General features: G+C 63.0%; 55 protein-coding genes and 2 pseudogenes (1 of these 57 cut by a window edge). 35 read left to right on the top strand and 22 right to left on the bottom strand.

Going from position 1 to position 54156, the window contains the following annotated elements:
• Positions 1 to 423, bottom strand: partial view of a CsgG/HfaB family protein gene (locus ACJ8HB_RS04420; RefSeq protein WP_033647014.1) — the 5' portion only. Its footprint begins 249 nt before the window's first position; 423 of the gene's 672 nt are visible here — the first part of the coding sequence; it begins with the start codon at positions 421 to 423; its stop codon lies beyond the left edge, outside the window.
• 481 nt (positions 424 to 904) lie between these two features.
• On the opposite strand from ACJ8HB_RS04420, the gene ACJ8HB_RS04415 reads away from it, so the two are divergent.
• Both ACJ8HB_RS04415 and ACJ8HB_RS04410 read left to right on the top strand, forming a co-directional pair.
• A complete protein-coding gene (locus ACJ8HB_RS04415; RefSeq protein ID WP_094859696.1) occupies positions 905 to 1810 on the top strand; it encodes a bifunctional helix-turn-helix transcriptional regulator/GNAT family N-acetyltransferase in 906 nt (301 codons plus the stop codon).
• Positions 1811 to 1894: 84 nt separating this feature from the next.
• Positions 1895 to 3193, top strand: coding sequence for an SLC13 family permease (locus ACJ8HB_RS04410; RefSeq protein WP_047568717.1), 1299 nt, complete (start codon positions 1895 to 1897; stop codon positions 3191 to 3193).
• Here the strand turns inward: ACJ8HB_RS04410 and dapF are convergent.
• The 3 genes from dapF to bhsA (ACJ8HB_RS04395) form a co-directional block, all read right to left on the bottom strand.
• Positions 3168 to 4043, bottom strand: a complete 876-nt coding sequence (dapF, locus tag ACJ8HB_RS04405; protein ID WP_047568715.1) for a diaminopimelate epimerase — start codon at positions 4041 to 4043, stop codon at positions 3168 to 3170. The two genes, ACJ8HB_RS04410 and dapF, sit on opposite strands and share 26 nt — an antisense overlap.
• A 114-nt stretch (positions 4044 to 4157) precedes the next feature.
• Positions 4158 to 4415 carry a multiple stress resistance protein BhsA gene (gene bhsA, locus ACJ8HB_RS04400; RefSeq protein WP_004939517.1) on the bottom strand — a complete coding sequence of 86 codons (258 nt, stop codon included), beginning with the start codon at positions 4413 to 4415 and terminating at the stop codon, positions 4158 to 4160.
• A gap of 193 nt (positions 4416 to 4608) precedes the next feature.
• Entirely contained in the window at positions 4609 to 4866 is a 258-nt protein-coding gene (gene bhsA / locus ACJ8HB_RS04395) for a multiple stress resistance protein BhsA (RefSeq protein ID WP_033637578.1), read from the bottom strand.
• A 176-nt stretch (positions 4867 to 5042) separates the two neighbouring features.
• Here bhsA (ACJ8HB_RS04395) and ACJ8HB_RS04390 point away from each other — a divergent pair, with 176 nt between their 5' ends.
• Positions 5043 to 5687 carry a TetR/AcrR family transcriptional regulator gene (locus ACJ8HB_RS04390; RefSeq protein WP_033637579.1) on the top strand — a complete coding sequence of 215 codons (645 nt, stop codon included), beginning with the start codon at positions 5043 to 5045 and terminating at the stop codon, positions 5685 to 5687.
• Positions 5688 to 5722: 35 nt separating this feature from the next.
• Here the strand turns inward: ACJ8HB_RS04390 and ACJ8HB_RS04385 are convergent, their stop codons facing one another.
• The 4 genes from ACJ8HB_RS04385 to ACJ8HB_RS04370 all read right to left on the bottom strand — a co-directional run bounded on the left by ACJ8HB_RS04385 (position 5723) and on the right by ACJ8HB_RS04370 (position 8954).
• Entirely contained in the window at positions 5723 to 6541 is an 819-nt protein-coding gene (locus ACJ8HB_RS04385) for a MetQ/NlpA family ABC transporter substrate-binding protein (RefSeq protein ID WP_047568713.1), read from the bottom strand.
• Positions 6542 to 6560: 19 nt separating this feature from the next.
• The gene (locus ACJ8HB_RS04380; protein ID WP_033653452.1) at positions 6561 to 7229 is read right to left on the bottom strand and encodes a methionine ABC transporter permease; all 669 of its coding nucleotides are present in this window, start codon (positions 7227 to 7229) and stop codon (positions 6561 to 6563) included.
• Positions 7222 to 8247 carry a methionine ABC transporter ATP-binding protein gene (locus ACJ8HB_RS04375; RefSeq protein ID WP_041034030.1) on the bottom strand — a complete coding sequence of 342 codons (1026 nt, stop codon included), beginning with the start codon at positions 8245 to 8247 and terminating at the stop codon, positions 7222 to 7224. Before ACJ8HB_RS04375 ends, ACJ8HB_RS04380 begins: the two co-directional genes overlap by 8 nt.
• A 263-nt stretch (positions 8248 to 8510) precedes the next feature.
• Positions 8511 to 8954: an acetyltransferase gene (locus ACJ8HB_RS04370; RefSeq protein WP_015377088.1), complete on the bottom strand. Its 444-nt coding sequence runs from the start codon at positions 8952 to 8954 to the stop codon at positions 8511 to 8513.
• Between the two features lie 242 nt (positions 8955 to 9196).
• Here ACJ8HB_RS04370 and ACJ8HB_RS04365 point away from each other — a divergent pair, with 242 nt between their 5' ends.
• The 3 genes from ACJ8HB_RS04365 to ACJ8HB_RS04355 all read left to right on the top strand — a co-directional run bounded on the left by ACJ8HB_RS04365 (position 9197) and on the right by ACJ8HB_RS04355 (position 11893).
• A complete protein-coding gene (locus tag ACJ8HB_RS04365; RefSeq protein WP_047568710.1) occupies positions 9197 to 10069 on the top strand; it encodes an oxygenase MpaB family protein in 873 nt (290 codons plus the stop codon).
• Positions 10070 to 10232: 163 nt separating this feature from the next.
• A complete protein-coding gene (locus tag ACJ8HB_RS04360; RefSeq protein WP_047568708.1) occupies positions 10233 to 11336 on the top strand; it encodes a suppressor of fused domain protein in 1104 nt (367 codons plus the stop codon).
• Positions 11337 to 11365: 29 nt separating this feature from the next.
• Positions 11366 to 11893 carry a cysteine hydrolase family protein gene (locus tag ACJ8HB_RS04355; RefSeq protein WP_047568706.1) on the top strand — a complete coding sequence of 176 codons (528 nt, stop codon included), beginning with the start codon at positions 11366 to 11368 and terminating at the stop codon, positions 11891 to 11893.
• A gap of 33 nt (positions 11894 to 11926) precedes the next feature.
• Here the strand turns inward: ACJ8HB_RS04355 and ACJ8HB_RS04350 are convergent, their stop codons facing one another.
• Positions 11927 to 12802, bottom strand: a complete 876-nt coding sequence (locus tag ACJ8HB_RS04350; RefSeq protein ID WP_060421330.1) for an NAD(P)-dependent oxidoreductase — start codon at positions 12800 to 12802, stop codon at positions 11927 to 11929.
• Positions 12803 to 13081: 279 nt separating this feature from the next.
• On the opposite strand from ACJ8HB_RS04350, the gene trpS reads away from it, so the two are divergent.
• From trpS to urtE, 15 genes are all read left to right on the top strand, one after another.
• Positions 13082 to 14089, top strand: a complete 1008-nt coding sequence (gene trpS, locus ACJ8HB_RS04345; RefSeq protein WP_047568702.1) for a tryptophan--tRNA ligase — start codon at positions 13082 to 13084, stop codon at positions 14087 to 14089.
• 117 nt (positions 14090 to 14206) lie between these two features.
• Entirely contained in the window at positions 14207 to 15040 is an 834-nt protein-coding gene (phnC, locus tag ACJ8HB_RS04340) for a phosphonate ABC transporter ATP-binding protein (protein WP_033642325.1), read from the top strand.
• A gap of 41 nt (positions 15041 to 15081) precedes the next feature.
• Positions 15082 to 16014, top strand: coding sequence for a phosphonate ABC transporter substrate-binding protein (gene phnD, locus ACJ8HB_RS04335; RefSeq protein ID WP_025302014.1), 933 nt, complete (start codon positions 15082 to 15084; stop codon positions 16012 to 16014).
• Positions 16015 to 16092: 78 nt separating this feature from the next.
• A complete protein-coding gene (gene phnE / locus ACJ8HB_RS04330; protein WP_033637590.1) occupies positions 16093 to 16956 on the top strand; it encodes a phosphonate ABC transporter, permease protein PhnE in 864 nt (287 codons plus the stop codon).
• Positions 16953 to 17852, top strand: coding sequence for a phosphonate ABC transporter, permease protein PhnE (gene phnE, locus ACJ8HB_RS04325; RefSeq protein WP_033637591.1), 900 nt, complete (start codon positions 16953 to 16955; stop codon positions 17850 to 17852). The genes phnE (ACJ8HB_RS04330) and phnE (ACJ8HB_RS04325) overlap by 4 nt, the downstream gene beginning before the upstream one ends.
• Before the next feature lie 108 nt (positions 17853 to 17960).
• Complete coding sequence (locus ACJ8HB_RS04320; RefSeq protein WP_004939471.1) at positions 17961 to 18425, top strand: DUF1456 family protein; 465 nt, start codon at positions 17961 to 17963, stop codon at positions 18423 to 18425.
• 177 nt (positions 18426 to 18602) lie between these two features.
• On the top strand, positions 18603 to 21170 hold the full coding sequence (locus ACJ8HB_RS04315) for a putative mucin/carbohydrate-binding domain-containing protein (protein WP_060421352.1): 2568 nt from the start codon (positions 18603 to 18605) through the stop codon (positions 21168 to 21170).
• 223 nt (positions 21171 to 21393) lie between these two features.
• Positions 21394 to 23223, top strand: coding sequence for an allophanate hydrolase (gene atzF / locus ACJ8HB_RS04310; protein WP_060421354.1), 1830 nt, complete (start codon positions 21394 to 21396; stop codon positions 23221 to 23223).
• 2 nt (positions 23224 to 23225) lie between these two features.
• Positions 23226 to 26846 carry an urea carboxylase gene (gene uca, locus ACJ8HB_RS04305; protein WP_094859806.1) on the top strand — a complete coding sequence of 1207 codons (3621 nt, stop codon included), beginning with the start codon at positions 23226 to 23228 and terminating at the stop codon, positions 26844 to 26846.
• A 14-nt stretch (positions 26847 to 26860) separates the two neighbouring features.
• Positions 26861 to 27571 carry a GntR family transcriptional regulator gene (locus ACJ8HB_RS04300; protein ID WP_060421356.1) on the top strand — a complete coding sequence of 237 codons (711 nt, stop codon included), beginning with the start codon at positions 26861 to 26863 and terminating at the stop codon, positions 27569 to 27571.
• Positions 27572 to 27606: 35 nt separating this feature from the next.
• On the top strand, positions 27607 to 28875 hold the full coding sequence (urtA, locus tag ACJ8HB_RS04295) for an urea ABC transporter substrate-binding protein (protein WP_060421357.1): 1269 nt from the start codon (positions 27607 to 27609) through the stop codon (positions 28873 to 28875).
• 56 nt (positions 28876 to 28931) lie between these two features.
• Positions 28932 to 30512: an urea ABC transporter permease subunit UrtB gene (gene urtB / locus ACJ8HB_RS04290; RefSeq protein WP_060421358.1), complete on the top strand. Its 1581-nt coding sequence runs from the start codon at positions 28932 to 28934 to the stop codon at positions 30510 to 30512.
• Positions 30512 to 31588 carry an urea ABC transporter permease subunit UrtC gene (urtC, locus tag ACJ8HB_RS04285; protein WP_033637598.1) on the top strand — a complete coding sequence of 359 codons (1077 nt, stop codon included), beginning with the start codon at positions 30512 to 30514 and terminating at the stop codon, positions 31586 to 31588. The genes urtB and urtC overlap by 1 nt, the downstream gene beginning before the upstream one ends.
• Positions 31585 to 32391 carry an urea ABC transporter ATP-binding protein UrtD gene (gene urtD / locus ACJ8HB_RS04280; protein WP_049195077.1) on the top strand — a complete coding sequence of 269 codons (807 nt, stop codon included), beginning with the start codon at positions 31585 to 31587 and terminating at the stop codon, positions 32389 to 32391. The genes urtC and urtD overlap by 4 nt, the downstream gene beginning before the upstream one ends.
• A 12-nt stretch (positions 32392 to 32403) precedes the next feature.
• Positions 32404 to 33102 carry an urea ABC transporter ATP-binding subunit UrtE gene (gene urtE, locus ACJ8HB_RS04275; RefSeq protein ID WP_060421361.1) on the top strand — a complete coding sequence of 233 codons (699 nt, stop codon included), beginning with the start codon at positions 32404 to 32406 and terminating at the stop codon, positions 33100 to 33102.
• Positions 33103 to 33109: 7 nt separating this feature from the next.
• On the opposite strand, the pseudogene ACJ8HB_RS04270 reads toward urtE, so the two are convergent.
• Positions 33110 to 33259: pseudogene (locus ACJ8HB_RS04270) on the bottom strand (type II toxin-antitoxin system RelE/ParE family toxin); the annotation flags it as partial.
• Between the two features lie 128 nt (positions 33260 to 33387).
• Positions 33388 to 33651: a type II toxin-antitoxin system ParD family antitoxin gene (locus ACJ8HB_RS04265; RefSeq protein WP_049272536.1), complete on the bottom strand. Its 264-nt coding sequence runs from the start codon at positions 33649 to 33651 to the stop codon at positions 33388 to 33390.
• Positions 33652 to 33785: 134 nt separating this feature from the next.
• Between ACJ8HB_RS04265 and ACJ8HB_RS04260 the strand changes: the two genes are divergently transcribed.
• Complete coding sequence (locus tag ACJ8HB_RS04260) at positions 33786 to 34298, top strand: DUF2165 family protein (RefSeq protein ID WP_033653439.1); 513 nt, start codon at positions 33786 to 33788, stop codon at positions 34296 to 34298.
• 22 nt (positions 34299 to 34320) lie between these two features.
• On the opposite strand, the gene ACJ8HB_RS04255 is transcribed toward ACJ8HB_RS04260, so the two are convergent.
• From ACJ8HB_RS04255 to ACJ8HB_RS04235, 5 genes and pseudogenes are all read right to left on the bottom strand, one after another.
• Positions 34321 to 34833, bottom strand: coding sequence for a GNAT family N-acetyltransferase (locus tag ACJ8HB_RS04255; RefSeq protein WP_060428989.1), 513 nt, complete (start codon positions 34831 to 34833; stop codon positions 34321 to 34323).
• A gap of 24 nt (positions 34834 to 34857) precedes the next feature.
• Positions 34858 to 35163 carry a type II toxin-antitoxin system RelE/ParE family toxin gene (locus tag ACJ8HB_RS04250; protein ID WP_033637605.1) on the bottom strand — a complete coding sequence of 102 codons (306 nt, stop codon included), beginning with the start codon at positions 35161 to 35163 and terminating at the stop codon, positions 34858 to 34860.
• A gap of 1 nt (position 35164) precedes the next feature.
• Complete coding sequence (locus ACJ8HB_RS04245) at positions 35165 to 35425, bottom strand: type II toxin-antitoxin system Phd/YefM family antitoxin (protein WP_060428990.1); 261 nt, start codon at positions 35423 to 35425, stop codon at positions 35165 to 35167.
• A 68-nt stretch (positions 35426 to 35493) separates the two neighbouring features.
• Positions 35494 to 36729, bottom strand: a complete 1236-nt coding sequence (locus tag ACJ8HB_RS04240) for an FAD-dependent oxidoreductase (protein WP_041034061.1) — start codon at positions 36727 to 36729, stop codon at positions 35494 to 35496.
• A 76-nt stretch (positions 36730 to 36805) separates the two neighbouring features.
• Positions 36806 to 36946, bottom strand: a pseudogene (locus tag ACJ8HB_RS04235) (DUF4865 family protein); the annotation flags it as partial.
• Between the two features lie 124 nt (positions 36947 to 37070).
• Here ACJ8HB_RS04235 and ACJ8HB_RS04230 point away from each other — a divergent pair.
• Complete coding sequence (locus tag ACJ8HB_RS04230; protein ID WP_049233835.1) at positions 37071 to 37940, top strand: LysR substrate-binding domain-containing protein; 870 nt, start codon at positions 37071 to 37073, stop codon at positions 37938 to 37940.
• Here the strand turns inward: ACJ8HB_RS04230 and sseA are convergent.
• On the bottom strand, positions 37937 to 38782 hold the full coding sequence (sseA, locus tag ACJ8HB_RS04225; protein WP_033653435.1) for a 3-mercaptopyruvate sulfurtransferase: 846 nt from the start codon (positions 38780 to 38782) through the stop codon (positions 37937 to 37939). The genes ACJ8HB_RS04230 and sseA overlap by 4 nt on opposite strands.
• 102 nt (positions 38783 to 38884) lie before the next feature.
• On the opposite strand from sseA, the gene ACJ8HB_RS04220 reads away from it, so the two are divergent.
• The gene (locus ACJ8HB_RS04220; protein ID WP_094859697.1) at positions 38885 to 39307 is read left to right on the top strand and encodes an NUDIX hydrolase; all 423 of its coding nucleotides are present in this window, start codon (positions 38885 to 38887) and stop codon (positions 39305 to 39307) included.
• On the opposite strand, the gene ACJ8HB_RS04215 is transcribed toward ACJ8HB_RS04220, so the two are convergent.
• The gene (locus tag ACJ8HB_RS04215; protein ID WP_094859698.1) at positions 39295 to 40734 is read right to left on the bottom strand and encodes an aminotransferase-like domain-containing protein; all 1440 of its coding nucleotides are present in this window, start codon (positions 40732 to 40734) and stop codon (positions 39295 to 39297) included. The two genes, ACJ8HB_RS04220 and ACJ8HB_RS04215, sit on opposite strands and share 13 nt — an antisense overlap.
• Positions 40735 to 40914: 180 nt before the next feature.
• On the opposite strand from ACJ8HB_RS04215, the gene ACJ8HB_RS04210 reads away from it, so the two are divergent.
• The 3 genes from ACJ8HB_RS04210 (at position 40915) to ACJ8HB_RS04200 (ending at position 43089) form a co-directional block, all read left to right on the top strand.
• Entirely contained in the window at positions 40915 to 41097 is a 183-nt protein-coding gene (locus ACJ8HB_RS04210) for a DUF1127 domain-containing protein (RefSeq protein ID WP_047568672.1), read from the top strand.
• A 9-nt stretch (positions 41098 to 41106) separates the two neighbouring features.
• Entirely contained in the window at positions 41107 to 41730 is a 624-nt protein-coding gene (locus ACJ8HB_RS04205; RefSeq protein WP_047568670.1) for a glutathione S-transferase family protein, read from the top strand.
• A gap of 228 nt (positions 41731 to 41958) precedes the next feature.
• On the top strand, positions 41959 to 43089 hold the full coding sequence (locus ACJ8HB_RS04200) for a Gfo/Idh/MocA family protein (protein WP_094859699.1): 1131 nt from the start codon (positions 41959 to 41961) through the stop codon (positions 43087 to 43089).
• A gap of 102 nt (positions 43090 to 43191) precedes the next feature.
• Here the strand turns inward: ACJ8HB_RS04200 and ACJ8HB_RS04195 are convergent, their stop codons facing one another.
• From ACJ8HB_RS04195 to ACJ8HB_RS04185, 3 genes are read right to left on the bottom strand one after another with little or no spacing between them, the layout of a single operon-like run.
• Positions 43192 to 45063: an amidohydrolase gene (locus ACJ8HB_RS04195; protein ID WP_033637616.1), complete on the bottom strand. Its 1872-nt coding sequence runs from the start codon at positions 45061 to 45063 to the stop codon at positions 43192 to 43194.
• Positions 45064 to 45084: 21 nt separating this feature from the next.
• Positions 45085 to 45630: an antibiotic biosynthesis monooxygenase gene (locus ACJ8HB_RS04190; protein ID WP_094859700.1), complete on the bottom strand. Its 546-nt coding sequence runs from the start codon at positions 45628 to 45630 to the stop codon at positions 45085 to 45087.
• 47 nt (positions 45631 to 45677) lie between these two features.
• The gene (locus ACJ8HB_RS04185; protein WP_004939390.1) at positions 45678 to 46322 is read right to left on the bottom strand and encodes a hydrolase; all 645 of its coding nucleotides are present in this window, start codon (positions 46320 to 46322) and stop codon (positions 45678 to 45680) included.
• A 140-nt stretch (positions 46323 to 46462) separates the two neighbouring features.
• Here ACJ8HB_RS04185 and ACJ8HB_RS04180 point away from each other — a divergent pair, with 140 nt between their 5' ends.
• From ACJ8HB_RS04180 to ACJ8HB_RS04145, 8 genes are all read left to right on the top strand, one after another.
• Positions 46463 to 47374: a LysR substrate-binding domain-containing protein gene (locus ACJ8HB_RS04180; protein WP_033646934.1), complete on the top strand. Its 912-nt coding sequence runs from the start codon at positions 46463 to 46465 to the stop codon at positions 47372 to 47374.
• A 43-nt stretch (positions 47375 to 47417) separates the two neighbouring features.
• Entirely contained in the window at positions 47418 to 47786 is a 369-nt protein-coding gene (locus tag ACJ8HB_RS04175) for a cell envelope integrity protein TolA (protein ID WP_060421387.1), read from the top strand.
• A gap of 154 nt (positions 47787 to 47940) precedes the next feature.
• Positions 47941 to 48972 carry a fatty acid desaturase gene (locus ACJ8HB_RS04170; protein WP_094859701.1) on the top strand — a complete coding sequence of 344 codons (1032 nt, stop codon included), beginning with the start codon at positions 47941 to 47943 and terminating at the stop codon, positions 48970 to 48972.
• A gap of 40 nt (positions 48973 to 49012) precedes the next feature.
• The gene (gene osmF / locus ACJ8HB_RS04165; protein ID WP_047568661.1) at positions 49013 to 49942 is read left to right on the top strand and encodes a glycine betaine ABC transporter substrate-binding protein OsmF; all 930 of its coding nucleotides are present in this window, start codon (positions 49013 to 49015) and stop codon (positions 49940 to 49942) included.
• Positions 49943 to 50003: 61 nt separating this feature from the next.
• Entirely contained in the window at positions 50004 to 51164 is a 1161-nt protein-coding gene (locus ACJ8HB_RS04160; RefSeq protein WP_033637622.1) for an ABC transporter permease, read from the top strand.
• Positions 51161 to 52096, top strand: a complete 936-nt coding sequence (locus ACJ8HB_RS04155; protein WP_033637623.1) for an ABC transporter ATP-binding protein — start codon at positions 51161 to 51163, stop codon at positions 52094 to 52096. Before ACJ8HB_RS04160 ends, ACJ8HB_RS04155 begins: the two co-directional genes overlap by 4 nt.
• Positions 52093 to 52866: an ABC transporter permease gene (locus ACJ8HB_RS04150; RefSeq protein ID WP_047568655.1), complete on the top strand. Its 774-nt coding sequence runs from the start codon at positions 52093 to 52095 to the stop codon at positions 52864 to 52866. The genes ACJ8HB_RS04155 and ACJ8HB_RS04150 overlap by 4 nt, the downstream gene beginning before the upstream one ends.
• Before the next feature lie 28 nt (positions 52867 to 52894).
• Positions 52895 to 53656, top strand: coding sequence for a phosphate/phosphite/phosphonate ABC transporter substrate-binding protein (locus ACJ8HB_RS04145; protein ID WP_080289897.1), 762 nt, complete (start codon positions 52895 to 52897; stop codon positions 53654 to 53656).
• 262 nt (positions 53657 to 53918) lie between these two features.
• On the opposite strand, the gene ACJ8HB_RS04140 is transcribed toward ACJ8HB_RS04145, so the two are convergent.
• Positions 53919 to 54095 (bottom strand): hypothetical protein, encoded by a 177-nt coding sequence (locus ACJ8HB_RS04140; protein ID WP_016928550.1) that lies wholly within the window; start codon positions 54093 to 54095, stop codon positions 53919 to 53921.
• Between the last annotated feature and the right edge of the window lie 61 nt (positions 54096 to 54156).

Raw genomic sequence — 54156 nt, 5'->3', positions numbered from 1 at the left:
GCCCAAAATCCCCCACAGCTGATGATCGCCGACTTCTTTACGGCCGAATTCGGTGACATCGCCGGTAATCACATAGTTGGCGCCTTTCAGCGTTTGCGCCTTCCCTTTAATGCCGGCTTCAGTTTTCAACTCTTCCATGTTGGCGCGATCCAGCACGTTGAAACGGCCAGTCTGCTGCAAATGTGTGATCAGGATAGTCTTGGACTGATTGCCCAGCCGATCGACGCCATCGGAGAAGATGCCGTTCATGTAGCTGGATCGGTTGTCGAATTTGCCGACGGCGATAGGGCTGCGTGGGCCCTGATAAGTGGTGTTGTAGGAAGCCACTTTCGGCACTTCCAAAGAGCGGGAGGATTCGGTCGCGCAGCCCGCCAGCAAAGTGACGGAAAGGGCAACGGAACAGACGGCGAGTGATTTTTTCATTGGCATGCGATCTCTCCATGAGCATAAAACAGCGCGGGAGCAACCCGCGCCCGACGTTGACATAACGAACGTTGTCGCCGTTATGGAAACGCCGCGATCCTGCCATGAATATGTAACAAATTACAACAAGATATCGGCATTAATGTCGTTATTAACATTATTGTAACCTATTGGAATACAATGAATTAGTATCGATTTTCTCTTGTCATCACAGCGTTTTCCACGATTGTGCATTTTTTGTCTGGGTGATTGTCTTTTTAATCGCAAACATATGGCCATTAATCCTGAAATATTTTAACTAATCAGTTTGTTGTATTGCGTAATGTTACGTTTTGCATCAACTCCTGTGTTATGCCGGGGTTCATGGCGGCTTGATGATCCGTTAAGGTAGTGAAAATTAGGTAACACTATCAACTAAGTGTCATTTTTCATCGGCAGCTAATCGGGGATATCAATTGTGAACATCAGGGATTTCAGAGCATTGGCGCGTAGTTTGGTCAGAGAATTCGGCATGTTGAACAAGCAGAGCAACGGCTCGCGCTTTTCGCCGCTGCAGATCCATCTGATGATCGAAGCCAGCGAGCAGCCGCTGGGCGTCACCGAGCTGGCGGCCCGGCTTTGCATCGACAAGGCCAGCGCCAGCCGGGCGCTGCGCAGCCTGGTGGCCGCCGGCGTGATAGAAACGGTGGATCATCCGGATGACAAGCGGCACAACCTGCATCGGCTGAGTAAAAAGGGCGGCAAGGCGCTGGCCGGCATCGAGAGCGACGCCGACGGTTTTATGCAGGCGGCGCTGGCGCAATTGGACGACGATGAGCTGGCGAGTACCACGGCGGTGATGAAAAAGATGACTGCGGCGCTGCGCAGCGCGCGCAAACAGCGCGACGCCAACCTGCGGGTGCGGCCGATTGCCGCGCGCGACGATGCGGCGATGGCGGCGATCATTCGCGACGTGTTTCGCGAGTACGGCATGGACAAGATGGAAGGCGTCAGCCTGCACGATCCGGATCTCGATCGGCTGACCGGTCTGTATCGCGACAACGGCGGCCACTACTGGGTGCTGGAGCGGGACGGGCAGGTGGTGGGGGGCGTCGGCATGGCGCCGCTGGCGGGCGAAGAGCCCGGCTATTGCGAGCTGCAGAAACTGTTCTTCAAGCCCGGCGCGCGCGGGCTGGGCATGGCGCGCTATATGGTGGTGCAGGCGCTGAAGGCGGCGCGGGCGGCGGGGTATCGCTACTGCTACCTGGAAACCACCGAACAGTTGAAAGAGGCGATCGGGCTGTACTACGCGCTGGGGTTCACCCTGTTGACGGAACGGCGCGGCAACACCGGCCATCACGGCTGCAACGTGTGCATGCTGAAAAATCTGAAGAACGACGATATGTGAGCGGTTTCAAGGTTAGCGCCCGCGCCTTGTGCCACCCTGTTAACCGTTTGATAACAATCACAACGTTTTATCAGGGAGGAAACTATGTTGGGGGATCCGATGGCGCTGTCCGCGCTGGTCACGCTGGTGGTCATCGCGCTATGGGCCAGCGCCCGCTTACCGGAGTATCTGGTCGCGCTGCTGTTCTTCGCGGCGGTGATGGTGTTGCAGCTGGCGCCCGCCGCAGTGACCTTTTCCGGTTTCGCGTCTTCCGCATTCTGGCTGGTGCTCAGCGGTTTCGTGCTGGGCACCGCCATACGCAGCACCGGCTTGGCGGATCGCCTGGCCAACCGACTCTTGCCGCACCTGGCCGGCTCCTGGCCGCGCCTGGTGGGCGGCGTGGTGGCGATAAGCTATGCGCTGGCGTTTGTCATGCCTTCCAACATGGGGCGCATTACGCTGCTGATGCCGATCGTCATGGCGTTGGCCGATCGCGCCGGTCTGGCGGAGGGCTCGCGCGGCCGCATCGGTTTGGCGCTGGCGGTGGGGTTCGGCACCTTCCAGCTCTCCGCCAGCATCCTGCCGGCCAATGTGCCCAACCTGGTGATGAGCGGCGCGGCGGAAAGCGCCTACGGCAGCCACTTCGCTTATCTCTCTTACCTGCTGTTGCACGCCCCGGTGCTCGGGATCGCCAAAGGCGCACTGCTGACGCTGTGCATCTGCGGCCTGTTCCGTGCGCGGCCGCAGCCGGTGGCGGCCGAGGCGGCGCAAACCCCGCTCAGCGCCGCCGAATGGCGGCTGATCGCGCTGTTGGGCGCCACGGTGTTGCTGTGGATGACCGACAGCTGGCACGGCATCGCTCCCGCCTGGATCGGGTTGGCGGCGGCCTGCTTGTGCCTGTTGCCGCGTATCGGGTTTCTCAACGGCGAGCAGTTCGCCGCCGGGGTTAACGTGCGCACCTGCATCTACGTGGCGGGGATCCTGGGGCTGACGGCGCTGGTCAGCCACTCGGGGCTTGGCGATCGGTTGGGCGGTGCGCTGCTGGCGATGATGCCGGATCTGCACGGCAAACCGTTCACCGCATTCGGTTCGCTGGTGGGGATCACCGCGTTGCTGAATTTCGTGGTGACCGCCAACGGCGTGCCGGCGCTGTTTACCCCGCTGGCGCAGGCGCTGTCCGCGGGCAGCGGCCTGCCGCTGCTGACGGTGCTGATGACCCAGGTGATCGGTTACGCCACGCCGCTGCTGCCGTATCAGGCTTCGCCGATCGTGGTGGCGATGGGGATGGGCAAAGTGCCGGCGCGCGAAGGGCTGAAGCTGTGCCTGCTGTTGGCCGCGCTCAGCTTTGCGCTGCTGGTGCCGTTGGACTATCTGTGGTTCAGACTGCTGGGGTGGATCCCGTAAACAGCCCCGCGCCGCCGGCAAAACAATCTTCGTCCAGCGTCAGGGTGGCGATTTTATGCACCGGTCCGCGCATGCTGACCTGAAAATCGCCGCTGAAGGCAATCTGCAGTTCGCCGCCAGGCATCCGCACGCTAACCCGATCGCCGACTCGTCCCAACTTGCGCATCACGCTGGCGGCGGCGCAGCTGCTGCTGCCGGAGGCGAGGGTAAAACCGGCGCCGCGCTCCCAGATGCCGATGCGCAGCGTCTGGCGATCGACCACTTCCACCAGTTGTACATTGGTGCGTTTCGGGAACAGCGGATGGCGTTCAATCTGCGGTCCGAGCCGATGCACCTGCGCCAGATCAAGTTTCTCCACCGGCACCACGCAGTGCGGGTTGCCCATCGACACCAGCGAAACGCTTAATGTCTCCTCCCTCAGGGGCAGGGGATAGTTCAGCGCCTCCGGCAGATCGATCAAGGCCGGCAGCGCCGCCGGGCTGAAATTGGCGCGCCCCATCTCCACGGTTATCTGATGCGCGTCTTCCGCCACTTGGCAACGCACGTCGCCGCCGGCGGTGTGCACCAGAAACGGCTGATGCCCCACGCGCTCGCTGTCGAACAGATACCGCGCGTAGATACGCAGGCCGTTGCCGCTTTTCTCCGCTTCGGAGCCGTCCGGGTTGATGATGCGCAGGGTGGGATTGACGGCGTCGCCGCTGTCGATCAGCAGGCCGTCGGAACCGATGCCGTAATGCGGGTGGCACAGCAGGCGGATCTGTTCCTGGCTCAGACGATCGGCGACCGAACGGTGGCATACCAGGTAGTCGTTGCCCAGGCCGTGATATTTATGAAACAGCAGGGGAGTCATGTCGTTGCTCGGCTCAGCAAAAAAAAGGTTGCTACAGCTTACAACAGAACGTTGGCGTCAAAACAAACAAAAGGCGACCTGAGCCGCCCTTTTGCGCGATTGCCGGTGTGGCAATTAATTGTAGATGATCGCGGTACCGTGCAGTTTGTTGTCGCCGGTGGTGGCGATGATCTGGAAGGATTTGGCGCCGGCCGCGTCGGCTTTGGCCGCCAGTTTGTTTTCTAGGCTGCTCAGGTCGGAAGCACCGCTGACGGTAACGACGCCGGCTTTTTGCAGATCGGCCGGTTGAGCGTTGACCAGTTCGGCGGCGAAGCTGCCGAAGGAGACGGAGGCCAGTGCGATGGCGGCGATGGTCATTTTCAGGTTTTTCATGGTCTTATTTCCTATCTATGTTCTTTACGATGTTTGTTTTGTAAGGTCGTTAAATTAATTAACGATCGATAATTTAATGTTAGATGCCGGTTTGACGGATTGCAAGTATTTTTTTAATGCTCGTTAATTAATTTTTTTTGATGCCCTGGCGTCGGGAGCAGAATTTCTCGCGATCCGCTGGTTTAATGTCTTGTTATTGATAGATTTCTGCGGTTCCATGCAGCTGGTTGTTACCACCGGCGCCGATGATGCGGAAGGATTTGGCACCCGCCTGATCGGCTTTGGCGGCCAGGCTGCTTTCCAGCGAGGTCAGATCGGACGCGCCGCTGACGGTGATGACGCCCACTTTCTGCTGGTCTGCCGGTTGGTTCTGGACTAAATCGGCGGCGAAGCTGCCGAAGGAAACGCTGGCCAGAGTGAGAGCTGCTAAGGTTAATTTTAAGTTTTTCATAATGTTAATTCCTTTCCGATAACGGTGAATAGAGGGTTTTAATCCGCTTCGCTAAATTATCTTAACGATCGATAACTAAATGCTAATCGGTTCTCGACGAAGGCGCAATATTTTTTTATAATGATCGTTAATTTATTTGTGCTAACCCTGCCGTGGAGCGGGATAGGAGAGGAACGATGAGCATCAATGAAGAGGTTTGCGGCAAGAAAAGCCGCGGCAGACCGAAACAATTTGATCGCGACCGGGCGCTGGAAAGCGCGCTCGATCTGTTCTGGCGGCACGGTTATGAAGCCACCTCGCTGGCCGATCTGGTGGAAGTGACCGGCGCCAAGGCGCCGACGCTGTATGCGGAATTCGGCAACAAGGAAGGAATGTTCCGCGCGGCGGTGGAACGCTATCTGCAAAAATACACCACCTGCACCAACCAACTGTTGGAGCAGGATCTGCCGGTGGCCGAGATCGTCGAGGCCTACGTGCGCTCTTCCGTCGAAGTGTTTACCGACCCCGATACGCCGTCAGGCTGCTTTATGGTGTGCGCCTCGGCCGCGCTGTCGTCCGCGTCCGACGACGTCGCCCAGATGCTGCGCAGGAAACATCATGCGCAGGAAGCGGCGCTGAAGGCCTGCTTCGATCGCAAGGTGCAGCAGGGCGAACTGCTGGCGAAAACCGACACCACGCTGCTGGCGAAATACGTGATTTGCACCATTGAAGGCATGTCGGTGCAGGCGCGCGAAGGGGCAAGCCGGAGCGATCTGCTGCGGTTGCTGGAGGCGTTGATGCTGGTGTGGCCGCGGCTCAGCCAGATCGGCAATAAGGTGTAACAACCGGCCCGGCTTTTACCGGGCCGTGTAACCGATTATTGATTGACCGGGATCACCGCGCCCTGATATTTCTCGCGGATAAAGTCCTGAATCGGTTTGGAGTGCAGCACCTTCACCAGCGCCACGATCTCCGGCTTGTTCACGTCGGCCTGGTGCACGGTGATGATGTTGGCGTACGGGTTGTTTTCGCCGCTTTCGACCGCGATCGGATCTTTGGTCGGGTTCAGCCCGGCGTCGATGGCGTAGTTGGCGTTGATCACCACCGCATCACCTTCGTCGTTGTTGTACATCTGCGGCAGCAGCGCGCCCTCAACGTTGGCCTGGAATTTCAGGTGTTTCGGGTTTTCCACCACGTCGGTGATGCGCGCGTCCACTTTGCTCACCCCCGGCTTCAGCTTGATCACGCCTTCCCGTTCAAAAATAGACAGGATGCGGCCTTCTTCCGCCACCGCGTCGCGCATGATGATTTTGCCGTTTTCCGGCAGATCTTTCAGGCTCTTGTACTTCTTCGAGTAGATGCCGATAGGCTCAATATGGATCGCGCCGGCGCTGACGAAGTCGTAGCTCTTGTCGTCGGCGTGGTCTTTCAGCACCGAGTTCAGGTAAGGCACGTGCTGGAAGTAGTTGGCGTCGATGTCGCGGCTGGCCAAGGCGGTGTTCGGCAGGATGTAGTCCTGGAAGCGCTTGATCTGCAGATCGATGCCTTCCTTCGCCAGTATCGGCTTGGCCTGTTCGAGGATCTCGGCGTGCGGCACGTTGGAGGCGCCGACCACCAGCTTGGTCGCCGCGGCGGCGCCAAAAGAGGCGAGGGTGGCGACGGAGGCGAAAGCCAACATCAGTAGGTGCTTTTTCATCATCGTTTTCCTTGGTTAATTAACGTTTATCGAGCGTTCTTGTCAGGGTGTCGCCGATGAACTGAATGACGAAAACGATCAGCAGAATCGTCAGCGTCGCCACCAGCGTCACATCACTGTGGTTGCGTTGAAACCCTTCCAGATAGGCCAGGTTGCCCAGGCCACCGGCGCCGATCACCCCGGCCATCGCGGTGTAGCTCACCAGCGCGATCAGGGTGACGGTGATGCCGGAAACCAGCGCCGGCGAGCTTTCCGGCAGCAATACGCGGAAAATCAGGGTGCGGTTTTTGGCGCCCATCGAGCGCGCCGCTTCGATCACCCCTTTGTCGACCTCGCGCAGCGCGATCTCCACCAGCCGGGCGTAGAACGGCGCCGCGCCGACGATCAGCGCCGGCAGGGCCGCATCCGCGCCGAGAATGGTGCCGATCAGCGATTTGGTGAACGGGATCAGCAGCACGATCAGAATGATGAACGGAATGGAGCGGAAGACGTTGACCAACACGGAGATCAGCGAGTAGACCGCACGGTTCTGCCACAGCTGGCCTTTCGAGGTTAAAAACAGCAGCACGCCGAGCACGATGCCCAGCACCAGCGTGGCCAAACCGGCGATGCCGGTCATGTACAGCGTTTCCCAGGTGGCGTCCCACAGTGAGTCAAGGCGCAGGTGGGGGAACAGGGATTCAATCATGTTGGATAACCTCGACGGCGATATCTCTTTCGTGCAGCAGGCTGAGCATGTCGGCGACTTGTTGTTCGTTGCCTTCGGCGTGAATATACAGTTCGCCGAACGAACCGTTGAGGGTGTGGCTGATCTTGCCGTGCAGAATGTTGATGGTCAGGGCGTAGCGCCGGATCACTTCGGCGATCACCGCCTGGTGAGTCTGCACGCCGACGAAGGTCAGCTTGAAAATCGCCCCCGGCAGATGGGCGGTGAGCAGCGGGTTGAAGCTCTCTTCGGTATCCGCATACTGCGACACCTGTTTGACGAACTGCCGGGTGATCGGCTGCTGTGGCCGGGTGAACACGTCGAGCACCGGGCCTTCTTCGACGATGCGGCCGTTTTCCATCACCGCCACGCGGTGGCAGATTTTTCGCACCACGTGCATCTCGTGGGTGATCAGCACGATGGTCAATTTCAGCTGGCGGTTGATGTCCAGCAGCAGGTCGAGAATGGCGTCGGTGGTCTGCGGGTCGAGCGCCGAGGTGGCCTCGTCGCACAGCAGCACGCTCGGGTTATTGGCCAGCGCGCGGGCGATACCGACGCGCTGTTTCTGGCCGCCGCTGAGCTGCGAAGGGTAGGCGTCTTCACGCCCCTGCAGGCCGACCAGCGCGATCAGTTCCGCCACGCGCGGCGCAATCTGCGCCTTGGGCACGCCGGCGATCTGCATGGAAAATGCGATGTTTTGGCTGACGGTGCGCGACCACAGCAGGTTGAAGTGCTGAAACACCATGCTGATTTTCAGGCGCGCCTGGCGCAGGTGGCTGCCTTTGGCGCGGGCGATATCGAAGCCGCCTACGTCAATGCGGCCGCTGGTGGGCGTCTCCAGGCCGTTAAGCAGGCGGATGAGCGTGCTTTTGCCGGCGCCGCTGTAGCCGATGATGCCGTAAATTTGCCCGGCCTCTACCGCCAGACTGACGTTGTCTACCGCCACGACGCGGCCCTGTGTGCTGTCAAAAGTTTTGCAAACGTTCGAAAGAACGATCATAACGAAGCGGATCCTTATCGATACATCACAGCATTCCGTCCAGAGCGCGGTGCGCCGGACAGGGATCGTTCGGCTTTTCGGCGGGCACAACCCGGCGGGGAGTGGCGGACGGAACCTCTGTTGCGGGTGAATACCGGGCAATCCTACCGAGGGTTTATAGTGACAGGAAGAATGTAAATTCTATTACTTATTCTGATTTGATATATAAAACGGCGGGTGAAACAGGGGGGAGAAAACCGGCCGCAGGGCGGCCGGCGGGAGGGCTAGCGTTTGTCCAGCTTCATGTGCAGCAGCGGGAACGGGTTGCCCTGGCCGTCGAGCGGCGAACGGCCGGTGATGACAAACCCGTAGTGGCGGTAGAAGCCGCTGGCCTGCGGATTTTGCTCGTTCACGTCCAGCTGCAGCTCATCGTGCAGCGTTTCCGCGTGGGTGAGCAGCGCTTTGCCCACCCCTTTGCCGCGCTGATCGGCGTCGATAAACAGCATCTCCACCTTGTTGCCGTTCAGGCCGATAAAGCCGCAGGGATGCCCCGGCCGCTCTTCGGCCACCCAGACGTTAACCGCCGGCAGGTAGTCGTTCAGCACCAGCGGGAACAGCTGCGCGATGTTGTCTTCGGTTAAAAAATGGTGAGTGGCGCGCACCGAACGCAGCCAGATATCTGCCAATTGCGCGTTGTCTTCCGCCGCGCGTGCTCTGATGGTAATCATCGAACTCTCTGCTATCTAAGTTGGAGGAAAAAAACTAGATAGAGGTTTTGTGGGGTTAGTGCCGAATTAACGTGGGTTAACGCCCTGCAAAGCGCCTCTGCAGTGGATCGAATAGGCCCGCCTTTCTGCCGGCGGTATAATAAATGTAATTCAGTAAGTTAATGCTTTCAACCGCCGCAGGGCGCAATGAGGCGCCCGACGCGTGGTACACTGGCCGCCGGGTGAACAACGGAGGCAGCAGGATGGAAGCGGTACGCGCAGCGATAGAAAAACAGGTGCTCAGCCTGACCGGGCTGGCGCTCGGCGGCGTCGATTTTGAGAACCCGCCCGGCGATCCGGGCTTGTTCGGCCCGCAGTCGGTCATCTGGCAGGTTCACCGCGATTTCACCCCGATGCTGTGCGGCGGCGTCAGCGCCTTGCTGCTGCAGATGTTGCACCCGCTGGCGCTGGCCGGGGTGTGGGATCACTCCAACTTCCGCGAAGATATGATTGGCCGCCTGCGCCGCACCAGCCAGTTCGTGTCGGTTACCACCTTCGGCCCGACCGCCGAGGCGCAGCGGCTGATTGCCAAAGTCAAAGCCATCCATCTGCGGGTGACCGGCGTCGGCAGCGACGGCACGCCTTATGCCGCCAGCGATCCGGCGCTGCTCACCTGGGTGCACGTCGCGGAGAGCAGCCGTTTTCTGGCCAGCCACCTGCGCTACCGTAACCCCCATCTTTCCCGCGATTTGCAGGATCAATACTACCGCGAAGCGTCGCGCGTGGCCGCCGCGCTGGGGGCGACCGCCATCCCTCAGTCCTGCGCGGAGGTCGAAGAGTACCTGCAGGCGATGCGGCCGCAGCTGATCTGCGATGAACGCACGCAAGAGGTGGCGCGCATTCTGCTGAAGGCGCCGGCGCCGAGCGCATTGGCGCGCCCGCTCGGCGGGGTGGTGATGCAGGCGGGCATCGATCTGTTGCCCGATTGGGCGCAGCGGCAGTTCGGTTTTCATCCGGGCGCGCTGCGGCGGCGGCTGGTGCGAACGGGCGCCGCAGGCCTCGGCAAGGTGCTGGGCGCGTCGATGCGCAACGGCTCCTATCAGCGCGCGGTGCGGCGCATCACTCAGCCGTCATGAGCCACAGCCGCTATAATTAGTCTTTGTTTATCTTCGTTTACGGCCGCTTTTGAGACTTTTACGGGTGATCCGGCCAGTAATGCGTTTTACACTTGGGGGCAAAGCCACATTCCATTTTTGGCGCGCAGCCGATTCTGCCGCGCCCTGACCCTATTGAGGTGATATGAACGAGTCATACGTACTTGCTGAAGTCAGCAATGAGAACCAGACGCTGGTCGCGGTGGTTCAGCAAGGGAGCAGGGCAGCTTATTTTTATATCTATCCCGCCGAAGCCTACAGCGATCGCTATCAGGTGCGCGCCTGCTGGCTGCGCAACCTGGCCGCCGCGCCGCTGCAGGAAGATCGCGCCGCGCTGGAACAAGGGCAGCCGCCGATGCTGGCGGCGGAGTATTGCCGCAACCTGGAAGGCGAAGCGCCGCTGAACCCGGAAGGGCTGATGGTGGTGTGGAGCGAAAGCGACGACGGCGCGGCCCTGTGGTATTACGGCCAACTGCTGGCGGTGATCCCCGGTTGGAGCCTGTATATCGACCATTCGGTGTGCTATTCCGCCAGCTGTATCAAGGAGAGCCCGCTGGCCTATCCGCTCGGCTCGGCCTCGACCAACACCCAGTATGCGCAGGCGGAGAGCACCCGCCAGTTCTGGCGCAGCTGGCAGCGTGAAGAGGGCAACCCGTGGCCGAAGATGCAGCGCGATTTTCAGGCGCGCTATGAGTCGCATTTCGGCCCTTCGGTGAAGTACTACGCCATCGATCAGGGCAAGTGGCCGCCGATGGCCATTACCCAGCACGAGCGCGACGGCATCTATTACTTCCTCACCATGGGGGTCAGCATCCGGCCGATGCCGTGGGTGGAGATCCTGTTCAACGACGAGGCTTCGCGCTATCGCCGTATGGAGATGGCGATCGCCATCGACAGCCAATACATGACCGAAGACAACGCGGTGCAGATGGCCAGCGCGCTGGCCGGTTTCGCGCATGCGCCGTGGGCGCGGCTGACCTGGATCGGCGAAGGGCATACGCTGGAGTCGGACGTGGCGCCGCTGGGCTACGAAGGCTATATTTTATCGTCGTCCTTCTATCCGCATAACGCGCACCTGACTCTGCCGCAGCAGTACGGCGATCCGGTGAACCTGTTTTGGGCCAGCCCGGTGTTTACCGCTGAGCGCCAGCTGGCGCACGCCACGCCGAACGGCGGGCACGATCTGGTGAACCGGCTGTGCGAGCAGGGCGTCGACCATATTTTCCGCCCGCGCCAGCCGGTGTGCTGACGCCACTTATCTTCTCTTCGGGAGCCGCCATGACCACCGCGCTGTTGATTATCGATGTGCAGGAAGGATTGTTTACGCCGCCGCCGGCGGATGCCGCGGGCACCGTTGCGCGTATCAACCAACTGAGCGAGCGCGCCCGCCGGGCGGGCGTGCCGGTTGTCGTGATTCAGCACCATACGCCGGACGACGAACTGCCGCACGGCAGCGCCGCCTGGCAAGTGCTCGCGGCGCTGAAGGTGGCGCCGGGCGATCATCGGGTGGATAAAACCACGCCGGACTCGTTCCTGCGCACCTTACTGGGTGCGTTGCTGATCGCCAACGGCGTATCGCAGCTGGTGGTTTGCGGCTACTCCACGCCGTTTTGCATCGACACCACGGTGCGCAGCGCGGCGGCGCACGGCTATCCGGTGACGCTGGCGGCTGATGCCCACACCTGCCACGACAAACCCTATGCCGACGGTCTGCTGATCCGCACCCACCATAACGAGACGCTGTCGAATATCGACAGCTTCGGCGTGCCGATCCGTGCCGTGCCCACGGCGGACATCGTGTTCTGAGAACGGAAAAACGGGGGCTAACGCCCCCGTTCGTTATTTCAGGCCCGCCCGCCGCGCCGCCACCTTGGCCAGCGCCGCCCAGTCCAGATCCGCATCCCCCTGCGCCATCGCGTCGAGGAAGTTGTCTTTCAGCACCCCGGCGAACGGCATCGGCGTATGGCTGTCGGTGCCGGCGGCCAGCGCCAGCCCGACGTCCTTCAGCCCCAGCGCCAGCCGGAACCCGGCGGGGGAATACTTCTCGGCGGCGATCAGCGCGCCATAGCCCTGATAGGCCGGGGCGGCGAAGACGGTGCCGCCCAGCATCTGCAGGTAGTCGGCGCCGGACACGCCGTAGTTGCGCACCAGCGCGCTGCCTTCCGCCATCGCTTCAATGGCGCTGGCCAGCGTAAAGTTGGTGGCGATTTTGACCACGTTGGCCTGCGCCGGATCGGCGCCGAAGTGCCAGGTTTTCTGGCCGAGGGCATCGAACAGCGGCTGCGCTTGCTTCAGCCGCTCGCTATCGCCGGCCGCCAGAATATTCAGCTTGCCGGCGGCGGCCACGTCGACCCGCCCCAGCACCGGCGCGGCGAGATAGCCGATGCCGTGTTCCGCATGCAGCGCCGTCAAACGCTTGGCGAGTTCGACCGAGATGGTCGCCATATTGATATGCAGCGCGCCCGGTTTCATCCGTTGCAGCAACCCGCTGTCGACCACCACCTGTTGCGTGGCGGCATCGTCGGCCAGCATGGTGATCAGCACGTCGGCATCGGCCAGCTGTTCCGGCCGTTCTGCCTGCCGCGCGCCGGCGCTCACCAGCGGCTGCGCCGCCTGCGGCGAGCGGTTCCATACCGTTAAGGCGAAGCCCGCTTGCAACAGGTTGGCCGCCATGGCGCTGCCCATCCCACCCAGTCCGGCAAATCCGATCTTCATCATGCGCTCCTTTTTCAGGTTGAAGGTTTTACCCTAGCGCGCCAGGCCAGGAACGCAAATGCCGGAGTGTAACGCCGTCTTACGCGCTATTGACGCGTTGCCGCTGCGGGTATACCTTGATGCCATGAATATATCGATGCACTCCACCCACAATCAGTCATGGTGGCGCCTCTTCTGAGGCGGCACGAGTATTCACATCTCTTATTAATGCCGCCGGTTTGGCGGCATTATTTTTTGTGGCGTTGATCCGGCGGTCTACAGACCTTCAGGAGCACTGCCATGAGCTACACCATTCTTACCGGCGATCGCGCCACCGGCCCACTGCATTTAGGCCACTTCGTCGGCTCGCTGCGCCAGCGCGTGGAACTGCAGCACCAGCATAACCAAACGGTGATGGTGGCGGATCTGCAGGGGCTGACCGACAACGGCAACAACCCGCAAAAAATCAGCGCCAACGTGCTCAACGTGGTGGCCGACTATCTGGCGGTGGGCATCGATCCGCACAAGACCACGATCTGCCTGCAGTCGGCGCTGCCGGCGTTGGCCGAGCTGACGATGTACTACCTCAATCTGGTCAGCGTGGCGCGGCTGGAGCGCAACCCGACGGTGAAAAACGAAATCGCCGAGAAGGATTTCGCCCGCAGCCTGCCGGCCGGTTTTTTGATTTATCCGGTCAGCCAGGCGGCGGACATCACCGCCTTTGGCGCCACCCACGTGCCGGTCGGTGAGGATCAACTGCCGATGCTGGAGCAAACCAATGAGATCGTGCGGCGTTTCAACCACATCGTCGGCCAACCGATATTAACGGAGTGCCGGCCGTTGTTGAGCAACGTCGGGCGTCTGCCGGGGCTGGACGGGCAGGGCAAGATGTCGAAATCGCGCGGTAACGCCATCCAGCTTGGCGCCGGCGCCGACGAGGTGCACAAGGCGGTGATGAGCATGTTCACCGACCCCGGCCATCTCAACGTCAGCGATCCCGGTCGGGTGGAAGGCAACATGGTGTTCACCTACCTGGACGCCTTCTGCGAAGACGCCGCGCTGGTGGCGGATCTGAAGGCGCATTACCGCCGCGGCGGGTTGGGGGACGTGAAGATCAAACGGCTGCTGGAGGATTGCCTGCAGAGCCTGCTTGAGCCGATTCGCACCCGCCGCGCCGAATTCATCGCCGATAAAGGCGAGCTGACGCGCATCCTGCAGCACGGCACCCGCCGCGCGCATCAGGTCAGCCAACAGACGCTGCAACAGGTCAAGACGGCGCTGGGGCTGGACTTCTTCACCCTGGCGTGAGGCGAACGCCGGGGCGGCACGCGTCACGCCCCGGCCATAAAACCATCATCCCACTGTCATAAACTTATCCGTTAATAGGTGCCCATAATGATTAGCCACTGAAACCAGAGAAATCATATGGCTCAGGCACTGTTAAAATTGGCACAGCACGACTTTCCAGGGCAGCACGCCGCCGCATCCCGCAAAGTATTGTCGGTAAAGGGACTCGGCAAGGCCTACAAAGCGCAGCAGCGTGTGCTGGATGACATCAATTTCGATCTGCACGCCGGCGAATTCGTGGCGGTGATCGGCCGCTCCGGCGCGGGCAAGTCCACGCTGCTGCACACCCTGAACGGCACCATTCCTTCCAGCTGCGGCGAGATGCTGCACTTCGAAGACGATGGCGCGGCGCAGGATATCGCCCAGCTGGCCGGCCGCCAGATGCGCCAGTGGCGCGCGCGCTGCGGCATGATCTTCCAGGACTTTTGCCTGGTGCCGCGGCTGGACGTGATGACCAACGTGTTGCTGGGCCGCCTGAGCCACACTTCCACTCTGAAATCCTTCTTCAAACTGTTCGATGACGCCGACCGCGCTCGCGCCATCGAGCTGTTGCAGTGGCTCAACATGCTGCCGCACGCGCTGCAGCGCGCCGAGCACCTCTCCGGCGGCCAGATGCAGCGCGTCGCCATCTGCCGCGCGCTGATGCAAAACCCGCAAATCCTGCTGGCCGATGAGCCGGTGGCGTCGCTCGATCCGAAAAACACCCGCCGCATCATGGACGCGCTGCAGAAAATCAGCGAAGACGGCATCGCGGTGATGGTGAACCTGCACTCGGTCGAACTGGTGAAAGAGTATTGCTCGCGGGTGATCGGCATCGCCCACGGGAAGATCGTGTTTGACGGGCATCCTTCGCAACTGAACGAACGGATCCTGCACCAGCTGTATGGCGAAGAAGCCAATCAGATCCATTGAAGCACTTTTGACCTTTACCCTTTACACACAAGGCACACCTAATGAAAAAAGTATTGAGTCTGACCACCCTGATGGCCGGCGCGATGATGGTATTTAATGCTGCCGCAGCGGATGCGCCGAAAGAGCTGAACCTGGGGATTCTCGGCGGCCAGAACGCCACCCAGCAGATCGGCGATAACCAGTGCGTGAAGCAGTTCCTGGACAAAGAGCTGAACGTCGATACCAAGCTGCGTAACTCGTCCGACTATTCCGGCGTGATCCAGGGCCTGCTGGGCGGCAAGATTGACCTGGTGCTGAGCATGTCGCCGTCGTCGTTCGCCTCGGTCTACATCAAGGATCCGAAAGCGGTGGACATCGTCGGCATCGCGGTCGACGACGTCGACCAGTCGCGCGGCTACCACTCGGTGGTGGTGGTGAAGGCCGGCAGCCCCTACCAGAAACTGGAAGATCTGAAGGGCAAGGCCATCGGCTTCGCCGATCCGGATTCCACCTCCGGCTTCCTGATCCCGAACCAGGCGTTTAAAAAGCTGTTCGGCGGCACGGTCGACAACAAATACAACAACACCTTCTCCAGCGTCACCTTCTCCGGCGGCCACGAGCAGGACATCCTCGGCGTGCTGAACGGCCAGTTCGAAGGTGCGGTGACCTGGGCGTCGATGATCGGCGACTACAACACCGGCTACACCAGCGGCGCGTTCACCCGCATGATCCGCATGGATCACCCGGACCTGATGAAGCAGATCCGCATCATCTGGCAGTCGCCGCTGATCCCGAACGGCCCGATCCTGGTGAGCAACTCGCTGCCGGCCGACTTCAAGGCCAAAGTGGTCACCGCCATCAAGAAGTTGGATAAAGACGATCACCAGTGCTTTATCAAAGCGATGGGCGGCAAGCAGCACATCGGCGACACCACCCTGGCGGAATACCAGACCATCATCGATATGAAGCGCGAGCTGACCAAAGGCGACCGTTAATTCCCGGCTGCCCTGGCCGTCAGAATGAAGGGGTTCAGCGTGCTGAGCCCCTTGTTCCATAAAGATGGAAGACCTCTTTTGAATACCGATTTCGCACACTATTACCAACGGATCCGCAGCAAGCAAAAGCGCGAAGCGCTGCTGTGGTCGCTCGGGCTGGTGGCGCTGTACCTGGGCGCCGGCAACCTCGCCGAGTTCAACCTGCACACCGTCTGGGTGTCTATTCCGCACTTCTTCGACTACCTGGCCGAAACCATTCCGACGCTGCACTGGCCTCTGCTGTTCGCCGACGGGCGCACCGAGGGCTCGCTGGCCTACTGGGGTTACCGCCTGAATATCCAGCTGCCGCTGATCTGGGAGACCCTGCAGCTGGCGCTGGCAGCGACCATTTTCTCGGTGCTGGTGGCGACCGTGCTGGCGTTTCTGGCGGCCGGCAACACCTATACCCCGGCTTCGGTGCGGCTGGCGATCCGCACGCTGGTGGCGTTTTTGCGCACCATGCCGGAGCTGGCGTGGGCGGTGATGTTCGTGATGGCGTTCGGCATCGGCGCTATTCCCGGCTTCCTGGCGCTGGCGCTGCACACCATCGGCAGCCTGACCAAGCTGTTCTACGAATCGATCGAAACCGCCTCCAACAAACCGGTGCGTGGGCTGGCGGCCTGCGGCGCCACGCCGCTGCAGCGCATGCGCTTCGGCCTGTGGCCGCAGGTGAAACCGGTGTTTCTTTCCTACAGCTTCATGCGGCTGGAGATCAACTTCCGTCAGTCGACCATTTTGGGGCTGGTGGGGGCGGGCGGCATCGGCCAGGAGCTGATGACCAACATTAAACTCGACCGCTACGATCAGGTCAGCATGACGCTGCTGTTGATTATCGTGGTGGTTTCCGTGCTCGACTACGTGTCGGGCGAGCTGCGCAAGCGCGTGGTGGAGGGGGCAAAATGATAGCGGGCACTCCGGCGTCGGCGGAAACGCTGCGCCAGTTGAAACAGCAGCATCCGGCGATCTTCGCGCAGCAGGGGCGCTACCTGCGCACCGTCGGCCTGATAGCATTGGCGATCGTGCTGTACTACGTGTTCTTCTTCCTGGTGTTCGGCATTACCTGGCCGCAGTTTATCAACGGCTGCCAGCAGCTGGGGCGCTATTTCCTGCGCATGTTCGTCTGGCACGACTTCGTCAACTGGCCGTTCATGTACTACTTCCAGCAGATCGGCATCACCATCGCCATCGTGTTCGCCGGCACCATTACCGCGTCGCTGATCGCGCTGCCGCTGTCGTTCTTCGCCGCACGCAACGTGATGTCGACGCCGCTGCTGCGGCCGATCTCCGTGCTGGTGCGCCGCTTGCTGGACGTGCTGCGCGGTATCGACATGGCGATCTGGGGGCTTATCTTCGTGCGCGCCGTCGGCATGGGGCCGCTGGCCGGGGTGTTGGCGATCGTGATGCAGGACGTCGGGCTGCTGGGCAAACTGTACGCCGAAGGGCACGAGGCGGTGGACAAGTCCCCCAGCCGTGGCCTGACGGCGGTAGGCGCCAACGGGTTGCAGAAGCACCGCTACGGCATCTTCACTCAATCGTTCCCCACCTTCCTGGCGCTCAGCCTGTACCAGATCGAGTCCAACACCCGCTCTGCGGCGGTGCTGGGCTTCGTCGGCGCCGGCGGCATCGGCCTGGTGTACGCGGAGAACATGCGGCTGTGGAACTGGGACGTGGTGATGTTCATCACCCTGATCCTGGTGGTGGTGGTGATGATCATGGATAAGGTCTCGTCGATGCTGCGCAACAAGTACATCATCGGCGAAGACATCCCGCTGTATCAGCAAAAAAGCCAAATCGATTGAGAAACCCCTTGCCGATCCCTATACTGCCGCACATTCAAGGTGTGTGGCAGTCATTTCGTTTCGCAATGTGCGCACGTCCCCGTTAGACAAATAAGGCAATGCAATCCCATGATGAACAACGACGTGCTGCGCAGCGTGCGCTATATGCTGAGCATTAACAACGCCAAAATGGTCGAGATTATCAAACTGGACGATTTCGAGGTGGCGGTGTCGGCGATGGACGCTTACGTGATCAAAGAAGGCGAGCCGGGCTACGAGAAGTGCCCGGACGAAGTGATGGCGCACTTCCTCAACGGCCTGGTGTTCTTCAAGCGCGGCAAGGACGACAAGTTCCCGGCGCCGGCGGTTGAGCTGCCGATCACCAATAACCTGGTGCTGAAAAAGCTGCGCGTGGCGTTTGAGCTGAAAGACACCGACATGCACCAGATCTTCACCGCGGTGGACTTCCGTATCTCCAAGCCGGAGCTGAGCGCGCTGTTCCGCAAAGAAGGCACCAAGAACTACCGTCCGTGCGGCGATCAGATGCTGCGCTACTTCCTCAAAGGGCTGGCGCAGCGCGTTCGCGGCGAGTAGCGCGCAGCGTTCATCGAACATCGGGCGCAATCGCAAGGTTGCGCCTTTTTTTTTGCCGCTCTCCCGCCCGCCGTTGTTGTACTGGCTCTCAGCCATCCGCCATCGATGGAGGGCGGGCCGCCCCTCCGGTTACTTTCTCATGGTCAATTCAATCCCCCCAACCATGAGGAAAGCAGGATGCCAACCATCACGAAAACCCAATCACTTTACACGTTGACCCGGCCGGTCTGGCTGGATGCGGCAGGCATGAGCAAGGGCATCGACCACGATCGTCAGCACCTGGGCATCATTCTCGCCGCCGGGCAGGTGCTGCGAGTGCGACAGACCAACGCGGCGTTTACCGGCAAGCTCACGCTGCGCTTGCTGAATGACGACAGCAAAACGGAGGCTGAATTCAGCGTCGGCGCGAGCTGGGTCGAGGCCCAGGTCAATGCCGTCTCGGTGCCGTTCATCGATACGCCGTACGGGCAGGGCGAACCGGCGCTGGAGTTCGAATATCCGGACACGGCGAAAGCGCTGCCGGTTTATCGCCGTGGCGAAAACGAAGCCGCATTTTTCGCCCGCTGGGACGATCGGGACGCCGAGTTTGCGCTGGTCGATGCGGAATACGCGGTATTGCTGGTGCCGAAAATCAGTAAACCGGCGCTGAAGTCGCTGGGCGAAGCGAAAAACATCGACGGGCTGATCGCCTACTATGACCGCATTTTCACCTTCTACAATGCGCTGACCGGCGTCTCGTTCGAGGCCGAACACGAATCCGATCGCAATATTCGCAACCGCTACTTTATGAAGGCCGATAAACACGGCGCCGGCGCCGCGTATTACGGCGGGCGCTGGACGGCGGAAACCAGCAACTCGGTCAGCAGCTTCTGGCTGACGCCGAAAGACAGCAACTGGGGCAGCCTGCATGAGATTGCGCACGGCTATCAGGGGCACTTTATGGGCGACAAATATTTCTCCACCGGTGAGATGTGGAACAATATTTACGCCGCTTGCTATCAGGACGTGATGCTGGGAGAGCGCAAATACCAGGAAGGGTGGCTGTATAACTACGGCAACGCGGCCGGCGTCGAGAAGAAAATCGTCGATCTGATCGCTCAGGGCACGCCGCTCAACCAGTGGGATCTGCGCTCCAAGCTGTTCTTCGCGATGCTGATGGTCGACAAGGCAGGCAAGAACGCCTTCACGCACTTTAACCAGCAGTATCGCCAAAGCTGCAATACGCCGGGCTTCGTGCCGTCCGAACATGCCTTGCTGGATCTGCTGTCGGCAAGCTTCGCCGCGGCCGGCGAGCAAATCGACGTGACGCCGTTCGTCGAGTTGACCGGCGGCGTGATCACCCAAGCGCAGCGCGATCTCAACGCGTTCAGCCACGCCAAGGCGGTGTACCCACTCTATCAACTGGTGGATGCGCAGAGTTTGCCGGCGGTGCAGGCACAGCTGAAGCTGGATTCCTCCCTGCGGCTGGTCGATTCCTGTCAGCTCAAGGCGAGCGGCCTGAAAGGCGATGTCGCCCTGAGTCTGGATATCGATGACTTTGCGCAGATCTACGGTGAGGATCTGGTGCTGATGGAAGGGGCGCGCTATGCCTACAAGGTTCGTATCGACGCGCCGACCCTGGCCCTGAATGCGTTGCCGATCGGCGTGTACACCCTGCGTTTACCGACCGGCAAGGATCGCAAATATCGGCCGACGGCGGGTTATCTGACGGTGAAACAGGGGAAAAACGCGGTAACGCTTCGCTTCGAACGCAAAGCCGCTTCGCCGATCGTTTCACAGGAGATCGCTCTGTTGGGCCTGAGCGATGCGGTCTTCGCCACCGTGGTCGTCGATCGCGCCAAGGGCGCAGTGGTGGTTGACGTGACCAGTACCACGCCGCATTCCTACTTCCCCGGTGAAACCTATGCCCGGGTGACGCTGCGCGATCGGCAGGGCGCGGTGCGCTTCACTAAGGAGATTCAGGGCACTCAGGCTACGTTGAGTCACGACGAACTGCCGTTTGCCGAGGGCGATGACATCGAGATTTACCATGTGGAGCCGAGCCGGGTGCGCTTGAATCCGGCGGCGGCCGGCGTCATCGACAACAAAAACAAAATCAACGTGCTGCGTATCGAAAAAAGCGGGCTGAAAAATCCGGCGTTGCCCGGCGATCCCGAACAAGCGCTGCTGGCGCGCCTGGAACAGGCGGCGCAGCGTTTGCGCCGCCTGCTGCCGGCTTACTACGCGCCGTCGTCGTCGTTCAAGGACGATATTTATCTGGCGATCGGAACCTTCGCCGAGCCGCAGCGCGAGTCGCTGTTGGCGACCTATCGGGATTGCCTGCCCGCCGACAATACGCCGCCGGACGCTAACGTCGGCAATGCGTTTACCGTGGTTTGCAAAGGGATCGGCGATCGCCAGTTTCTGACCGGCGCCGTCGATCTGGTGAAGAAAACCGTGACCGTGACGCTGGCGGCGGGGATTGCCCACCACTACTTTGCCGACAGCTACGCCTTCCTCAGCGTGACGGATGCGGACGGTAACACCTTGCTCAGCTACGACGTCATCGGCAGCCAAAATCAGCCGGCTAAAACCTGGGTGCTGCCGCTGTCAGGCTATGGCGGTGAGGTGATCCATCTGCGGCATGAAGAGCCGGACAACCGTCTGGCGATCGTCAACGAGATGCAGCACGTGCGGTTGGCGGAGAAGGGCAAGCAACAGACCTACTGCATTACCTCGATCGGTTTGAAACGTATCAACGACTGATCCACATCCCCCTCCCGGGGCGGCGAGCGTCGTCGCCCCGGTTTTCCTCTGCATCATCCCCTTATTGCACTCTTTTTGTTCTCCCGCTGCGCGCCGTTGGTGCAGCCCATTCGCCGCCGTCGTCATAAGTTTTAATTATAATTTATTGAAATCATGAGATTAAAAATTGGCACGCCGGTTGCTCTGTTGAATCCCATCTTGTGTACCAGATGGAATTCAGCCGATGAGCGACCCTGTTGAAACGTGCGGTTTTACCCTCAGTGAATGGCAGCACCATTATCAAACCCGTCCGGCGGGCGAGCGCCTCGCCTGCGTCAGCGCCACGATCGAAGCGCTGGTCGCCGATTTGGATTCAGACGACAACGCCTGGCTGTATCTCGCCACCCCGGCGCAGCGCGAGCGGCAGTATCGGCAACTGGCACAGAGGCTCGAAGCAGTCGCCGGCGATCTCAGCCGCCTGCCGCTGTTCGGCGTGCCCTTCGCCATCAAAGACAATATCGACGTCGGCGGCTGGCCGACCAGCGCCGCCTGCCCGGCGTTCACCTATCAGGCCGCGGCGGACGCCACCGTGGTCGCCAACCTGCGCGCCGCCGGGGCGATCGCCCTCGGTAAAACCAATCTCGACCAGTTCGCTACCGGGTTGGTGGGCACCCGCTCACCCTATGGCGCAGTGGTCAACAGCTTCGACAGCCGCTACGTCAGCGGCGGCTCCAGTTCCGGCTCCGCTTCGGTGGTGGCGCGCGGCCTGGTGCCGTTCGCGCTGGGCACCGACACCGCCGGTTCGGGGCGCGTGCCCGCCGGGTTCAACAACATCGTCGGGCTGAAGCCGACCAAAGGGCGGTTGTCCAACCGCGGCGTGGTGCCGGCCTGCCGGTTGAACGATACGGTGTCGGTCTTCGCGCTGACGGTGGCCGATGCCGCGCAGGTGGCGGAACTGGCGAGCGGCTTTGACCCGGCAGACCCGTATTCCCGCCCCGATCCGCATACCGCGCCGGCGGATATCCCCGCCGCGCCGCGTTTTGCCGTTCCCGCCCAGCTGGAGTTTTTCGGTGACGTGCAGGCCGAGCGGGCGTTTCACCGCGCATTGGCGCAGCTGCAGGCGGGCGGCGCCACGTTGGAGCCCCTCGATTTCGCGCCGTTTCGCACCCTGGCGGAGCAGCTGTATTACGGCCCCTGGGTGGCGGAGCGCACCGTGGCGATTGAGCAGGTGCTGGAAGCGAACCCGCAGGCTATCGACCCGGTGGTGCGCGGCATCGTCGGCAACGGCCTGGGCTACAGCGCCTGCGACGCCTACAAGGCGGAATACCTGCGTGCCGAATTGGCGCGGCAGATCGCCCAGCGGCTGGCGCCGTTCGACGCGCTGGTGGTGCCGACCGCGCCCACTATTCGCACCCTGGCGGAGATGGCGCAGGAGCCGGTGCTGTTCAATTCGCAGTTCGGCACTTACACCAATTTCACCAACCTGGCCGATCTGAGCGCGCTGGCGCTGCCGGGGCCGCTGCGCGAAGACGGGCTGCCGGCGGGCATCACCCTGATTGCGCCCGCTTGGCATGACCGGGCGCTGGCGGCGTTTGGCCTGCGCTGGCAACGGCAAAGCGCCTTGCCGCTCGGGGCAACCGGCCGGGCATTGCCGCCGCAGCCGGCGCCGGCGCCGTCGGCGGGGCATGTGCGTCTGGCGGTAGTGGGCGCTCACCTCAGCGGTATGCCGCTCAACGTCCAGCTGACGCAGCGCGACGCGGTGCGGGTGGAACAAACCGTCACCGCCCCCTGTTACCGCCTGTACGCGCTGGCCGATACCGAGCCGCCGAAGCCGGGGCTGGCGCGTGTGGCGCAGGGAGCGGCGATCCGTCTTGAGCTGTGGGACATCCCGCTGGCCCGTTTCGGCGAGTTTGTGGCGGAAATTCCGGCGCCCTTGGGTATCGGCACGCTGCTGCTGGCGGACGGCCGGCGGGTGAAGGGGTTTATCTGCGAAGCCTGGGCGCTGGAAGGCGCCACGGATATTACCGAGTTTGGCGGCTGGCGCGACTATCTCGCCGGCGTTAAGGGGGCATGAACATGTTTACTACCGTACTGATCGCTAACCGCGGCGAAATCGCCTGCCGCGCCATTCGCACCCTGAAACGCCTGGGCGTCACCAGCGTGGCGGTTTATTCCGACGCCGACCGCAATGCGCCGCACGTCACCGAAGCCGACAGGGCGGTGGCGCTCGGCGGCGACAAGGCCGCCGACAGCTACCTGAGCATCGACAAGATCCTTGCGGCGGCGGCAGCCACCGGCGCGCAGGCGATCTACCCCGGCTACGGCTTTTTGTCCGAGAGCGCCGAGTTTGCCGACGCCTGCGAGGCGGCGGGCATCGCCTTTATCGGCCCGACGGCGGCGCAGATGCGCGAGTTCGGTCTCAAGCACCGGGCGCGCGAGCTGGCGGCGTTGGCCGGGGTGCCGATGACGCCGGGCACCGGCTTGCTGGAGAGCGTGGAGCAGGCGGTTGCCGCCGCCGCGCGCATCGGCTACCCGGTGATGCTGAAAAGCACCGCCGGCGGCGGCGGCATCGGCCTGACGCGCTGTGACGACGAGGCGGCGCTGCGCGAGGCGTACGACAGCGTCAAACGGTTGGGAGAGCAGTTCTTCCGCGACGCCGGCGCGTTTATCGAACGCTTCGTCGATCGGGCGCGTCACGTCGAGGTACAGATTTTCGGCGACGGCCAGGGGCGGGTGGCGGCGCTCGGCGAGCGCGACTGCTCGCTGCAGCGCCGCAACCAAAAAGTGGTGGAGGAAACCCCGGCGCCACACCTGCCGGCGGCGACCCGCCAGGCGCTGCAGCGGGCGGCGGTGGCGCTGGGCGAGTCGGTGAACTATCGCAGCGCCGGCACCGTGGAATTTATTTACGACGCCGCGCGCGACGAGTTTTACTTCCTCGAAGTGAACACCCGCTTACAGGTCGAGCACCCGGTCACCGAGATGGTCACCGGCCTGGATCTGATCGAATGCATGCTGCAGGTGGCGGCGGGCGATGCGCTGGATTGGGCGGCGCTGCAACGCGCGCCGCAGGGCGCGGCGATCGAAGTGCGCCTCTATGCCGAAGATCCGCTGAAGAACTTCCAGCCCAGCCCCGGCGTGCTGACCGAGGTGCATTTCCCCGCCGACGTGCGCCTCGACGGTTGGGTGGCGACCGGCAGCGAAGTCTCGGCGTTTTACGACCCGATGATCGCCAAGCTGATCGTACACGGCGCTGACCGCGCGCAGGCGCTGGAAAAACTGCGCGTGGCGCTGGCGGCGACCCGTTTGCACGGCATCGCCACCAACCTCGATTATCTGCGGCAGGTGATCGCCACGCCGCAATTTCAGCGCGGCGACGTTTGGACGCGCCTGCTGGACGATTTGCATTACCAGCCGCACTGCCTCGAAGTGCTGCAACCCGGCACCTACAGCAGCGTGCAGGATTATCCCGGCCGCCTCGGCTATTGGGACATCGGCGTGCCGCCGTCCGGCCCGATGGACGACTTCGCGTTCCGGCTGGCCAATCGCATCGTCGGCAACCACCCGGCGGCCGCCGGGCTCGAGTTCACCCTGCAGGGGCCGACGCTGCGCTTTCACTGCGACGCCACCATCGCGCTGACGGGTGCCAGCTGCCCGGCCGATCTGGACGGTGAAGCGGTCGCCTACTGGCGGCCGATCGCGGTGCGGGCCGGGCAGGTGCTGACGCTGGGGCGCGCCACGCACGGCTGCCGCACCTATCTGGCGATACGCAATGGCTTCGACGTGCCGGTGTATCTCGGCAGCCGTTCCACCTTCGCGCTCGGCCAGTTCGGCGGCCACGCCGGGCGCACCTTGCGCGTGGCGGACATGCTGGCGATCGCTCAACCGACGCTGGCCGCCAGCACCACGCCGGCGCCGATCGCCGCGCCGCAGGCGATGGACGACAGCCTGATCCCGCATTACGGCGACCAGTGGCACATCGGTGTGCTGTACGGGCCGCACGGCGCGCCGGACTTTTTCACCGCCGAATCGATAGACGCCTTCTTCGCCACCGACTGGCAGGTGCATTACAACTCCAATCGCCTCGGCGTGCGCCTGTCGGGGCCGAAGCCCGAGTGGGCGAGAGAGGACGGCGGCGAAGCCGGTTTGCATCCTTCCAACGTGCACGACTGCGAGTACGCCATCGGTGCGATCAATTTCACCGGCGACTTCCCGGTGATCCTGACCCGCGACGGGCCGAGCCTCGGCGGCTTCGTCTGCCCGGTGACCATCGCCAAGGCCGAGCTGTGGAAAGTGGGGCAGGTGAAGCCGGGCGACCGCATCCGGTTCCATCCGATCGGTTTTCGCCAGGCGCAGTCGCTGGAACAGGCGCAGCTCGGCAGCATCGAAGCGCTGGCGGCGGTGAAGGCCATCGCCCTGCCGCCGCCGGCTCTGGCCCCGGCGGATACCGTTTCCGCCGCGGTGCTGGCGGCGCTGCCGGCGGCGGAAGGGCGCCCGGCGGTGGCGTATCGCCAGGCGGGAGACGGCTACATCCTGATGGAGTATGGCGACAACGTGCTCGATCTGGCGCTGCGGCTGCGCATTCATCTGCTGATGCAGTCGCTGCGGCAGGAGGCGATACCGGGCGTGGCGGAGCTGGCGCCGGGCGTGCGTTCGCTGCAGATCCGCTACGACAGCCGGCTGATAAGCCAGGCCGATCTGCTGCAGCGCCTGCTGGCGCGCGAACGGGCGCTGGGGGACGTCAGCCGCCTGAAGGTGCCGACGCGCACCGTCTGGCTGCCGATGGCGTTCGAGGATTCGGCCACGCTGGGGGCGGTCGATCGCTATCAGCAGACGGTACGCGCCTCGGCGCCCTGGCTGCCGAACAACGTCGATTTTATTCAGCGCATCAACGGCCTGAGCCGACGCGAACAGGTGCGCGACATCCTGTTCGACGCCAGCTACCTGATCCTCGGATTGGGAGACGTTTACCTCGGCGCGCCCTGCGCGGTGCCGCTCGATCCGCGCCATCGCCTGCTGAGCTCCAAATACAACCCGGCGCGCACCCACACCGCCGAAGGGACGGTCGGCATCGGCGGCATGTACATGTGCATTTACGGCATGGATTCGCCGGGCGGTTACCAACTGGTGGGGCGCACGCTGCCGATCTGGAACAAATTCCTCAAAAACCCGCAGTTCACCGCCGGTGAACCCTGGCTGCTGCGCTTCTTCGATCAGGTGCGCTTCTACCCGGTCAGCGAGCAAGAACTGGACGAGCAGCGCGAAGCGTTCCGCGAAGGGCGCATGCAGGTGCGTATCGAAGAGAGCGAATTCGACTTCGCCGCCTACACCGATTTCCTGGCCGACAACGCTGGGGCGATCGCCGACTTCCAGCATCGCCAGCAGCAGGCGTTCAACGCCGAAGTGGCGCGCTGGCGCAGCGATGACGACGAGGCCGAGGCGCAGCTGTTGCCGCCGGTTGAAGAAGACGCGATCGACGGCGATCTGGTCAGCGCCGATCTGAACGGCAGCGTGTGGAAGATCCTGGTGGAGCCGGGGCAGGCGGTGGCGGCCGGGCAGCCGCTGATCGTGGTCGAGGCGATGAAGATGGAATTGGCGGTCACCGCGCCGCGCGCCGGGATCGTCAAACGCATCAGCTGCCGGCAGGGGCGGCCGGTCGGGCCGGGCGACGCCCTGCTGTGGCTGGAAAAAGCGATCTGAACGGAGGGGCGAAGATGCAAATCACCAACGGAGAGCACAAGGCGCGGCCGGAGGGGCTGGCGGAGCGCATTTATCTGCAGCTCAAGGCCGACATCTTCGAGTTTCGCCTGCTGCCGGGCGATCGCTTCAGCGAAAGCGACGTGGCGCAGCGCATGGCGGCCAGCCGCACGCCGGTGCGTCAGGCGCTGTTTCGACTCGAGCGCGAAGGCTATGTCGAGGTGCTGTTTCGCAGCGGCTGGCAGGTGCGGCCGTTCGATTTTGCCTACTTCGAAGAGCTGTACGACCTGCGCATCGTGCTGGAACAAGAGGCGGTGAAACGGCTGTGCGAATGGCCGGCCGGGGAAACGCCGGCCGCGCTGGCGGCGCTGAACCGTTTTTGGACCGAAGCGCCGCGTCTGGCGGACGGCCAGGTGGTGTCGCAGCACGACGAGCAGTTTCATCAGGCGTTGGTGGCCGCGGCGGGCAACGGCGAAATGGCGCGCATCCACCGCGAGCTGACCGAAAAGATCCGCATCATTCGCCGGCTGGATTTCACCCAGCAGGCGCGGGTGGACGCCACCTACCGCGAACACGCCGCCATTTTGCAGGCGATCCTGCAGCGGCAAAGCGAGGCGGCGCAAGCGCTGCTCGGCGAGCATATCGCCGTCAGCAAGGCAGAGGTACGAAAAATAACGCTGCACATGTTGCACCAGGCGCGGGCCCAGCAGCCGGCGCGCTCGGCGTAACGATTTTGATTTCACACACATCAGGAGTTTGAACTATGCAACGTCGTCGTTTTATCAAAGCTTTTGCGCTGTCCGCCGCCGCGCTCGGCCTGGGTCTGGCCTGGAGCGCGCAGGCCGCCGACACCATCAAGGTCGGCATTCTGAGTTCGCTTTCCGGCACCATGGCGATTTCCGAGACGCCGCTGAAGGATGTGGCGCTGATGACCATCGACGAGATCAACGCCAAAGGCGGGGTGCTCGGCAAAAAGCTGGAGCCGGTGGTGGTGGATCCGGCCTCCAACTGGCCGCTGTTCGCCGAAAAGGCGCGCCAGCTGCTGAGCCAGGACAAGGTGGCGGCGGTGTTCGGCTGCTGGACTTCGGTGTCGCGCAAGTCGGTGCTGCCGGTGTTTGAGGAGCTGAACGGGCTGCTGTTCTACCCGGTGCAATACGAGGGCGAAGAGATGTCGCCGAACGTGTTCTATACCGGCGCGGCGCCGAACCAGCAGGCGATCCCGGCGGTGGAATACCTGCTGAGCGAGGACGGCGGCGGCGCCAAGCGCTTCTTCCTGCTGGGCACCGATTACGTCTATCCGCGCACCACCAACAAGATCCTGCGCGCCTTCCTGCACAGCAAAGGCGTACAGGACAAGGATATCGAAGAGGTCTACACGCCGTTCGGCTACAGCGATTACCAGACCATCGTCGCCAACATCAAAAAATTCGCCGCCGGCGGCAACACGGCGGTGATCTCCACCATCAACGGCGACTCCAACGTGCCGTTCTACAAAGAGCTGGCCAACCAGGGCGTCAAGGCCACCGACGTGCCGGTGATCGCCTTCTCGGTCGGCGAGGAAGAGCTGCGCGGCATCGACACCAAGCCGCTGGTGGGCAACCTGGCGGCCTGGAACTACTTCGAATCGCTGGATAACCCGACCAACAAGCGGTTTGTCAGTCAGTGGAAAGCCTACGCCAAGGCGCACAACCTGCCGAATTACGCCACCGCAGTGACCAACGATCCGATGGAGGCCACCTACGTCGGCCTCCACATGTGGGCGCAGGCGGTGGAAAAGGCCGGCACCACCGACGTCGATAAGGTGCGCGCGGCGATGGCCGGGCAAACCTTCGCCGCGCCGTCGGGCTTCACGCTGACCATGGACCAGACTAACCACCACCTGCACAAGCCGGTGATGATCGGCGAGATCGAGGGCAACGGCCAGTTCAACGTGGTGTGGCAGACCGAGGCACCGGTGCGCGCGCAGCCGTGGAGCCCGTATATCGCCGGCAACGACAAAAAACCGGATTACCCGGTGAAAGGCGGCAAGTAACGTCACTCAGCGCCGGCGCGGCCCAGCGCCCGCCGGCCCAACAGAAGAGGCAGCTGATGCAATCTCCGTTTTTATCCTCTCTGCGCGTCGGGCTGTGGCTGCTGTGCGCCTGGCCCCTGCTGGCGCAGGCCGGGCCGGCCGATGAGTTTGCGGCGGCCAACCGTGCGCAGCAGGCCAAGTTGCTGCAGGCCTGGGCGGCCGAGCCGGACGCCGCGCGCCTGCCGCTGCTGCAGGGGCTGCAGCAGGAAACCGTGGCGATCGACGGGGCGAAGCGCGCCTTTATCCGCCAGGGCGATCGCTATCTGCCGCTCGAGGGCGAGGCGGCCCCGGTTGGCGAACCGAAGAAGGTGTGGCTGAACAACCGGCTGCGCATTCTGATCGCCAACGCGTTGTCGGCGCAGCGGTTGGTCAGCGCGGACGCGGCGGTGCGGCTGCAGGCGGCGACCGCGCTGCAGCGCGAAGCGCAGGGCGAGCAGTTGCCGCTGTTGACCCGGCGGCTGGCGCAGGAGAAAGACCCGCAGGTACGCGACGCGCTGAGCATTGCGCTGGCGAACCTGCAATTGACCGACGCCAGCCCGCAGGTGCGCTTCAATGCGGTGCGGCTGCTGGGGGAATCGGGCGAGCCGGAAACCCGCGCGCGGCTGCAGGCGTTGACCGACGCCGCTCACGAGCCGGACGCCGCGGTGCGCGCCGAGGCGCAACGCAGCCTGCAGCGGGTGCAGCATCGCCTGATGATCGGCGATCTGCTCGGCCAGGCGTTCAGCGGCCTGTCGCTCGGTTCGATCCTGCTGCTGGCGGCGCTCGGGCTGGCGATCACCTACGGCCTGCTCGGCGTCATCAATATGGCGCACGGCGAAATGCTGATGCTCGGCGCCTATTCCGCTTACCTGGTGCAGGGGCTGTTTCAGCAGTTTGCGCCGCACTGGCTGGCGCTCTACCCGCTGGCGGCGCTGCCGGTGGCGTTCGCCATCACCGCCGGGATCGGCATGCTGCTGGAGCGCACGGTGATCCGCCACCTGTATGGCCGGCCGCTGGAAACCCTGCTGGCCACCTGGGGCATCAGCCTGGTGCTGATCCAACTGGTGCGGGTGCTGTTCGGCGCGCAGAACGTCGAGGTCGCCAACCCGGTGTGGCTGTCGGGCGGCGTGCAGCTGCTGCCGAACCTGGTGCTGCCGTGGAACCGCATCGCGGTGATCGCGTTCGTGCTGTTGGTGCTGGCGCTGACCTGGCTGCTGCTGAACAAGACCCGGCTCGGCATGAACGTGCGCGCGGTGACGCAAAACCGCGCGATGGCGGCCTGCTGCGGCGTGCCCACCGGGCGGGTGGACATGCTGGCCTTCGGGTTGGGATCCGGCATCGCCGGGCTCGGCGGGGTGGCGCTGTCGCAGTTGGGCAACGTCGGGCCGGAGCTGGGGCAAGGTTACATCATCGATTCGTTCCTGGTGGTGGTGCTCGGCGGCGTCGGCCAACTGGCGGGGACGGTGGCGGCGGCCTTCGGCCTCGGCATCGTCAACAAGATCCTCGAGCCGCAGATCGGCGCCGTGCTGGGCAAGATCCTGATCCTGGTGCTGATCGTTCTGTTTATTCAAAAGCGCCCGCAGGGGCTGTTCGCCCTCAAGGGCAGGGTGATTGACTGATGAGCCAACCATTGACCGTAACCGGCGTGCAGAAAGCGCCTCGGCTGGCGTTGAGCATCGGCGCGCTGGCGTTGCTGGTGCTGCTGGTGATGCCGTTCTTGACGCTGTTACCGGCGGATCATCCGCTGGCGGTGTCCACCTATACCCTGACGCTGGCGGGCAAGATCCTGTGCTACGCGGTAGTGGCGGTGGCGCTCGATCTGGTGTGGGGCTATGCCGGGCTGCTGTCGCTCGGCCACGGGCTGTTCTTCGCGCTCGGCGGCTACGCCATGGGCATGTACCTGATGCGGCAGGCGGCGGGCGACGGGCTGCCGGCGTTTATGGCGTTCCTCTCCTGGAATGAGCTGCCGTGGTTCTGGAGCGGCACCCAGCATTTCGCCTGGGCGCTGTGCCTGATCGTGCTGGTACCGGGCCTGCTGGCCTTCCTGTTCGGCTACTTCGCCTTCCGCTCGAAAATCAAAGGGGTGTATTTCTCGATCATGACCCAGGCGCTGACCTATGCCGGCATGCTGCTGTTCTTTCGCAACGAGACCGGCTTCGGCGGCAATAACGGCTTTACCGGTTTCACCACGCTGCTCGGCTTTCCCATCACCGCCGCCGGCACGCGGGTGGCGCTGTTCCTGGCGACGGTGCTGCTGCTGGCCGCCAGCCTGGCCATCGGCTTTGCGCTGGCGCGCAGCAAGTTCGGCCGGGTGCTGACCGCGGTGCGCGATGCGGAAAACCGGCTGACCTTCTGCGGCTACGATCCGAAGGGCTTCAAGCTGTTCGTCTGGACGCTGTCGGCGGTGCTGTGCGGGCTGGCCGGCGCGCTCTATGTGCCGCAGGTCGGCATCATCAACCCCGGCGAAATGTCGCCGACCAACTCGATCGAGGCCGCCATCTGGGTGGCGCTCGGCGGGCGCGGCACGCTGGTGGGGCCGCTGCTCGGCGCCGGCATCGTCAACGGCGCCAAGAGCTGGTTCACCATGGCCATTCCCGAATACTGGCAGTTCTTCCTCGGCCTGATGTTTATCGTCGTCACGCTGTTTCTGCCCAAAGGGGTGATCGGCCTGCTGCGCCGGAGGAAAACCTCATGAAAGCGATGCAAGTGACCGACGAGCTGTTTACCCACCCGCTGCCGGCGGATAAATACCGGCAGCAAACCGATCCGGTGCTGCAGCTCGACAGCGTCAACGTCAGCTTCGACGGTTTTCGTGCGCTGACCGATCTGTCGCTGCGCATTGGCGTCGGCGAACTGCGCTGCGTGATCGGCCCCAACGGCGCCGGCAAGACCACGCTGATGGATGTGATCACCGGCAAGACCCGGCCGGACAGCGGCAGGGTGTTTTACGATCAGACCGTCGATCTGACCCGGCTGGCGCCGATGCAGATCGCCCACGCCGGCATCGGCCGCAAGTTTCAAAAACCGACGGTGTTCGAGGCGCTGACGGTGTTCGAAAATCTGGAGATCGCGCAGAAAACCCGCAAGTCGGTGTGGGCCTGCCTGCGCGCCCGCCTGAGCAGCGAACAGCGCGACCGCATCGACGAGATGTTGAAGACCCTGCGGCTGGGGCATGAACGCCACCGGCCCGCCGGGCTGCTGTCCCACGGGCAAAAACAGTTTCTCGAGATCGGCATGCTGCTGGTGCAGGAGCCGCACCTGCTGCTGCTCGACGAACCGGCGGCCGGCATGACTGACGCCGAAACCGACTACACCGCCGAACTGTTCCGCGAGCTGGCGGGCAAGCATTCGCTGATGGTGGTGGAGCACGATATGGGGTTTGTGGAAACCATCGCCGATCGCGTGACGGTGCTGCACCAGGGGCAGGTGCTGGCGGAAGGATCGCTGGCGCAGGTGCAGGCCGACGAACGGGTGATTGAGGTATATCTGGGGCGCTGAGGAGGCGTAATCATGCTGCAGGTAGAGGAATTGAATCAGTATTACGGCGGCAGCCACATTCTGCGCGGCCTGTCGTTCGAGGCGCGCATTGGCGAGGTGACCTGCTTGCTGGGGCGCAACGGCGTGGGCAAGACCACGCTGCTGAAATGCCTGATGGGATTGGTCCCGGCGCGCAACGGCAGCGTCCGTTGGCAGGGCGAAACCATCACCGTTAAAAAACCGCATCAGCGGGTGCGGGCGGGCATCGCCTATGTGCCGCAGGGGCGGGAGATTTTCCCGCGCCTGACGGTCGAGGAAAATCTGCTGATGGGGCTGGCGCGCTTTTCCGGCGCCGCCGCGCGCACGGTGCCGGATCCGATCTATGAACTGTTTCCGGTGCTGCGGCAAATGAAGGATCGGCGCGGCGGCGATCTCTCCGGCGGGCAGCAGCAGCAGCTGGCGATCGGCCGGGCGCTGGCCTGCCGGCCGCAGCTACTGATCCTCGACGAGCCGACGGAAGGGATCCAGCCTTCGGTGATCAAGGAGATCGGTGCGGTGATCAAGCAGCTGGCGGCGAAGGGCGATATGGCGATCCTGCTGGTGGAGCAGTTCTATGACTTTGCCGCCGACCTGGCGGACAGCTATCTGGTGATGTCGCGCGGCAGCATCGTGCAGCGCGGCGCCGGCAGCAATATGGAACAGGACGGCGTACGCGGGCTGGTGGCGATTTGACGTTGGATCAGCTGAAAAAGGATCGGCTGAGCGGATCGCGGGAATGATGCAGCACTCTGATGATATTCACCTCCCGCCTGTGCTGACGAAAATAAATCAGGTGGTTGGCGACGGGCAATACCCATAGGCCGGGGCCGATTGCATCGATGTTTCTGCCGAGTTGGGGTGGCTAAGGTTATTGAAAGCCTGATGCAGGTGGATAATCTTCGGCCACCTGTAAGCCAAAGTGCGCCAATCCGTAAAAATAGATCTCTTCCATATCATCCAAGGCTTTTGGGCGGACGGTTACTTTCCTGCGCATCCTTTTGCTTTGCTCCGTATTCTTTCCATGAACACATCACGTTCCCATTCGACGGCTTCGCCGCTGTTCTCTCCTTCGGCAATCAGGCGCCTAAGCTCTTCCAGTTTTGAGGCGGCGGTACGTTCGCGCAAAGTGCGCACGGATTCGCGGATGACTTCGCTGGGCGTGCGGTAATCGCCGCTGGCCACCAGGTCTTCGACGAAGCTACGCAGTTCGTCACCCAGATCTACCGTTAATGTTCTGCCCATTGTTCCCCCTCACTTTCGGCTATGCTGCGTCATTGTAAGATTAGTTCTTACATTGTGCACGTCAAACTCTCAGGATCTCAATAGCGGTCCCGTCATGAGGACGGGAGCCACGCGTTAACTCATTAAGGATAACCATGAACGAAATCACTGTGTCACGCCTCGGCTGCATCGTCCTGTCCCTGTTTCCGGCCCTGTGGGGGCTGTTCAGCCTGTTGAACAATACGGCGGATTTCGCCGGCACCGCGCGCAATGCGGTGGGGCCATTGCTTGCCATGCAGGATACCTATCAAACGCCGGGGCTGATGTGGCGCGCGATCGGCGCCGACTGGGCCTGCATGTTGGGGTTGGCTGTCATCACCACGCTGGAAACGCTGGCCGGCCTATTCGCGGCCGCAGGCGTGGTGCTGATGATCGGGCGATTTAAAGGCCCTTACGCCGCTTTCGCCAAGGGCAAAATCTGGGCGATGCTGGGGGCGATTTGCGCAATTGCGGTGTGGGGCGTCGGCTTTATGGTGGTCGCCGGCGACTGGTTTATGGCCTGGCAGGCCAAGCAGGATCCGCTGGCGGTGCAGCTGGGGGCGCTGATCTACCTGGCGCCCAATGCGTTTGCTTTGCTGTTCCTGATGCTGCAGCGGGAGCCGCGCTAAACGAAGGCGGAGCGGGGCGCGGTTACAGCGCCTTGCTCATATACCAGATGCCTATCGAGCCTTGGGCGCTGGTGTAGCAGGTCTCGCCACAAATGCTCAATCCCTGGCGCCGATAAAAGCGTTGGGCGCCGGTGTTGCGTTGCAGTACCTCCAGCCACAGCGTCTTCTGCCGGCGCTCGATGGCCCGCTGCTGCACCTGTTCGAACAGGCGCTGGCCATAGCCGTTGCCGGCATGGCCCGGCAGGAAATAGATTTTCTGCAGCTCTGCGCCGCGGGTTTGCGTTGGCGCCAGCAAGCTGTCGACGTTGAGCCGCGCATAGCCGACCAGGGCGTCATCCTCATAGGCCAACAGCCAGCACACGTCGGGATCGCGCAGCGTCCGTTCCAGCGCGGAGACGGCAAAATCCTCGGCCAGAAAGGCCTCCAGCTCGTGCGGGTAGCGCCACAGCTCACCGAAGTGCGCGCGATAGGTGCGGATGCCGATATCGCGCACCTGGGTTAAATCTTCCAGCAATGCCTGACGGACGGTGAACATCAGTGCCCCTTTGAGTAAGAAAAGTTACAGCCGTTGTTCCAGATGCCGGTGGGGTACCATCGCCTGATGCAAAATGGCAAGAACGGTGATGCCGGCAGGGCGGCTGCGGTAGTAGATCCTATGGCTGGCGTAAGGAAAACTGCGTATCTCTTCGCCCAGATCGTGAAAGTGGGCTTTACCCGCTTCCGGCATGTCCGCCAGATGATGCATGATCTCTCTCAACTGCTCAAGATAGCGGCGAGATTGCGTTTGGCCCCAGTGCTCGACGGTGAAATGGCGAATAGCCAGCAGATCTTGTTGGGCTTGCGGGGTGAGGCGAAACGCGGGCATATCAGTCGGTTTCATCGGTGAGCAGACGGTTGAAGAAGGCATCACCGTCTACCGCCTTACCGGCGTCTTCCTCGGCGGTAGCCTGCGCGATTTTTTGCTGCAGCGCGCGTAGTTTGAGATCTTCCAGCGCCTGGTAGTTTTCTACCGACATGACGACGGCGACCGGTTTGCCGTTGCGATTGATTTGCACCGGTTCGCGCTGCGCCTTGAGCAGCAAATCGCCGAATTGGGTTTTGGCCTCGTTCGCGCTGAGTGCGTACATTTAATCGCTCCAGTTAATTAAATCGTTCGATTTAACCATTATACGGTGCGATGAAAAAAGCACCAATGTTATTCCGGCGGGCAGGTTTCGTTGGACAGATGCCGCGGCGTTTCGCGGCGAAAACCCAGGCCGATGATGCGGCCGAACAGGCGCGGCAGCCAGCGGCTGTTGCCGACGCGGGCGATCAGGCGCGATCCGCCCGCCGCGCGGCGTTCGCCCGGCTTGCGCTGGCTCATTTTGATCTGCAAAAACTGGATGGCCCGGGTGGGGAATTCGCGCCGGCGCTGCACGCTCAGCAGATGCTTCAGCTGCAGCCGATGCTGGCGCAGCGGCGGGATCAGGGCGTTGGCGGCGGCCACCGCGTCCTGAATCGCCAGGTTGACGCCCACGCCGCCGATCGGCGACATGGCGTGCGCGGCGTCGCCGATGCACAGCACTCCCGGTTTGGCCCAGCGATCCAGACGATCGATGCGGATGCTCAGCAGCTTCACCTGATCCCACTCGACGATCTCCTGCAGGCGATCGTCCTGGAATGGCGCCACCTCGGCGAGGTGCAGCAAAAATTTCTCCAGGCCGCTGCGGCGGATCGCGTCGAAGCTGCCTTTATCGATCGAGTAGCCGCACTGCCAGTAGTCGCCGCGATCGATCATGATGAAGTTCTGCTTCGGCCCGGTATGGCCCATCGACCAGGCCGGATCGCCCGGCTGCTTGCTGAGCTTCATCCACAATACGTCGCGCGGGGCGCCGAAGGAGCGGCTGCTGAGCGCCGCCTGCTCGCGTACCACCGAGTTGCGGCCGTCGGTGCCGATCACCAGCTGGCTGCGTACGCGGATCGGGCCTTCCGGCGTGTCGGCCAGCACGCCGCATACCTGGCCGCGGTCGTAGAGCAGCTTATGAACCTGCGTCGAGGTGAGCAGCCTGAAATGGGGGAACGCGGCGGCCTGCTGTGCCAAAAAGTTGAGGAACTCCCACTGAGGCATAAAGGCGATAAATTTGCAGCGCGTCGGCAGGCGGGTGAAATCCGCCAGCTTAATGTCGCGCCCGGCGACTTCGGCGTGCAGGGATTCGGCGCGCTGGTGCGGCAGCGCCAGCAGTTCGTCGAGCAGGCCCAGCTGGTGCATGACTTCTAGCGTCGACGGGTGAATGGTGTCACCGCGAAAATCGCGCAGGAAGTCGGCGTGCTTCTCCAGCACCGTCACGTCGATCCCCGCCCGCGCCAGCAGATAACCGAGCATCAGCCCGGCGGGGCCGCCTCCCACGATGCAGCAGGTGGTGGCGTAAGGTGTGATCGGTGATGACGGCATGGCGGTTGACCCCGGAGAGCGGCCCGCATCCCGCGAGCCGCAAGTGAATGTTTAATGTTGATAATGATTATCAATATCAAGTTTGGCTGTCAACCCGCGGCGCAGTGTGGTCAAAGGGGGCGGACAGATGGCCGACGCGGAACAGCTGGCCGTTGTGCGGCTGCGCCTGCGGCGGTTCACGCCATAAATCCAGCCGCACTAACCGCCACTTGGCGGGCTGCGTGCATCGCGAGCATAAGGATTCTCCGCAAAGACGTTGACCGGGAGAGCGTGACACGCCATCTTTATCAGTAAAATCGGTATTATTTTTATCGATGGTTCAGAAAATCAGGATGGTCAGCATGAGGCGAATAACGTTCGATCTCGAGGATTTGCGCAGCTTCGTCACCGGCGTCGAGCTGGGCAGCTTCGCCAAGGCGGCTGAACGGCTGGGGCGTTCGACGTCGGCGGTCAGCGCTCACCTGAAAAAGCTGGAACAGCAGGTCGGCGCGCCGATCCTGCGCAAGGCCGGGCGCGGCATGGTGATGACCGAGGCGGGGGAAACGCTGCTCGGTTACGCGCGCCGCCTGCTGGAGCTCAATGACGAAGCCGCCGCCGCGGTGCGCGGGTTGGATTTGCAGGGCACGGTGCGGCTGGGGCTGCAGGAGGATTTCGGCGAGACGTTTCTGCCGCAGGTGTTGGGCAGCTTCGCGCGCGCCAATCCGAAGGTGCGCATCGAGGCGCGCATCGCGCGCAATGCCGAGCTGATCGACTGGGTGCTGAAAGGCCAACTGGATCTGTCGCTGGCGTGGGATGGCGGTTTGAGCACGCCGTTTCATCAGGCGCTGGGGCAGCGGCAGCTGCACTGGATCGCCTCGCCCGGCTTCGCGCTGGCGCCCTGGCGAGAAGGGGATGAGCCGTTGCCGTTGGTGATGTTTGACGCGCCTTGCCTGATGCGCAGCGCGGCGACGCAGGCGCTGGATCGCGCCGGCATACCCTGGCGCATCGCCTTTACCAGCCGCAGCCTGAACGGCGTGTGGGCGGCGGTGAGTGCTGGATTGGGCGTCACGGTGCGCACGGCGGCGGGTTTGCCGCCCGGCCTGGCGCCGCTGGCCCCCGATCTGCTGCCCGCTCTCGGCCAGCTCGGCGTGGTGCTGCACCGCGCCGAGGATCAGCCTTCGGCCGCCGTGCAGCGGCTGGCGCAGATCGTGGTCGAGCGGATCGAAACTTAATCTTGGGCGATCGGCTGCTTGCCGCTCAGCTGGCCCCATTCGCTCCAGGCGCCGTCATACAGCTTGACCTGCGGCGCGCCGAGCGACAGCAGGCCGAACGCCAACACCGCCGCCGTCACGCCGGAGCCGCAGCTGGTGATGATCGGGCCGTTGATATCCACCCCCTTGTCGTTGAAGGTTTGGCGCAGCGCCTCCAGCGATTTGAAGCGGCCGTTTTCCAGCAGCTCGCCGTACGGAATGTTGATGCTGCCGGGAATATGGCCGCGGTGCAGGCCGGGGCGCGGCTCCGGCGCTTCGGCATAAAAGCGCGGCGCGGCGCGCGCGTCGAGAATTTGCACCGGCGTGCCTAACGCCTGCTCCACTTGCCGCATATCCACCACCGCGTCGGCGTTGAACCGGGCGTTGAACGTCTGCGGGGCAGGCTGCGCCGGGCCGGTTGCCAGCGCCTGGCCCTGCGCGGTCCAGCCGTTCAGCCCTTCGTCCAGCACGTAAACGCGCTCGGCGCCGAAATTGCGGAAAGTCCACCAGCCGCGCGGCGCGGAGAACTGGTTGCCCTCGTCGTAAATCACCAGGGTATCGCGTTCGCTGATGCCCAATTGGCCCGCCGCCGCGGCGAATTCCGCCGCCGTCGGCAGCATATGCGGCAGCGCGGTGCTTTTGTCCGCCACCTCGTCGATATCGAAATAGACCGCGCCGGGGATATGGCCGCGTTCGAACTCGGCAAGCATATCTTTCTTCGGCGTCAGCCCCACCGGCGACATCCGGACGTCGATCACCACCAGATTTTCATCGTTGATATGTTGCGCAAGCCATTGAGGGGTCACCAGAAACGGAGAATTCATCGTATTGTTCGCCTGTTGTGAAAACGGATTTTCACTATACACCAGGCCGTGCCGGGATGGAGTATGATGTTCAGGCAACGGTATGGGCGGGAGACGGAAAACATGACGGATCGGGCGTTTGGCGGGGCCAAGATCGCGCTGCTGTGCGACGGCCGCCTGCTGGTCTACCAACGGGACGACAAGCCGGGCATTCCGTGGCCCGGGATGTGGGATCTGCCCGGCGGCGGGCGGGAAAACGGCGAGACGCCGCTGCAGTGCGTGCTGCGGGAAACGCAGGAAGAGTTTGGGGTGTTGCTCGCCGAACGCCAGGTTGTCTGGCAGCGGCGTTACGACGGTATTCAGCCCGGCTACCCGCCGACCTGGTTTATGGCCGGGGTGATCACCCCGGCGCAGATCGCCGCCATTTGCTTTGGCGATGAAGGGCAGCGCTGGCGAATGATGTCGGTAGAGCAGTTTATTCACCACCCGCAGGGCATCGGGCATCTGCGCCGTCGGGTGGCGGAGTATTGGCTTCAGTCCGCCTGAGGTTGCAGCACGCCGCTCGGCATCAGTGCCTGGATGGTGGTGCCGACCCGCTGCACCGCCTGTTCGATCTCCGCCGTCAGCTTCGGCGCATAGTTGATGCGCAGGCAGTTGCGGTATTTGCCGGCGGCGGAAAAGATGCTGCCGACGGCGATCTGCACGCCCTGCTGCTCGAGATGGCGGTTCAGCCGCAGGGTGTCGAACGCCTCGTCCAGTTCGATCCACAGCATAAAACCGCCGCGCGGGCGGCTGACGCGGGTGCCGGCCGGGAAGTGTTTCAGGATAAGGTCGGTCATGCGATCGCGGTTCTGCTGGTAGCGGGCGCGCATGCGCCGCAGGTGCTGCAGATAGTGCCCGCCGCGGATGAATTCGGCGATCGCCAGCTGCGGCTGGGTGGCGGTGGCGCCGGAGCCGATGAACTTCATGTGCAGCACCCGCTCCAGGTAGCGGCCGGGCGCGATCCAGCCCACCCGCAGCCCCGGCGCCAGCGTTTTGGAAAACGAGCTGCACAGCAGCACGCGGCCGTCTTCGTCGAACGACTTGATGGTGCGCGGCCGCGGGTAGTGATAGGCGATGTCGCCGTAGACGTCGTCCTCGATGATCGCCGCGTCGTGGCGCTGCGCCAGCGTCAGCAACCGCTGTTTGTGGGCGTCGGGCATGATGTAGCCCAGCGGATTGTTGCAGTTGGGCGTCAGCAGAATCGCTTTGATCGGCCACTGTTCCAGCGCCATCTCCAGCGCCGCCAGGCTGACGCCGGTGAGCGGATCGGTGGGGATTTCCAGCGCCTTGATGCCCAGGCCCTTCAGCGTCTGCATGGTGCCGTGGAAGCAGGGCGAATCGACCGCCACGATGTCGCCGGGTTGGCAAACGGCGCGCAGCCCGGCGGAGATCGCTTCCTGGCAGCCGGTGGTGATCAGCAACTGATCGGGGCCGATTTGGCAGCCGGAATCCAGCAGCAGGCGGGCGACCTGCTCGCGCAGCGCGGCCACGCCCTGAATGCTGTCGTAATACAGGCTGCGCAGATCGCCGTGGCGGGCGGCGTTGCGCAGGGCGACGATCAGCGGTTTCATCGTCGGCTCGGCGATATCCGGCATACCGCGCCCCAGCTGGATCAGGCCCTCGCGCGGCCGGCTGCGCACCAGCTCCAGCACCTGCTCCCACTGCGAAATGTCCACCGGCCGCTGCACCGGCGCCGTCATGGCGGGCAGCTCGGCCTGCGCGCGCCGCGTATGCACGAAGTAGCCCGACTTCGGCCGCGCCTCCACCAGGCGCTGTTCTTCCAGCAGCCGGTAGGCTTGCTGCACTGTGCTGATGCTGACGCCGTGCTCCTGGCTCAGCGCGCGCACCGAAGGCAGGCGATGGCCGGCGGGATACAGCCCTTGCTGAATGCGTTGGCTGAGAATGGCGGCCAGAGTGGCGTAGCGTGTCATACAGAGGCCTCTTATCGGGATGCAGGATTAAAAAACCGGTACAGATGCTTTCAAAGTAAACCATTCAGCGGTTTTTTTGGCGCAGCTGTATGAAAAAAATAGCGCCAGCGTGAATCTGTATTGTTTTTCTCCCGGCGAGCATGATGACTGCAACGCAAAAACAGCAGGGAGAATAACAACATGGCACTGTTTGATGACATGACGACGTGGCGGCGGGTAGGCTGGTCACGCTGGCGTTGGTATTTGTTGCGCCGCAGTACGCGCAGAGAGTTACTGCTGCTGAACGACAGGCAATTGGCGGATATCGGCCTGACGCGGGCGGATGCGCGGCGCGAAGGCGATAAACCGTTTTGGAGAGGGTAAGGAAAGCGAATGCTGAAATTATTGGGCAAAGCCTCATCGATCAACGTGCGCAAGGTATTGTGGACCTGCCAGGAGCTGGGGTTGCCGCTGGCGCGGGAGGACTGGGGCAGCGGCTTTCGCTCCACGCAGGAGCCGACGTTTCTGGCGCTGAATCCCAACGGCCTGGTGCCGGTGCTGATCGACGGCGAGCGGGTGCTGTGGGAGTCGAACACCATCTGCCGCTACCTGGCTGGACGGGAAGGGCGCCGCGATCTGCTGCCGCAGGAACCCGGCGCGCGCGCGACGGTGGAGATGTGGATGGATTGGCAGGCCACCGATCTGAACGGCGCCTGGCGCTATGTGTTCATGTCGCGGGTGCGCGGGCATGCGGATTATCAGGATGCCGCCAGTCTGGCCGCCGCCGAGCGTGAGTGGAACCGGCTGATGGGGCTGCTGGACAGGCATTTGGCGCAGCACGGCCCTTATGCCGCCGGCGCGGCCTTCACGCTGGCGGACGTGGTGCTGGGGTTGTCGCTGAATCGCTGGCTGATGACGCCGTTCGAGCGGCCGAATTATGCGGCGCTGGCGGCCTATCAGCAGCGCCTGCTGCAACGCCCTGGCTACGTGCAGCATGGCGCCAACGGTTTACCTTGATATGAAATAAACGATTCATTTTATCTCGTCCGGATACGGCAAGCCGTGTCTGGGCTTTCCCCGTTGCATCTTCCCGTCAATGTTTCATGAACGGCATCACGAATGTGAACTTTATTTTCCTTTTTTCTTGTTGTTGAAATTTAAATTCCATATAAACCTGTTATCAACCGGCGCGTTTCATTGAGCGGCGCCTGGTGCTACACAGGATTTCGATCACGGGAGAAAATGATGAAACAGGTACGCGTTGGGTTAATCGGCACCGGTTATATCGGGCGTTGTCACGCCATCGCCTATGCGCAGGCCGCCACGGTCTTTCCTCTGAAAGGGGAGCTGGTGCTGGAGATGCTGGCGGAAGTGACGCCCGAGCTGGCGGCGCAGCGCGCGGCCGAGTTCGGCTTTGCGCGCTCAACCGGCGACTGGCGGCAGCTGGTGGCCGATCCGGCGATCGACGTGGTGGACATCTGCGCGCCCAACTTCTTGCACAAAGAGATGGCGCTGGAGGCGATCCGCCACGGCAAGCACGTGTATTCGGAAAAGCCGCTGGCGCTGGACGCCGCCGACGCGGCGGAGATGGTGCAGGCTGCCCGCGCCAACGGCGTGAAAACGCTGGTCGGTTTCAACTACATGAAGAACCCGACCAGCCAGCTGGCGCGCGAGATCATCGCCAACGGCGAAATCGGCGAAGTGGTGCATTTTTACGGCACCCACAATGAGGATTATCTGGCCGATCCGCGCACGCCGCTCGACTGGCACTGCCGCCGCGCCAGCGCCGGGCTGGGCGCGCTGGGGGATCTGGCCGCGCACATCGTCAATATGGCGCACTACCTGGTGGGCGACATCGTGGCGGTCTGTGGCGATATGCAAACCGTGATCAAACAGCGCCCGGATCCGCAAGACCCGGCGCGCCTGCTGCCGGTGGAAAACGAAGATCAGGCCGGCGCACTGCTGCGCTTCGCCGGCGGGGCGATGGGCACCCTGGAAACCTCGCGCATTGCCTGCGGGCGCAAGATGGGGCTGACCTATGTGGTCACCGGCACCAAGGGCACGCTGAGCTATACCCAGGAGCGGATGGCGGAGCTGAAGCTGTATCGGCACGATGAGCCGGCGGAGCGGCAAGGGTTCAAAACGCTGCTGGTAGGGCCGAAGCACCCGGACTACGCGGCGTTCTGCATCAGCGCCGGGCACGGCATCGGCTTTAACGATCAGAAGACGGTGGAGATCCGCGATCTGGTCAACGGCATCGCCGCGGGCGATCGCATGTGGCCGGACTTTGAAGAAGGCTGGAAGGTGTCCTGCGTGCTGGATGCGATAGCCGCCTCCGCCGAGCAGCGGCGCTGGCTGGAGATCAACCGCGATTGAAAATGAAATGGCGCTCTCCCGTGGACAGCGCCATTAGTTTGCCATGTTGCTAACTTAATATCTTATTAAGCTAGTTACATAATAAGTTGCTTGCCTGGCAACTTAGAACGAGAAGCATGAACAGCCGAACGCGCCCCAGAAGGCGTTTTCATCCGACACTGGGATGCTGGAGCGGCGCGCGATGTCATGCTGGTGCGCGTGTACGCCGCACGGGCCGCAGCATTGGTGCGCCTGGCTCAGCACGCCGACTTTGGCCGCCGCCGACGGCGGCGCGGAACGGTAGTGGCCCGGCACCTGGGTGACCGGCGACCACTCCGGCAGCACCGGCAGCGGCGGCGGCGCCAGCGGCGAGAAGCTGCCGGCGGCGTAGACCACCTTGCCGTCCACCACTGTCATTACCGACTCAATGCCTTTGATCTGCTCTTCCGGCACGCTGAAATAGTCCTGCGACAGCACCGCCACATCCGCCAGTTGGCCGACCTTGATCTGGCCTTTCTTGCCCTGCTCGGTGGAGAACCAGGCGCTGCCTTGCGTCCACAGCATCAGCGCCGTCTCGCGATCCAGCCGGGCGCTGTCGTCGTACATCGCCATGCCGCCGACGGTGCGGCCGGAAACCAGCCAGTACAGCGCCGTCCACGGGTTGTAGCTGGCGACGCGGGTGGCGTCGGTGCCCAGCCCGACCGGCAGCTCGGCCGCCAGCATTTTCGCCACCGGCGGCGTATGTTTGGTGGCTTCGATGCCGTAGCGGTCAGCGAAATACTCGCCCTGGAACGCCATGCGGTGCTGCACCGCAATGCCGCCGCCCAATGCCTTGACCCGTTCGATATTGCGTTCGGTAATGGTTTCGGCGTGGTCGAACAGCCAGTGCAGCCCGTTGAACGGAATGTCGCGGTTCACCTTCTCGAACACGTCCAGCATGCGGCTGATGGATTCGTCATAGGTGGCGTGCAGGCGGAACGGCCAGCGGTGCTCGACCAGATGACGCACCACCCGCTCCAGCTCGTCCTCGGTGCCCGGCGGCAGATCCGGGCGCGGCTGCAGGAAGTCTTCGAAGTCGGCGGCGGAGAACACCAGCATCTCGCCGGCGCCGTTGTGGCGATAAAAGTCGGTGCCCTGGCCCGGCTTGAGCATGTCGGTCCACAGCTCGAAGTCTTCCAATTCCTGCTTCGGCCGCTGGGTGAACAGGTTATAGGCGATGCGAATGGTCAGCTGCTTTTTCTCGTGCAGCTCGGCGATCACCTGATAATCCTCCGGGTAGTTCTGGAAACCGCCGCCGGCGTCGATGGCGCTGGTGAGGCCCAGACGGTTCAGCTCGCGCATGAACTGGCGGGTGGAGTTGACCTGCTGCTCCAGCGGCAGCTTCGGCCCTTTCGCCAGCGTGGCGTACAGGATCATGGCGTTGGGCTTGGCGATCAGCATGCCGGTCGGGTTGCCGTTGGCGTCGCGCTGGATCTCGCCGCCCGGCGGGTTCGGCGTGTCTTTGGTGTAGCCGACCACCTTCAGCGCCGCGCGGTTGAGCAGCGCGCGATCGTAGAGGTGCAGAATGAACACCGGCGTGTCCGGCGCCGCCTGGTTGATCTCGTCCAGCGTCGGCATGCGGCGCTCGGCGAACTGGAATTCAGTCCAGCCGCCGACCACCCGTACCCACTGCGGGTTCGGCGTGCGCAGCGCCTGTTCTTTCAACATGCGCAGGGCGTCGGCCAGCGAAGGCACGCCTTCCCAGCGCAGCTCCAGGTTATAGTTCAGGCCGCCGCGGATCAGGTGCAGGTGCGAGTCGTTCAGGCCCGGAATAGCGGTATGGCCGTGCAGGTCGATCACCTGGGTTTCCGGCCCGGCGTGCTGCATGACTTCGCTTTCGCTGCCGACCGCCAGAAACTTACCGTCGCGGATGGCGACCGCCTGTGCGGTGGGATTTTGGCGATCGACGGTGTGAAACTTGCCGTTGGTGATGATCAATGAAGCGTGGTGGTTCATAACATTCTCCCGGCGAACCGCCTAGCGGCGGGTCAGCCATTGATGAAAAACGCGAGTCACGATAGGCATCCACAGGTACACCACCAGGGCGACCACGGTGGCGTCATTGAGAAAATGGCCGAGCAGCGTGCCGTCCAGCTGCGGCAGCACCAACCCCCAAAACCAGGGCACCAGATTGGTGGAAGGGAAGATCACCAGTAGGGTGATGATGAACTGCTTCCACTGGGGTGGCTGGCGCACGCCGGGGTTAGGCGGGGTAAACCAGAACTCCGCGCCGGGGCGGATCTCGATATGGTCGTTCTCCAGCAGCAGCGGGGTGACTTCTTCGATGTATTGCTTGCGCAGCGGCGAGTGGATCCAGTGGTACAGGTTGTCGAGGTTGTCGAAGCGGACCAACACCGTATAGGCCTGTTCGTCGCCGGAAGGGCGAATCACGTTGACGCCCAAATGGCCGGTGAAGCCCGCGGCGTCGGGCATGATGCGGTTCAGCCAGGCCTCATAGGCCTGCTCGTTCCCCGGCGCCAAACGGTGGGTGATCACCAGCGTGACATGCTGCGGATGGGCCATAAAACCGACTCCTGAAAATACCCCGGCGCGGGGCCGGGGCAAGGGGATTATTTCACCGTGCGGGCTGGTGCATGGTGCACCATGGTGTAAGCGTAGTCGACGCCCATGCCGTACGCGCCGCTGTGTTCGCGCACCAGCGCCATCACCGCGTCGTAGGTGTCTTTGCGCGCCCAGTCGCGCTGGTACTCCAGCAGCACCTGCTGCCAGGTCACCGGTACGGCGCCGGCCTGCACCATGCGATCGATCGAGCGCTCGTGTGCATCGACGGAGGTGCCGCCGGAGGTATCGGTCACCACATACACTTCATAGCCGGCTTCCAGCGCCATCAGCGCCGGGAAGGTCAGACACACTTCGGTCCACAGCGCGGAGATCACCAGCTTTTTGCGGCCGGTGGCTTCCACGGCTTTAACGAAGGCCGCGTCTTCCCAGGAGTTCATCGAGGTGCGTTCAATCGGGGTGATTTCAGGGTGTACCGCCAGCAGTTCCGGCCAGATATAGCCGCTGAAGCTTTCGGTTTCGACCGAGGTGAAAAGGGTTGGCACGTTGAAAATCTTGCCTGCCTTCGCCAAACCAACAACGTTGTTTTTCAGTTGCTGACGATCAATATTAGCCACGCCGAAGGCCATTTGCGGTTGATGATCGATAAAAATCAGTGCGGAGTTGTCTTTATCAAGCAGTTGAAACTTGGACATAATTTACCTTCCCAGTGATATTTCGGTTGAACATCTGATGAGTGTAACGCCGATAAAACGCATGGTAGGCAGAGGGCGATTTCAAAGATACCGCAGAATTTTTGCCGACTTGTTGAGTTTTTTTATACACGGGAGAAAGCATGAGATTAAACCTGGAAGCGCTGCTGATTTTGGACGCGCTGGACCGGCACGGATCTTTCGCCGCCGCGGCCGCCGCACTGTTTAAAACCCCTTCGGCACTCAGCTATATGGTGCAAAAGCTGGAGAACGATCTCGACATTACCCTGCTGGACCGCTCCGGCCACCGGGCGAAGTTCACCGATACCGGCAAGCTGATGCTGGAAAAAGGGCGGGTGCTGCTGCGGGCGGCGCAAGATCTGGAGCAGCAGGCGCGCTACGTGGAGAACGGCTGGGAAAGCGAGATCACGCTCGGGATCGACGCCTCCTTCCCGTTTGCCCGCTTGTTGCCGCTGATCGACGAGTTCTATCGGCAGCATCACCATACTCGGCTGCGTTTCAGCCACGAGGTGCTGGCCGGCTCCTGGGAATCGCTGGTTTACGGCTGCGCCGACATTATCATCGGCGCCATCTGCGAGCCGCCGTCGCGGGTGGGTTATGCGTTCAGCCGCCTGGGGCAGTTGGATTACGTGTTCGCCGTCGCGCCACAGCATCCGCTGGCGGCGCTGCCGGAACCGTTGCCGAAAGATGAGATCCGTCAGCACCGGGCGGTGGTGGTGCGCGATACCTCGCGGGTCAACGCGCCGCAGAGCCTGAACCTGCTGGAAGAACAGGATACGCTGACGGTCTTCGGCTTCGACGCCAAGCTGCAGGCGCAGTTGGCCGGGCTGGGCTGCGGCTATCTACCGCGTTCTCTGGCGGAACCTTACCTGAACAGCGGCGAACTGGTGGCGAAACGCGTTGAATCTGAGCGCTGCAGCGACGTTGCCTATTTCGGCTGGCGGGAAAGCGCCAGCGGTCTGGCGGCCAAGTGGTGGCGCGAGCGGCTGCAGCGTTACGCGGATGACGGCGAGGCTTACCCGGCGGCGCAGTGATCGCCGTCATATAAGGATTAACAACCCAATAAGGATATAGGGAATGAAAAAGACACTAGGCCTGTTGGCGCTGTTGCTGTTAAGCGGCTGCGGTGCCGGGCGTCAGGCCGGCATCCCGTTGCCGCAGCCGCAGGCCGAGGCGCAGGCCACGGCGCCGCTCAGCTATCCGGTGCGGGTGCATAACGCGGTGAGCCGCGAGCTGCGTTTGCCTGAACGCGCGCGCGGCCAACGCTGCACCATCAGCATTCGGCTGCGACCGGACGGCAAGCTGGCGAGCAGCAAGATCGTAAGAGGCGACGCGCCACTGTGCGCAGCGGCGAGCGCGGCGGTGCAGCGCGCGCAGTTTCCGCCGATGGCCAACGCCACCGAGTATGCGCTGTTCAACGCCGTGGTGCTCGATTTCGTTCCCTGAAGATGTGACTGACGGGCCGCCTGCGCGGCCCGTTTTTTCGCTTTTACGCGTACGCAACCCGCTGAATTTTCACTTAGCTTTGCCATTTTCGTTATTTTGAATGCCGCTACGGCTCACGGATACTGGGAGAAAATCTCTTACCGCGAGCCGCAGCATGTCCCACGCCCACTATTTGCACCCCGAACAGCGCGAACGAATCAGGCAGCTTTATCGGCGCCGGCATTGGCGGCTGGAGCTGCCCACCTGGGGGATCATGGCGGCGGTGTACGGCGGCTGGTTCGGCGTGGCGCTGGGGTGGCAAACGCTGGGCCCGTGGCTTGGCGCGCCGCTGCTGATACTGCTGACCACCTGGTATATGTCGTTGCAGCACGAGCTGATCCACGGCCATCCGACGCGCTGGCCGCGCGTCAATCAGCTGTTCGGCCTGTTGCCGCTGGCGGTGTGGTATCCCTACGGGCTGTATCGCGATTCGCATCTGCGCCACCACCGCAACGACCATCTGACCGATCCGCACGAAGATCCCGAAAGCTATTACTTCAGCGCCGCGCAGTGGCGGCGCTATCCCCGGCTGCTGCCGCTGCTGGCCGCCGTGCGCAATACGCTGATCGGCCGGGTGCTCCTTGGCCCGGCGCTGGATATCGCCGCGACCCTGGCCGGGGCGGTGAAAGCGCTTGCCGCCGGGGAGTGGCGCGCCTGGGCGAGGTGGTTGGTGCACCTGTCGCTGTTGGCGATGCTGCTCGACTGGCTGCAGGCGCAGGGTATCGGCGCGGCGTTTTACCTGCTGGCCATCAGCTACCCGGCGCTGGCGCTGACCAAGGTAAGATCGTTTTTTGAGCATCGCGCCGTGGACGCTCCGCAGGCACGTTCTATTATTAATGAGGCGGGTTGGCCGTGGCGGCTGCTGTTTCTCAATCTGAACTATCATTTAGTGCATCACGATCTGCCCGGCCTGCCCTGGTATGGTTTGCGCGAAGTCTATCTGGCGGAGCGCGAGGCGTACCAGCGTCGCAGTCAGGGATTTGTCGCGCAGGGCTACGGCGAGTGGCTGCGCGATTACGCCCTGACGCCGATCGACGTCGGCGTGCATCCGTTGCGCGCCGGTGAACCGCAGGGGGAGGGCGATGCCCTGCCGACGGAAAAATTTATTGCGCGCTGGAAGCGCGTTTCTCAGGATTTTCCAACCTAACCGGCCCATGAGCCGGAAAACGTATAACCAGAGGAAAAGTATGGCAATCACCTTATCACGCGGACGTTCCTTTGCCGTCGCGCTGGCCCTGCTGGCCACCGGCGGTCTGGCGCAGGCGGCCGACTCGGTGCGCGTCGGCTCCAAGATCGACACCGAAGGTTCGCTGCTCGGCAACCTCATCGTGCAGGTGCTGGAAGCCAACGGCATCCAGACCACCAACAAGCTGCAGCTCGGCACCACCAAGGTGCTGCGCGGTGCCATCACGTCCGGCGAGATCGACATCTACCCGGAATACACCGGCAACGGCGCGTTTTTCTTCTCCGATGAGAAAGATCCGGCGTGGAAGAACGCCCAGGCCGGCTTCGAGAAGGTGAAACAGCTCGACTACGACAAAAATAAAATCGTCTGGCTGGACGCGGCGCCGGCCAACAACACCTGGACCATCGCCATTCGCCAGGACGTGGCGGAGGCCAATCACCTGAAGACGCTGTCGGATCTCGGCAAGTGGATCAACGGCGGCGGCAAGTTCAAGCTGGCGGCCTCGGCGGAATTTATCGAGCGGCCGGATGCGCTGCCGGCGTTCCAGAATGCCTACGGCTTCAAGCTGAATCAGGATCAGCTGCTGTCCCTGGCCGGCGGCGATACGGCGGTGACCATCAAGGCGGCGGCGGAGCAGACCTCCGGCGTCAACGCGGCGATGGCCTACGGCACCGATGGCCCGGTGGCGGCGCTGGGGCTGCAGACGCTGGCGGACCCGAAAGGCGTACAGCCGATCTACGCGCCGGCGCCGATCGTGCGCGAAGCGGCCCTGAAGGCGCACGCCAATCTGCCTGAGCTGCTGAAGCCGGTGTTCGCCTCGCTGGACGGGCCGACGCTGCAAAAACTCAACGCGCAGATCGCCGTGGAAGGCCAGGACGCCAAACAGGTGGCGGCTGCTTACCTGAAAGAGAAAGGGTTTGTTAAGGGATAATGCCGAGGTGCCCCCTCTGCCGTCGGGAGAGGGGGTAAACCGAGGGAACCGGAGCGTTTCTTTGACTATCGCCGTAAAACATCGCGTCTTGTTGACGCTGTTCATGCTGTTGCTGCTGGCCGCGTTCGGCCTGCCGTTCCTCAGTTATGCCCCCAATCGCCTGTTGTCGGGCAAAAGCCTCTCCTTGTTCTCCCTGCTGCACGGCCCGGCGCTGTGGCTGCTGTTGCCGCTGGCGGCATTGGCGATCCTCAGCCTGTTGCCGCCGACGCGGGGACGGGCGCTGCTGGCGGCGCTGGCCGCTTGTGGGGTGCTGACGCTGGCCTTTTGGATCAGCGGGCAGGCCGCCGGGCGTCTGGCGCAGGAGGGATCGCGCTTGGCGCGCACCTCCTGGGGCAGCGGATGCTGGCTGACGATGGCGCTGAGCCTGCTGATCGCCGCCGACGCCATGGCGCGCATCACCGCGTCGCACCTGTGGCGCATGCTGGGCAACGCGCTGGTGCTGGTGCCGCCGGCGCTGCTGCTGTTCGGGCATCAGCTCGATCAGCTGTCGCTGCTGAAGGAGTACCACAATCGCCAGGAGGTGTTTGACGCCGCGCTGCTGCAGCACCTGACCATTCTGCTGGCGACGATGGCACCGGCGCTGGCGATCGGCGTGCCGCTCGGGGTGCTGTGTTTTCGCTCCGAGCGCTGGCAGCGACCGATTTTCTCCGCGCTGAACATTATCCAGACCGTGCCGTCCATCGCACTGTTCGGCCTGCTGATCGCGCCGTTGGCGGGGCTGGCGACGGCGGTGCCCTGGCTGGCGGAACACGGCGTCAGCGGCATCGGCATGGCGCCGGCGATCGTGGCGCTGGTGCTGTACGCGCTGTTGCCGCTGGTGCGCAGCGTGGTGGCGGGGCTGCAAAGCGTGCCGGCGGGGGTGATCGAATCCGCCACCGGCATGGGGCTGACGCGCGGGCAGATCTTCCTGCGCGTGCAGCTGCCGTTGGCGCTGCCGCTGTTCCTGACCGGCGTGCGCATTCTGGCGGTGCAAACCGTCGGCATGGCGGTGGTGGCGGCGCTGATCGGCGCCGGCGGCTTTGGCGCCATCGTCTTTCAGGGGCTGCTCAGCAGCGCGCTGGATCTGGTTCTGCTGGGGGTGATCCCGGTGGTCATGATGGCGGTCATCGTCGATTCGCTGTTTAAATTTTGGGTTTCAATCCTGGACGTATCGCGCCGATGATTCACTTTGAGCAAGTCAGCAAAATTTTTCAGGGCAAGCCGGCGGTAGACGATCTCACGCTGCACATCGCCGAGGGCGAATTCACCGTGTTGATCGGCACCTCGGGTTCCGGCAAGTCCACGACGTTAAAAATGATCAATCGCCTGATCGAGCACGATCGGGGCAAGATTCTCTTTGCCGGCGAAGAGATCCAGTCGTTCAAACCGCAGGATCTGCGGCGGCGCATGGGTTATGCGATCCAATCGATCGGCCTGTTTCCGCACTGGACGGTGGAGGAAAACATTGCCACCGTGCCGCAGCTGCTGAAATGGCCGCGCGCGCGCATTCGCGATCGGGTAACCGAACTGCTGGAGCTGTTGCATCTGGAGCCGGATCTGTTTCGCCGTCGCTATCCGCACCAGCTGTCTGGCGGGCAGCAGCAACGGGTAGGGGTGGCGCGCGCGCTGGCCGCCGATCCCGAGGTGTTGCTGATGGACGAACCGTTCGGCGCGCTGGATCCGGTCACCCGTGCGGCGCTACAGGCGGAGATCGCGCGCATCCATCAGCTCTCCGGCCGCACTATCGTGTTGGTGACGCACGACATCGACGAAGCGCTGGGCTTGGCGGATCGCCTGGTGCTGCTCGATCAGGGGCGGGTGGTGCAACAGGGCACGCCGCTGGCGCTGCTGACCGCGCCGGCCAACGACTTCGTGCGGGACTTCTTCGGGCGCAGCGATCGCGGCATCAAGCTGCTGTCGCTGGGAACGGTGGCGGAACGAGTGCGGCCCGGTGCCGCCGAGGGCGAGCCGATCGCCGCCGCCATGAGCCTGCGCGAGGCGCTGTCGGTGTTTGTGGCGCGCGGCAGCGACTGCCTGCCGGTGGTGGATGAACGGGGCGAAGCGTTGGGGGTCTTGCACTTCAACGATCTGATCGCCGGGCAGGCGCTGTCATGAGCGGGCGCATCTGGCGCCTGCTGCGCGATCCGCTGCCCTGGACGCTGGCGCTGCTGTTGGCGCTGGTGTTCGGCATGGATCATCTGCGCGGCCTGTTCGCCGCCTGGTTCCCCAATCTGGAGCGGCCCATTTATCAGCAGGACAGCTTTATCGCGCTGGTGGGGGCGCACCTGTCGCTGGTGGCGATCTCCAGCCTGATCGCGGTGGCTCTCGGCGTGGCGGCCGGCGTGGCGGTAACCCGGCGCAGCGGCCGGGAGTTTCGTTCGCTGGTGGAAACGGTGGTGGCGGTGGGGCAGACCTTCCCGCCGGTAGCGGTGCTGGCGGTAGCGGTGCCGGTGATGGGCTTCAGCGAACAGCCGGCGATCATTGCGCTGGTGCTGTACGGCCTGCTGCCGATCCTGCAGGGCACGCTGGCGGGCATCGAATCGGTGCCGCCCGCCACGCGCGAGATTGCCCGCGGCGTGGGGATGAGCGCCTGGCAAATTCTGTGGCGGGTCGAATTGCCGCTGGCGGCGCCGGTGATCGTCGCCGGGATCCGCACGTCGGTGATCATCAACATCGGCACGGCGGCCATCGCTTCCACCGTCGGCACCAAGACCCTCGGCTCGCCGATCATCATCGGTCTGAGCGGCTTTAACACCGCCTATGTGATCCAGGGCGCGGCGGTGGTGGCATTGTTGGCTATTATCACCGATATGCTGTTCGAACGTTGGGTGCGTTATCTCACCGCCTGGCGTCAGCAGACGCTGGCGACCACTCCGGCGGGGTAAGGGGGAAATGATGCAGGTGTCTCTACCGATGTACGGCGTTGGCCGGGAGCAGGCCGAATCTTTCTGGCAGGTATTGCGCGACAAGCTGCTGCGCCTGGGGCTGCCGGCGGCGCCGGAGCGGCTCAGTTGGCCGGACGATCTGGCGCAGCACTGGCGGCGCGACGATCTGCTGCTCAGCCAAACCTGCGGTTATCCGTTGGTCAGCACTCTGCCGCAGGTGCAGCTGATCGGCACCTACCATTACCGGGTTGAAGGGTGCGACGGGCCGAATTACCGCAGCTGGCTGGTGGTGCGCGCGGGCGACCCCGGAGAACGGTTGGCGGATTTTCGCGGCCGGACGGCGGCCTATAACAGCACCGATTCCCAATCCGGCTACAACGGCCTGCGCGCGCTGATCGCGCCGCTGGCGCAGGACGGGAAATTCTTCGGTGCGGCGATTGCCTCCGGCGCGCATTATCAGTCGCTGAAGCTGATCCGCAGCGGGCAGGCGGATATCGCCGCCATCGATTCAATCAGCATGGAACTGCTACGCCGGGCGCAGCCGCAGGCGCTGGAGGGGCTGAAAATCATCGGCCGCACGGCGGCGGTGCCCGGTCTGCCTCTGATCACCGCGGCGGGTACGCCACCGGAACAGGTGGAAATCCTGCGCGCCGGCGCCCGAGCGATGCTGGATGAGGCGGTCAGCGACCGCCTGCTGATCGGCGATTTCAGCCTGGTGCCGCGTTCGGCCTACCAGATTATCACCGTGCTGGAACAGCAGGCCGCCGCCCAGGGCGTGACGGCGCTCTAGCCGCCGTTACAGCAGGGCGTCGCCGTCGATGTCGATCGCGCTGCCGGTGACGAAGCCGTTCTCCAGCGCCAGCAGGTAACCCGCCGCGCGTCGGCCTGCATCAGGCGTAGCGCGTCGTTTTTCTCCCCGGCGTGGGGAAAGCGGCTATGGCGCGGTGAGGAACTGCTCGAAGTGCCTGGTGCCCGCATCGCTCGCCGGTGTCGGAACGCGTCAGGCGGCTGCAGCGCTTTTTACAGCTGCGCTGCCAGCGCTGGCTGGACGATCACTTGGCCTGAAGGGTTTCGGTTTGCGCCGGCGTGGCGGCGGCATCCCCGGCAGGCGCGCTTTCTTCGTGCGGGGTGGTGGAACGGGTGTAGATGTTCAGCCCGGCGAGGAATACGCCGCCCAAAGAACCGAAGGCGCACAGGGCGATGACGATGACGAACGCTTTTTTCAGCATAGGAATAATTTCGCAGGTTGCTTGGAACAGCGGGAATTATAGCCCCTTCGCCGGGTGAAAC

This window comes from Serratia sp. CY27727 (genome assembly GCF_052169275.1).
In the GTDB taxonomy this organism is placed as follows: domain Bacteria; phylum Pseudomonadota; class Gammaproteobacteria; order Enterobacterales; family Enterobacteriaceae; genus Serratia; species Serratia sarumanii.
This window is presented reverse-complemented; position numbering and strand designations above follow the sequence as displayed.

What these genes read in the sequence shown, in the direction of transcription:
- ACJ8HB_RS04140 (WP_016928550.1), bottom strand. Translation starts at nt 54,095, where the DNA reads ATGCTGAAAAAAGCGTTCGTCATCGTCATCGCCCTGTGCGCCTTCGGT.
- phnD (WP_025302014.1), top strand. Translation starts at nt 15,082, where the DNA reads ATGAAAAAAGTATTGAGTCTGACCACCCTGATGGCCGGCGCGATGATG.
- ACJ8HB_RS04215 (WP_094859698.1), bottom strand. Translation starts at nt 40,734, where the DNA reads ATGACACGCTACGCCACTCTGGCCGCCATTCTCAGCCAACGCATTCAG.
- urtC (WP_033637598.1), top strand. Translation starts at nt 30,512, where the DNA reads ATGAGCCAACCATTGACCGTAACCGGCGTGCAGAAAGCGCCTCGGCTG.
- ACJ8HB_RS04150 (WP_047568655.1), top strand. Translation starts at nt 52,093, where the DNA reads ATGAGCGGGCGCATCTGGCGCCTGCTGCGCGATCCGCTGCCCTGGACG.
- ACJ8HB_RS04180 (WP_033646934.1), top strand. Translation starts at nt 46,463, where the DNA reads ATGAGATTAAACCTGGAAGCGCTGCTGATTTTGGACGCGCTGGACCGG.
- ACJ8HB_RS04300 (WP_060421356.1), top strand. Translation starts at nt 26,861, where the DNA reads ATGCAAATCACCAACGGAGAGCACAAGGCGCGGCCGGAGGGGCTGGCG.
- atzF (WP_060421354.1), top strand. Translation starts at nt 21,394, where the DNA reads ATGAGCGACCCTGTTGAAACGTGCGGTTTTACCCTCAGTGAATGGCAG.
- ACJ8HB_RS04355 (WP_047568706.1), top strand. Translation starts at nt 11,366, where the DNA reads ATGACCACCGCGCTGTTGATTATCGATGTGCAGGAAGGATTGTTTACG.
- urtD (WP_049195077.1), top strand. Translation starts at nt 31,585, where the DNA reads ATGAAAGCGATGCAAGTGACCGACGAGCTGTTTACCCACCCGCTGCCG.
- ACJ8HB_RS04245 (WP_060428990.1), bottom strand. Translation starts at nt 35,425, where the DNA reads ATGTACGCACTCAGCGCGAACGAGGCCAAAACCCAATTCGGCGATTTG.
- ACJ8HB_RS04240 (WP_041034061.1), bottom strand. Translation starts at nt 36,729, where the DNA reads ATGCCGTCATCACCGATCACACCTTACGCCACCACCTGCTGCATCGTG.
- ACJ8HB_RS04175 (WP_060421387.1), top strand. Translation starts at nt 47,418, where the DNA reads ATGAAAAAGACACTAGGCCTGTTGGCGCTGTTGCTGTTAAGCGGCTGC.
- urtE (WP_060421361.1), top strand. Translation starts at nt 32,404, where the DNA reads ATGCTGCAGGTAGAGGAATTGAATCAGTATTACGGCGGCAGCCACATT.
- ACJ8HB_RS04220 (WP_094859697.1), top strand. Translation starts at nt 38,885, where the DNA reads ATGACGGATCGGGCGTTTGGCGGGGCCAAGATCGCGCTGCTGTGCGAC.
- ACJ8HB_RS04195 (WP_033637616.1), bottom strand. Translation starts at nt 45,063, where the DNA reads ATGAACCACCACGCTTCATTGATCATCACCAACGGCAAGTTTCACACC.
- bhsA (WP_033637578.1), bottom strand. Translation starts at nt 4,866, where the DNA reads ATGAAAAACTTAAAATTAACCTTAGCAGCTCTCACTCTGGCCAGCGTT.
- ACJ8HB_RS04390 (WP_033637579.1), top strand. Translation starts at nt 5,043, where the DNA reads ATGAGCATCAATGAAGAGGTTTGCGGCAAGAAAAGCCGCGGCAGACCG.
- urtB (WP_060421358.1), top strand. Translation starts at nt 28,932, where the DNA reads ATGCAATCTCCGTTTTTATCCTCTCTGCGCGTCGGGCTGTGGCTGCTG.
- dapF (WP_047568715.1), bottom strand. Translation starts at nt 4,043, where the DNA reads ATGACTCCCCTGCTGTTTCATAAATATCACGGCCTGGGCAACGACTAC.
- ACJ8HB_RS04265 (WP_049272536.1), bottom strand. Translation starts at nt 33,651, where the DNA reads ATGGGCAGAACATTAACGGTAGATCTGGGTGACGAACTGCGTAGCTTC.
- ACJ8HB_RS04185 (WP_004939390.1), bottom strand. Translation starts at nt 46,322, where the DNA reads ATGTCCAAGTTTCAACTGCTTGATAAAGACAACTCCGCACTGATTTTT.
- ACJ8HB_RS04410 (WP_047568717.1), top strand. Translation starts at nt 1,895, where the DNA reads ATGTTGGGGGATCCGATGGCGCTGTCCGCGCTGGTCACGCTGGTGGTC.
- sseA (WP_033653435.1), bottom strand. Translation starts at nt 38,782, where the DNA reads ATGAATTCTCCGTTTCTGGTGACCCCTCAATGGCTTGCGCAACATATC.
- ACJ8HB_RS04200 (WP_094859699.1), top strand. Translation starts at nt 41,959, where the DNA reads ATGAAACAGGTACGCGTTGGGTTAATCGGCACCGGTTATATCGGGCGT.
- phnC (WP_033642325.1), top strand. Translation starts at nt 14,207, where the DNA reads ATGGCTCAGGCACTGTTAAAATTGGCACAGCACGACTTTCCAGGGCAG.
- ACJ8HB_RS04250 (WP_033637605.1), bottom strand. Translation starts at nt 35,163, where the DNA reads ATGCCCGCGTTTCGCCTCACCCCGCAAGCCCAACAAGATCTGCTGGCT.
- ACJ8HB_RS04365 (WP_047568710.1), top strand. Translation starts at nt 9,197, where the DNA reads ATGGAAGCGGTACGCGCAGCGATAGAAAAACAGGTGCTCAGCCTGACC.
- ACJ8HB_RS04155 (WP_033637623.1), top strand. Translation starts at nt 51,161, where the DNA reads ATGATTCACTTTGAGCAAGTCAGCAAAATTTTTCAGGGCAAGCCGGCG.
- bhsA (WP_004939517.1), bottom strand. Translation starts at nt 4,415, where the DNA reads ATGAAAAACCTGAAAATGACCATCGCCGCCATCGCACTGGCCTCCGTC.
- ACJ8HB_RS04380 (WP_033653452.1), bottom strand. Translation starts at nt 7,229, where the DNA reads ATGATTGAATCCCTGTTCCCCCACCTGCGCCTTGACTCACTGTGGGAC.
- ACJ8HB_RS04375 (WP_041034030.1), bottom strand. Translation starts at nt 8,247, where the DNA reads ATGATCGTTCTTTCGAACGTTTGCAAAACTTTTGACAGCACACAGGGC.
- osmF (WP_047568661.1), top strand. Translation starts at nt 49,013, where the DNA reads ATGGCAATCACCTTATCACGCGGACGTTCCTTTGCCGTCGCGCTGGCC.
- ACJ8HB_RS04205 (WP_047568670.1), top strand. Translation starts at nt 41,107, where the DNA reads ATGCTGAAATTATTGGGCAAAGCCTCATCGATCAACGTGCGCAAGGTA.
- ACJ8HB_RS04260 (WP_033653439.1), top strand. Translation starts at nt 33,786, where the DNA reads ATGAACGAAATCACTGTGTCACGCCTCGGCTGCATCGTCCTGTCCCTG.
- trpS (WP_047568702.1), top strand. Translation starts at nt 13,082, where the DNA reads ATGAGCTACACCATTCTTACCGGCGATCGCGCCACCGGCCCACTGCAT.
- ACJ8HB_RS04170 (WP_094859701.1), top strand. Translation starts at nt 47,941, where the DNA reads ATGTCCCACGCCCACTATTTGCACCCCGAACAGCGCGAACGAATCAGG.
- urtA (WP_060421357.1), top strand. Translation starts at nt 27,607, where the DNA reads ATGCAACGTCGTCGTTTTATCAAAGCTTTTGCGCTGTCCGCCGCCGCG.
- ACJ8HB_RS04145 (WP_080289897.1), top strand. Translation starts at nt 52,895, where the DNA reads ATGTACGGCGTTGGCCGGGAGCAGGCCGAATCTTTCTGGCAGGTATTG.
- ACJ8HB_RS04210 (WP_047568672.1), top strand. Translation starts at nt 40,915, where the DNA reads ATGGCACTGTTTGATGACATGACGACGTGGCGGCGGGTAGGCTGGTCA.
- ACJ8HB_RS04350 (WP_060421330.1), bottom strand. Translation starts at nt 12,802, where the DNA reads ATGAAGATCGGATTTGCCGGACTGGGTGGGATGGGCAGCGCCATGGCG.
- ACJ8HB_RS04360 (WP_047568708.1), top strand. Translation starts at nt 10,233, where the DNA reads ATGAACGAGTCATACGTACTTGCTGAAGTCAGCAATGAGAACCAGACG.
- ACJ8HB_RS04190 (WP_094859700.1), bottom strand. Translation starts at nt 45,630, where the DNA reads ATGGCCCATCCGCAGCATGTCACGCTGGTGATCACCCACCGTTTGGCG.
- ACJ8HB_RS04320 (WP_004939471.1), top strand. Translation starts at nt 17,961, where the DNA reads ATGATGAACAACGACGTGCTGCGCAGCGTGCGCTATATGCTGAGCATT.
- ACJ8HB_RS04255 (WP_060428989.1), bottom strand. Translation starts at nt 34,833, where the DNA reads ATGTTCACCGTCCGTCAGGCATTGCTGGAAGATTTAACCCAGGTGCGC.
- ACJ8HB_RS04385 (WP_047568713.1), bottom strand. Translation starts at nt 6,541, where the DNA reads ATGAAAAAGCACCTACTGATGTTGGCTTTCGCCTCCGTCGCCACCCTC.
- phnE (WP_033637591.1), top strand. Translation starts at nt 16,953, where the DNA reads ATGATAGCGGGCACTCCGGCGTCGGCGGAAACGCTGCGCCAGTTGAAA.
- ACJ8HB_RS04315 (WP_060421352.1), top strand. Translation starts at nt 18,603, where the DNA reads ATGCCAACCATCACGAAAACCCAATCACTTTACACGTTGACCCGGCCG.
- uca (WP_094859806.1), top strand. Translation starts at nt 23,226, where the DNA reads ATGTTTACTACCGTACTGATCGCTAACCGCGGCGAAATCGCCTGCCGC.
- ACJ8HB_RS04230 (WP_049233835.1), top strand. Translation starts at nt 37,071, where the DNA reads ATGAGGCGAATAACGTTCGATCTCGAGGATTTGCGCAGCTTCGTCACC.
- ACJ8HB_RS04370 (WP_015377088.1), bottom strand. Translation starts at nt 8,954, where the DNA reads ATGATTACCATCAGAGCACGCGCGGCGGAAGACAACGCGCAATTGGCA.